Origin of the sequence: Streptomyces parvulus (genome assembly GCF_014648855.1) — a bacterium.
In the GTDB taxonomy this organism is placed as follows: domain Bacteria; phylum Actinomycetota; class Actinomycetes; order Streptomycetales; family Streptomycetaceae; genus Streptomyces; species Streptomyces parvulus.
This window is the reverse complement of record NZ_BMRX01000002.1, coordinates 286967-343201: the sequence shown is the minus strand read 5'-3', so window position 1 is coordinate 343201 and position 56235 is coordinate 286967. Positions and strand designations below refer to the sequence as shown.

Annotated in this window: 52 protein-coding genes (1 of these 52 running past the window's edge); 33 read left to right on the top strand and 19 right to left on the bottom strand. The window is 71.9% G+C overall.

Translation table 11 applies throughout. The features are described from left to right. The 4 genes in view from IE108_RS04490 to IE108_RS04475 are tightly spaced (at most 54 nt apart) and all read right to left on the bottom strand, a layout consistent with a single transcriptional unit that may run on beyond the window. On the bottom strand, positions 1-655 hold the 5' portion of the coding sequence (locus tag IE108_RS04490; protein ID WP_064729653.1) for a succinate dehydrogenase/fumarate reductase iron-sulfur subunit. 113 nt of this gene lie to the left of the window's left edge; only the first 655 of its 768 coding nucleotides appear in the window; its start codon is at positions 653-655; its stop codon lies beyond the left edge, outside the window. Beyond that, positions 652-2589 (bottom strand): fumarate reductase/succinate dehydrogenase flavoprotein subunit, encoded by a 1938-nt coding sequence (locus IE108_RS04485; RefSeq protein ID WP_064729654.1) that lies wholly within the window; start codon positions 2587-2589, stop codon positions 652-654. The genes IE108_RS04490 and IE108_RS04485 overlap by 4 nt, the downstream gene beginning before the upstream one ends. Then, a complete protein-coding gene (gene sdhC / locus IE108_RS04480) occupies positions 2589-3425 on the bottom strand; it encodes a succinate dehydrogenase subunit SdhC (protein WP_064729655.1) in 837 nt (278 codons plus the stop codon). Before sdhC ends, IE108_RS04485 begins: the two co-directional genes overlap by 1 nt. A gap of 54 nt (positions 3426-3479) precedes the next feature. After that, the gene (locus IE108_RS04475) at positions 3480-3767 is read right to left on the bottom strand and encodes an Rv0250c family protein (RefSeq protein WP_064729656.1); all 288 of its coding nucleotides are present in this window, start codon (positions 3765-3767) and stop codon (positions 3480-3482) included. 332 nt (positions 3768-4099) lie between these two features. Here IE108_RS04475 and IE108_RS04470 point away from each other — a divergent pair, with 332 nt between their 5' ends. From IE108_RS04470 to IE108_RS04415, 12 genes are all read left to right on the top strand, one after another. Further along, entirely contained in the window at positions 4100-6343 is a 2244-nt protein-coding gene (locus tag IE108_RS04470; RefSeq protein WP_064729657.1) for an ABC transporter family substrate-binding protein, read from the top strand. A gap of 144 nt (positions 6344-6487) precedes the next feature. Next, entirely contained in the window at positions 6488-8395 is a 1908-nt protein-coding gene (gene typA, locus IE108_RS04465) for a translational GTPase TypA (protein WP_064729658.1), read from the top strand. An 874-nt stretch (positions 8396-9269) separates the two neighbouring features. Then, entirely contained in the window at positions 9270-10301 is a 1032-nt protein-coding gene (locus IE108_RS04460) for an ABC transporter permease (protein WP_064729659.1), read from the top strand. 112 nt (positions 10302-10413) lie between these two features. Next, a complete protein-coding gene (locus IE108_RS04455; protein WP_064729660.1) occupies positions 10414-12213 on the top strand; it encodes an ABC transporter substrate-binding protein in 1800 nt (599 codons plus the stop codon). Between the two features lie 111 nt (positions 12214-12324). Beyond that, positions 12325-13302: an ABC transporter permease gene (locus tag IE108_RS04450; protein WP_064729661.1), complete on the top strand. Its 978-nt coding sequence runs from the start codon at positions 12325-12327 to the stop codon at positions 13300-13302. A gap of 10 nt (positions 13303-13312) precedes the next feature. Beyond that, positions 13313-14374: an ABC transporter ATP-binding protein gene (locus IE108_RS04445; protein ID WP_064729662.1), complete on the top strand. Its 1062-nt coding sequence runs from the start codon at positions 13313-13315 to the stop codon at positions 14372-14374. Between the two features lie 27 nt (positions 14375-14401). Next, positions 14402-15547 carry an ABC transporter ATP-binding protein gene (locus IE108_RS04440; RefSeq protein WP_064729663.1) on the top strand — a complete coding sequence of 382 codons (1146 nt, stop codon included), beginning with the start codon at positions 14402-14404 and terminating at the stop codon, positions 15545-15547. 288 nt (positions 15548-15835) lie between these two features. Then, positions 15836-17470 carry a peptide ABC transporter substrate-binding protein gene (locus IE108_RS04435; protein WP_064729664.1) on the top strand — a complete coding sequence of 545 codons (1635 nt, stop codon included), beginning with the start codon at positions 15836-15838 and terminating at the stop codon, positions 17468-17470. Positions 17471-17479: 9 nt separating this feature from the next. Next, the gene (locus tag IE108_RS04430) at positions 17480-18403 is read left to right on the top strand and encodes an ABC transporter permease (RefSeq protein ID WP_064729665.1); all 924 of its coding nucleotides are present in this window, start codon (positions 17480-17482) and stop codon (positions 18401-18403) included. Further along, positions 18396-19376 (top strand): ABC transporter permease, encoded by a 981-nt coding sequence (locus IE108_RS04425; RefSeq protein ID WP_064729666.1) that lies wholly within the window; start codon positions 18396-18398, stop codon positions 19374-19376. The genes IE108_RS04430 and IE108_RS04425 overlap by 8 nt, the downstream gene beginning before the upstream one ends. An 8-nt stretch (positions 19377-19384) precedes the next feature. Next, positions 19385-20368 (top strand): ABC transporter ATP-binding protein, encoded by a 984-nt coding sequence (locus IE108_RS04420; protein WP_064729667.1) that lies wholly within the window; start codon positions 19385-19387, stop codon positions 20366-20368. Beyond that, positions 20361-21425: an ABC transporter ATP-binding protein gene (locus IE108_RS04415; protein ID WP_064729668.1), complete on the top strand. Its 1065-nt coding sequence runs from the start codon at positions 20361-20363 to the stop codon at positions 21423-21425. Before IE108_RS04420 ends, IE108_RS04415 begins: the two co-directional genes overlap by 8 nt. Before the next feature lie 139 nt (positions 21426-21564). Here IE108_RS04415 and IE108_RS04410 read toward each other — a convergent pair whose 3' ends face one another. Continuing rightward, positions 21565-23688 (bottom strand): S9 family peptidase, encoded by a 2124-nt coding sequence (locus IE108_RS04410; RefSeq protein ID WP_064729669.1) that lies wholly within the window; start codon positions 23686-23688, stop codon positions 21565-21567. A 195-nt stretch (positions 23689-23883) separates the two neighbouring features. On the opposite strand from IE108_RS04410, the gene IE108_RS04405 reads away from it, so the two are divergent. From IE108_RS04405 to IE108_RS04390, 4 genes are all read left to right on the top strand, one after another. Next, positions 23884-24078, top strand: a complete 195-nt coding sequence (locus IE108_RS04405; RefSeq protein WP_029393692.1) for a hypothetical protein — start codon at positions 23884-23886, stop codon at positions 24076-24078. A 49-nt stretch (positions 24079-24127) separates the two neighbouring features. Then, complete coding sequence (mshB, locus tag IE108_RS04400; RefSeq protein ID WP_064729670.1) at positions 24128-25000, top strand: N-acetyl-1-D-myo-inositol-2-amino-2-deoxy-alpha-D-glucopyranoside deacetylase; 873 nt, start codon at positions 24128-24130, stop codon at positions 24998-25000. Beyond that, a complete protein-coding gene (locus tag IE108_RS04395) occupies positions 24997-25419 on the top strand; it encodes a DUF6113 family protein (protein ID WP_064729671.1) in 423 nt (140 codons plus the stop codon). Before mshB ends, IE108_RS04395 begins: the two co-directional genes overlap by 4 nt. A 157-nt stretch (positions 25420-25576) precedes the next feature. Further along, positions 25577-27793, top strand: coding sequence for a hypothetical protein (locus tag IE108_RS04390; protein WP_064729672.1), 2217 nt, complete (start codon positions 25577-25579; stop codon positions 27791-27793). A 145-nt stretch (positions 27794-27938) separates the two neighbouring features. Here the strand turns inward: IE108_RS04390 and IE108_RS04385 are convergent, their stop codons facing one another. Next, entirely contained in the window at positions 27939-28805 is an 867-nt protein-coding gene (locus tag IE108_RS04385) for a transglutaminase-like domain-containing protein (RefSeq protein ID WP_107420267.1), read from the bottom strand. Then, entirely contained in the window at positions 28802-29812 is a 1011-nt protein-coding gene (locus IE108_RS04380; RefSeq protein ID WP_064729673.1) for a GNAT family N-acetyltransferase, read from the bottom strand. Before IE108_RS04380 ends, IE108_RS04385 begins: the two co-directional genes overlap by 4 nt. Before the next feature lie 140 nt (positions 29813-29952). Between IE108_RS04380 and fdxA the strand changes: the two genes are divergently transcribed. Together fdxA and IE108_RS04370 are read left to right on the top strand one after the other, a co-directional pair. Further along, positions 29953-30270: a ferredoxin gene (gene fdxA, locus IE108_RS04375; RefSeq protein WP_005480604.1), complete on the top strand. Its 318-nt coding sequence runs from the start codon at positions 29953-29955 to the stop codon at positions 30268-30270. Between the two features lie 112 nt (positions 30271-30382). Then, on the top strand, positions 30383-31480 hold the full coding sequence (locus IE108_RS04370) for a bifunctional succinyldiaminopimelate transaminase/glutamate-prephenate aminotransferase (RefSeq protein ID WP_064729674.1): 1098 nt from the start codon (positions 30383-30385) through the stop codon (positions 31478-31480). Between the two features lie 58 nt (positions 31481-31538). Here the strand turns inward: IE108_RS04370 and IE108_RS04365 are convergent, their stop codons facing one another. Beyond that, positions 31539-31970 carry a hypothetical protein gene (locus IE108_RS04365; RefSeq protein WP_064729675.1) on the bottom strand — a complete coding sequence of 144 codons (432 nt, stop codon included), beginning with the start codon at positions 31968-31970 and terminating at the stop codon, positions 31539-31541. A 327-nt stretch (positions 31971-32297) separates the two neighbouring features. Then, positions 32298-33281, bottom strand: coding sequence for a VldE C-terminal domain-containing protein (locus IE108_RS04360; protein ID WP_079163655.1), 984 nt, complete (start codon positions 33279-33281; stop codon positions 32298-32300). 84 nt (positions 33282-33365) lie between these two features. Between IE108_RS04360 and dapE the strand changes: the two genes are divergently transcribed. Then, positions 33366-34445: a succinyl-diaminopimelate desuccinylase gene (gene dapE / locus IE108_RS04355; RefSeq protein ID WP_064729677.1), complete on the top strand. Its 1080-nt coding sequence runs from the start codon at positions 33366-33368 to the stop codon at positions 34443-34445. 118 nt (positions 34446-34563) lie between these two features. Next, positions 34564-35322: an LOG family protein gene (locus tag IE108_RS04350; RefSeq protein ID WP_064729678.1), complete on the top strand. Its 759-nt coding sequence runs from the start codon at positions 34564-34566 to the stop codon at positions 35320-35322. 33 nt (positions 35323-35355) lie between these two features. Here the strand turns inward: IE108_RS04350 and folP are convergent, their stop codons facing one another. Beyond that, positions 35356-36216: a dihydropteroate synthase gene (gene folP / locus IE108_RS04345; RefSeq protein WP_064731952.1), complete on the bottom strand. Its 861-nt coding sequence runs from the start codon at positions 36214-36216 to the stop codon at positions 35356-35358. Positions 36217-36378: 162 nt separating this feature from the next. On the opposite strand from folP, the gene IE108_RS04340 reads away from it, so the two are divergent. Further along, a complete protein-coding gene (locus IE108_RS04340) occupies positions 36379-36738 on the top strand; it encodes a DivIVA domain-containing protein (RefSeq protein ID WP_064729679.1) in 360 nt (119 codons plus the stop codon). Continuing rightward, a complete protein-coding gene (locus IE108_RS04335; RefSeq protein WP_064729680.1) occupies positions 36735-37322 on the top strand; it encodes a DNA-3-methyladenine glycosylase I in 588 nt (195 codons plus the stop codon). Before IE108_RS04340 ends, IE108_RS04335 begins: the two co-directional genes overlap by 4 nt. A gap of 68 nt (positions 37323-37390) precedes the next feature. Here IE108_RS04335 and chcB read toward each other — a convergent pair whose 3' ends face one another. After that, the gene (chcB, locus tag IE108_RS04330) at positions 37391-38194 is read right to left on the bottom strand and encodes a 2-cyclohexenylcarbonyl CoA isomerase (protein ID WP_064729681.1); all 804 of its coding nucleotides are present in this window, start codon (positions 38192-38194) and stop codon (positions 37391-37393) included. Positions 38195-38543: 349 nt separating this feature from the next. Between chcB and IE108_RS04325 the strand changes: the two genes are divergently transcribed. Next, positions 38544-38711 (top strand): DUF3117 domain-containing protein, encoded by a 168-nt coding sequence (locus IE108_RS04325; RefSeq protein WP_003966491.1) that lies wholly within the window; start codon positions 38544-38546, stop codon positions 38709-38711. A 123-nt stretch (positions 38712-38834) separates the two neighbouring features. On the opposite strand, the gene IE108_RS04320 is transcribed toward IE108_RS04325, so the two are convergent. Then, the gene (locus tag IE108_RS04320; protein ID WP_079163851.1) at positions 38835-39533 is read right to left on the bottom strand and encodes an O-methyltransferase; all 699 of its coding nucleotides are present in this window, start codon (positions 39531-39533) and stop codon (positions 38835-38837) included. Between the two features lie 289 nt (positions 39534-39822). Between IE108_RS04320 and sigE the strand changes: the two genes are divergently transcribed. From sigE to IE108_RS04295, 5 genes are all read left to right on the top strand, one after another. Next, complete coding sequence (sigE, locus tag IE108_RS04315; RefSeq protein ID WP_064729682.1) at positions 39823-40494, top strand: RNA polymerase sigma factor SigE; 672 nt, start codon at positions 39823-39825, stop codon at positions 40492-40494. Further along, the gene (locus tag IE108_RS04310) at positions 40491-41489 is read left to right on the top strand and encodes a zf-HC2 domain-containing protein (RefSeq protein ID WP_064729683.1); all 999 of its coding nucleotides are present in this window, start codon (positions 40491-40493) and stop codon (positions 41487-41489) included. The genes sigE and IE108_RS04310 overlap by 4 nt, the downstream gene beginning before the upstream one ends. A gap of 93 nt (positions 41490-41582) precedes the next feature. Continuing rightward, positions 41583-43595 (top strand): S1C family serine protease, encoded by a 2013-nt coding sequence (locus IE108_RS04305; RefSeq protein WP_064729684.1) that lies wholly within the window; start codon positions 41583-41585, stop codon positions 43593-43595. Between the two features lie 121 nt (positions 43596-43716). Continuing rightward, positions 43717-44169 (top strand): sec-independent translocase, encoded by a 453-nt coding sequence (locus IE108_RS04300; RefSeq protein WP_064729685.1) that lies wholly within the window; start codon positions 43717-43719, stop codon positions 44167-44169. Between the two features lie 241 nt (positions 44170-44410). Continuing rightward, entirely contained in the window at positions 44411-45082 is a 672-nt protein-coding gene (locus tag IE108_RS04295) for a hypothetical protein (RefSeq protein WP_064731954.1), read from the top strand. Positions 45083-45161: 79 nt separating this feature from the next. Here IE108_RS04295 and IE108_RS04290 read toward each other — a convergent pair whose 3' ends face one another. Genes IE108_RS04290 through IE108_RS04280 form a run of 3 tightly spaced genes read right to left on the bottom strand, consistent with a single transcriptional unit; the run spans position 45162 to position 48230 of the window. Further along, complete coding sequence (locus tag IE108_RS04290) at positions 45162-46295, bottom strand: Mrp/NBP35 family ATP-binding protein (RefSeq protein ID WP_064729686.1); 1134 nt, start codon at positions 46293-46295, stop codon at positions 45162-45164. Positions 46296-46339: 44 nt separating this feature from the next. Further along, the gene (locus IE108_RS04285) at positions 46340-46939 is read right to left on the bottom strand and encodes a DUF1003 domain-containing protein (protein WP_064729687.1); all 600 of its coding nucleotides are present in this window, start codon (positions 46937-46939) and stop codon (positions 46340-46342) included. Next, the gene (locus tag IE108_RS04280; protein ID WP_064729688.1) at positions 46929-48230 is read right to left on the bottom strand and encodes a magnesium transporter MgtE N-terminal domain-containing protein; all 1302 of its coding nucleotides are present in this window, start codon (positions 48228-48230) and stop codon (positions 46929-46931) included. The genes IE108_RS04285 and IE108_RS04280 overlap by 11 nt, the downstream gene beginning before the upstream one ends. 273 nt (positions 48231-48503) lie before the next feature. Here IE108_RS04280 and IE108_RS04275 point away from each other — a divergent pair, with 273 nt between their 5' ends. Beyond that, a complete protein-coding gene (locus IE108_RS04275) occupies positions 48504-49244 on the top strand; it encodes a hypothetical protein (RefSeq protein WP_064729689.1) in 741 nt (246 codons plus the stop codon). A gap of 15 nt (positions 49245-49259) precedes the next feature. Here IE108_RS04275 and IE108_RS04270 read toward each other — a convergent pair whose 3' ends face one another. Beyond that, on the bottom strand, positions 49260-49772 hold the full coding sequence (locus tag IE108_RS04270; protein ID WP_064729690.1) for a hypothetical protein: 513 nt from the start codon (positions 49770-49772) through the stop codon (positions 49260-49262). Positions 49773-49805: 33 nt separating this feature from the next. Beyond that, the gene (locus IE108_RS04265; RefSeq protein WP_064729691.1) at positions 49806-50921 is read right to left on the bottom strand and encodes a magnesium and cobalt transport protein CorA; all 1116 of its coding nucleotides are present in this window, start codon (positions 50919-50921) and stop codon (positions 49806-49808) included. Between the two features lie 522 nt (positions 50922-51443). Between IE108_RS04265 and IE108_RS04260 the strand changes: the two genes are divergently transcribed. Beyond that, positions 51444-52040 (top strand): suppressor of fused domain protein, encoded by a 597-nt coding sequence (locus tag IE108_RS04260; protein ID WP_064729692.1) that lies wholly within the window; start codon positions 51444-51446, stop codon positions 52038-52040. 30 nt (positions 52041-52070) lie between these two features. On the opposite strand, the gene IE108_RS04255 is transcribed toward IE108_RS04260, so the two are convergent. After that, positions 52071-53294 (bottom strand): MFS transporter, encoded by a 1224-nt coding sequence (locus IE108_RS04255; protein WP_064729693.1) that lies wholly within the window; start codon positions 53292-53294, stop codon positions 52071-52073. Between the two features lie 204 nt (positions 53295-53498). Here IE108_RS04255 and IE108_RS04250 point away from each other — a divergent pair, with 204 nt between their 5' ends. The 3 genes from IE108_RS04250 (at position 53499) to IE108_RS04240 (ending at position 55804) form a co-directional block, all read left to right on the top strand. Then, positions 53499-54140: a DUF6758 family protein gene (locus IE108_RS04250; protein ID WP_064729694.1), complete on the top strand. Its 642-nt coding sequence runs from the start codon at positions 53499-53501 to the stop codon at positions 54138-54140. 146 nt (positions 54141-54286) lie between these two features. Beyond that, positions 54287-55144 (top strand): PHP domain-containing protein, encoded by an 858-nt coding sequence (locus tag IE108_RS04245; protein WP_064729695.1) that lies wholly within the window; start codon positions 54287-54289, stop codon positions 55142-55144. Positions 55145-55198: 54 nt separating this feature from the next. Further along, positions 55199-55804: a MarC family protein gene (locus tag IE108_RS04240; RefSeq protein ID WP_064729696.1), complete on the top strand. Its 606-nt coding sequence runs from the start codon at positions 55199-55201 to the stop codon at positions 55802-55804. 83 nt (positions 55805-55887) lie between these two features. On the opposite strand, the gene IE108_RS04235 is transcribed toward IE108_RS04240, so the two are convergent. Then, positions 55888-56040, bottom strand: a complete 153-nt coding sequence (locus IE108_RS04235) for a DUF8834 family protein (RefSeq protein WP_107420270.1) — start codon at positions 56038-56040, stop codon at positions 55888-55890. Between the last annotated feature and the right edge of the window lie 195 nt (positions 56041-56235).

Sequence of the window (56235 nt, the reverse complement as noted above, 5' to 3'; positions counted from 1 at the left end):
GGCAGACCTCCGTACAGCACTTGGTGATGTTGCAGTAGCCGAGGCCGTGCTCGTCCTGGGCCGTGCGCCCGCGGTCCAGGCCGGTGTCCTCGGCCGCGTCCAGCGGGTGCATGTCCAGCTCGGCCACGCGCATCAGGAAACGGGGGCCCGCGAAGGCCGGCTTGTTCTCCTCGTGGTCGCGCACGACGTGGCAGGTGTCCTGGCACAGGAAGCACTCGATGCACTTGCGGAACTCCTGGGAGCGGTCCACGTCCTCCTGCGTCATCCGGTACTCGCCCGGCCCGAGCCCGGCGGGCGGTACGAAGGCGGGGACCTCGCGCGCCTTGGCGTAGTTGAAGCCGACGTCCGTCACCAGGTCGCGGACGACGGGGAAGGCGCGCAGCGGTGTGACGGTGACGGTCTCCTCGCGGGTGAAGACGGACATCCGCGTCATGCACAGCAGCCGGGGCCGCCCGTTGACCTCGGCCGAGCACGAACCGCACTTGCCCGCCTTGCAGTTCCAGCGCACGGCGAGATCCGGGGCCTGGGTGGCCTGGAGGCGGTGGATGATGTCGAGGACCACCTCGCCGTCGTTCACCTCGACCGCGAAGTCCTCCAGGCCGCCGCCCTCGACGTCGCCGCGCCACACCTTGAAGCGGGCCTCGTAGGCGCTCATCCGGACAGCTCCTCGTCGGCGAGGTACTTCACCAGCTCCTCCTTCTCGAAGAGGGCGAGCAGGTCGGGCCGGATCGGCTCGGTGGCCTGCCGTTCCAGGGCGATCTGGCCGCGCTCCGGGTCCGTCGCGGCCAGGCCGCCCGTCGGGTCGGCCAGCGTGCACAGCAGGTTGGCCGCGCGCCACCGGCGGTCCATCGCCGGATGGTCCTCGCGGGTGTGCCCGCCCCGGGACTCGGTGCGCTCCAGCGCGGCCCGGGCCACGCACTCGCTGACCAGCAGCATGTTCCTGAGGTCCAGGGCGAGGTGCCAGCCCGGGTTGAACTGCCGGTGCCCCTCCACGCCGGCCCGGCGGGCCCGTACCCGCAGCTCGGCCAGCTTCTCCAGGGCCTGCTTCATCTCCGGCTCCCGCCGGATGATGCCCACCAGGTCGTTCATCGTCTGCTGGAGCTCCTGGTGGAGGGTGTACGGGTTCTCCGGCGGGCCCTCGTCGGGTGCCTGGGTCTCGGCGGAGAACGGCCTGAGCGCCTCCGCGGCGGCCGCGTCGACCTGGGCGTCGTCCACCCGGGGACGGGCGCCGGACGCGCCCCCCGCCGCGTGCTCGGCGGCGTGCCGGCCCGCCCGGCGTCCGAAGACCAGCAGGTCGGAGAGGGAGTTGCCGCCCAGCCGGTTGGAGCCGTGCATGCCGCCGGCCACCTCGCCGGCCGCGTACAGCCCCGGCACCCCGCGCGCGGCGGCCGTGTCGGAGTCGACGGCGATGCCGCCCATCACGTAGTGGCAGGTGGGCCCCACCTCCATCGCCTCGGCCGTGATGTCCACGTCGGCCAGCTCCTTGAACTGGTGGTACATGGAGGGCAGCCGGCGCCTGATCACGTCGGCGGGCATCCGGGTCGACACGTCCAGGAAGACGCCGCCGTGCGGGGAGCCCCGGCCCTCCTTCACCTCGGCGTTGATCGCGCGCGCGACCTCGTCGCGGGGGAGCAGTTCGGGCGGGCGGCGGTTGTGGTCCGGGTCGTCGTACCAGCGGTCGCCCTCCGCCTCCGACTCGGCGTACTTCTCCTTGAAGACGTCCGGGACGTAGTCGAACATGAACCGCTTGCCGTCCGAGTTCCTGAGCACCCCGCCGTCGCCGCGCACCGACTCGGTGACGAGGATGCCCTTCACCGACGGCGGCCAGACCATGCCGGTCGGGTGGAACTGCACGAACTCCATGTTCAGCAGGGGCGCCCCGGCCAGCAGCGCCAGGGAGTGGCCGTCGCCGGTGTACTCCCAGGAGTTCGACGTCACCTTGAAGGACTTGCCGATGCCGCCGGTGGCGATCACCACCGAGGGCGCCTCCAGCACCAGGAAGCGGCCGGTCTCGCGCTCGTAGCCGAAGACGCCGCTCACCCGGGGGCCGTCCTTGAGGACGCGGGTGACCGTGCACTCCTGGAAGACCCTGAGCCGGGACTCGTGGTCGCCGGTCTCGCGGAAGTCCTCCTGCTGGAGCGAGACGACCTTCTGCTGAAGGGTGCGGATCAGCTCCAGGCCGGTGCGGTCGCCGACGTGGGCGAGGCGGGGGTACTCGTGCCCGCCGAAGTTCCGCTGGGATATCCGGCCGTCCTCGGTACGGTCGAACAGCGCGCCCCAGGTCTCCAGCTCCCAGACCCGCTGCGGCGCCTCCTGGGCGTGCAGCTCGGCCATCCGCCACTGGTTGAGGAACTTGCCGCCGCGCATGGTGTCGCGGAAGTGGACCTGCCAGTTGTCCCCGGAGTTGACGTTGCCCATGGCGGCCGCGATGCCGCCCTCGGCCATCACGGTGTGCGCCTTGCCGAACAGCGACTTGCAGATGACGGCCGTACGGACGCCCCGCTCGCGGGCCTCGACGGCCGCGCGCAGCCCGGCGCCGCCCGCGCCCACCACGACGACGTCCCATTGCTGCCGGTCCACCACGGGCATCAGAAGAACCTCGGATCGTCGAAGGCACCGGACGCGACGAGATACACGTAGAGGTCGGCGACCCCGACGCTCACCAGCGACGCCCACGCGAGCTGCATGTGCCGGGCGTTGAGCCTCCCGACCAGCCGCCACATCCGGTAGCGCAGGGGATGCCGGGAGAAGTGCTTGAGCTTGCCGCCGACGATGTGCCGGCAGGAGTGGCAGGAGAGGGTGTACGCCCAGATCAGCACGATGTTGGCGAGGAACACCAGGGTGCCGAGGCCCATGTGGCCCCACGCGTAGTGCTCGTCGCGGAAGGCGAGCACGGTGTCGTAGCTGAGGATCAGGGCGACCAGCAGCGCCGCGTAGAAGAAGTACCGGTGGAGGTTCTGGAGCACGAGCGGGAAGCGGGTCTCGCCGCTGTACTTCTTGTGCGGCTCGGCCACGGCACAGGCCGGCGGCGAGGCCCAGAAGCCCCGGTAGTAGGCCTTGCGGTAGTAGTAGCAGGTCAGGCGGAAGCCGAGCGGGAAGACCAGGATGACGATCGCGGGGGAGATGCCCCACCACCCGCCGAGCAGCTCCCAGTTGGGCCCGCCGCGCATCGGCTCGCAGTTCTCCGCCAGGCAGGGGGAGTAGAAGGGCGAGACGTAGGGGGCCGCGTAGTAGTCCGCGTTGGCGAAGGCCCGCCAGGTCGAGTAGACGACGAAGACCAGCAGGCCGGCGGCGGTCGCGGCCGGTGCCAGCCACCAGCGGTCGGTGCGCAGGTGCGGGGCGCGGATGGCGGCGCGGGTCGGGGTGTGGACGCCGCCGCCCCGGGGCCGGGGGTCGGTGGCTGGGGGTTCGGTGCCGGTGGCCACGGGGCGACTCCGGTCGGTCGGGTCGGGTGGGGGCGGCTTCTCCCTGTTCGCGGCCTAGGGCGCGCGGCGGTCGCGGGCGCCGAGGCCCTCGTCGTCGGAGTCGGTCCACAGGGAGCCGTCGTAGGGCGTGTCCGGGATGGGGACGAGGTCGGGGCGGACGGGCGCGTCCGGTGCGGCGGTCGTCCGCAGCAGGGCGAGGCTCTCGCGCAGGTGGTCGGCGTCGGCGCGGACCCTGCGGACCTCCAGGCCCCCGCTGCCCAGCCGCTGTTCCAGCCGGGCCACCGCACGGGACAGCTCGTCCAGGCTGCGCTGCATCGATGACAGGTCGTCGTGCACGGACATGACGTGACCTCACTTCCGTCGGACGCGGCGGAGCCGACCCTGGGTGGCGACGTTCATGCGCCTGCGAGTGTCGCAAGTCACACCTGCCGCTGGGAAGGGATGTGCAGCGATTGGCCGGGGCGCATCGGCGCACCGCGCCCGCCGTTGGGCCGACCGGGTGGCCTTACGCACCGTCGCCGCCGTGTCTCCCTGCGTGGCTGAACCGTTTCCTCTTCAGTGGCCGCATCCCTATCCGGATACAAATGATCAACTTCAATACCGCATATAACGCGTATCGCGCATATGCCGCCATCAGCGATCACCATGCCCGCGGCCTTCCGGAGGTAGCAGAGATGTCCCACGTCGGCGTCGGACCGCGCGCTGTGATGCGCTCGGTCGCGTTCCTCACCGCGGGCGCGCTCGCGGTCCCCGCGCTGGCCGCGTGCACCTCCGAGGAGCCGAAGGGCAAGCCGCTCGCCGGGCGGGACACCGCCGCCGCGGCCCGCGCCCGGGTCTCCGACGGCGGCACCCTGCGCTGGGCCGCGGACTCCGTGCCGGAGACCCTGAACGCCTACCAGTCCGACGCCGACGCCACCACGGCCCGCGTCGCGCAGGCCGTGCTGCCCTCGATGTACCGGATGGACGGGACCGGCCGTCCGGCCCGCAACGCGGACTACCTGGAGTCGGCGGAGGTCGTCGACACCGAGCTCAAGCAGGTCGTCGTCTACAAGCTGAACCAGCAGGCGGTCTGGAGCGACGGCCGGGAGATCGGCGCCGCCGACTTCGCGGCCCAGTGGCGCGCCCTGTCCGGCAAGGACAGCGCGTACTGGACCGCCCGCAACGCCGGCTACGACCGCATCGAGAAGATCGAGCGCGGCGGCGACGACCTGGAGGTCAAGGTCACCTTCAGCCGGCCCTACGCCGACTGGAAGTCCCTGTTCTCGCCGCTGTACCCGAAGGACGTCATGGGCACCCCCGACGCCTTCAACGACGGCGCCCGGCGCCGGCTCAAGGTCACGGCCGGCCCCTTCGCCGTGCAGCGGGTCGACACCAAGGAGGACGAGGTCGTCCTCACCGGCAACCCGCGCTGGTGGGGCGAGCCGGCCAAGCTGGAGCAGATCGTGCTGCGCTCGGTCCCCCGCGACAAGCGGGTCTCCCAGCTCGCCTCGGGCAAGCTCGACCTCGCGGAGATCGACCCGGAGACCGCCGAGGAGGTCACCGTGGCCGCCGGGCCCCGGGACGCCGGCACCGGCACCCCGCTGATGGGTCCCGAGGGCAGCCCCTCCGCGAGCCGGCAGGGCAGGTCCGCCGCGCAGGCGTTGCGCTCCTGGGCGATCGCCAAGGGCTCCGACGAGGACGCCGCCGACGAGGAGACCCTCGCCCGCGAGGAGCGGGAGGAGACGCTGGCCAAGCGGGAGCGCAGGCAGCGGGCGCTCAGCGGCTTCGAGGTGCGCAAGTCCCTGGAGCCCGCCTACACCCAGCTCGCCCTCAACGGCGCCGACGGCCCGCTCGCCGACGAGCGCGTCCGCCGCGCCGTGGCCCGGGCGCTGGACCGGGGGAAGCTGGCCAAGGCCGTCCTGGGACCGCTGGGTCTGCCCGCAGAGCCGGTCGGCAGCCACGTCGCCCTGGCCGGGCAGCCCGCCTACTCCGACGGCAGCGGCGCGCTCGGCGAGCAGAACGCCAAGGAGGCCCGGGCCCTGCTCGCGGACGCCGGCTGGGTGCCCGGCGGGCCGGTGAAGAAGCAGAAGGAGGCCGAGAAGGCGGCCGGCGCCGAGGGCGACAAGAAGGGCGACGGCGGCGACGACAAGGAGTCCGAGGGCGACGACGGCACGTACATCGTCGGCGAGGACGAGAAGAACGACGGCAAGAACGAGGGCGACGGCAGGGACGACGGCGCCAAGGACGACGGCGCCGACCAGGAGAGCGGGGAGAAGCACAGCAGCGGCAAGAACACCGCGCAGGGCGGCGCCCCCGGCGCCTACGCCCCCAAGGGCACCGCCGCACCGGCCGCCGCCGAGGCCCCCGTCGCCAAGGACGGCAAGGCGCTCACCCTGCGCTTCGTGCTCCCCTCCGGCCCCGGCTCGGACGCGCTGCGCACCGTCGCCGACCGCGTCTCGGACATGCTGGAGAAGATCGGCGTCGGCACCGACATCACCAAGGTGCCGGACGAGAGCTACTTCAAGGACCACATCGCCTCCGGCGAGTACGACCTGGCGCTCTACTCCTGGCCGGCCTCCGCCTACCCGGCCACCGACGCCCGCCCCATCTACGCCAAGCCCGTCCCGGCCGCCGACGGCTCGCTGAACGTCGCGCAGAACTACACCCGGGTCGGCACCGACCAGGTCGACCAGCTCTTCGACCGGGCCATGGGCACGCTGGACGAGGGGGAGGCGCGGGACCTGCTGCGCAAGGCCGACTCGCGGATCTGGGCGGCGGCCGGCTCCATCCCGCTCTACCAGCGCCCCCAGCTGGTCGCGGCCCGCAAGAACCTCGCCAACGCCGGTGCCTTCGGCTTCGAGACGCCCGTCTACCAGGACATGGGCTTCCTGAAGAAGGGCGCGAACGGCTCCCGGCCCTCGGCCACGCCCTCGTCCTGACGCGGCCTCCGACCCCTCCCGGCAAGCCCCAGCCCCCGGAGCCCCGTACCATTGGGTGAGGCCGTGGCATGTACCGCCCGGCAGGCCCGCGTGACACGGACGTACGCGAGGGCCGTCCACACACCCTCCGGGAGTACGCCTCATATGGCCACGCGCCACGACATCCGCAACGTAGCCATCGTCGCCCACGTCGACCACGGCAAGACCACCATCGTCGACGGCATGCTGAAGCAGGCCGGTGCCTTCGCCGCCCACCAGCTCGAGGGCGTCGACGACCGCATGATGGACTCGAACGACCTGGAGCGTGAGAAGGGCATCACGATCCTCGCCAAGAACACCGCGGTGAAGTACCACCCGAAGGACGGCGGGGACCCGATCACGATCAACATCATCGACACCCCCGGCCACGCCGACTTCGGCGGCGAGGTCGAGCGCGGTCTGTCGATGGTCGACGGCGTCGTCCTGCTCGTGGACGCCTCCGAGGGCCCGCTGCCGCAGACCCGCTTCGTGCTGCGCAAGGCGCTCAGCCAGCGGCTGCCGATCATCCTCTGCATCAACAAGACGGACCGCCCGGACGCCCGGATCGACGAGGTCGTCAACGAGACCTACGACCTCTTCCTCGACCTGGACGCCGACGAGGAGCAGATCGAGTTCCCGATCGTCTACGCGTGCGGCCGGGACGGCGTGGCCTCCCTGACCAAGCCCGAGGACGGCACGGTCCCGTCGGACTCCACCAGCCTGGAGCCCTTCTTCTCGACGATCCTCGACTACATCCCGGCCCCGGTCTACGACGAGGAGGCCCCGCTCCAGGCGCACGTGACCAACCTGGACGCGGACAACTTCCTCGGCCGCATCGCGCTGCTGCGCGTGCACCAGGGCGAGCTGAAGAAGGGGCAGACCGTCGCCTGGATGAAGCGCGACGGCTCCGTGTCCAACGTGCGGATCTCCGAGCTGATGATGACGGAGGCCCTCACCCGCAAGCCCGCCGAGAAGGCCGGCCCGGGTGACATCTGCGCGGTCGCCGGTATCCCCGACATCATGATCGGCGAGACCCTGGCCGACCAGGAGAACCCGGTCCCGCTGCCGCTGATCACGGTGGACGAGCCCGCGATCTCCATGGTCATCGGCACCAACACCTCCCCGCTGGTCGGCCGCGGCGCCACCGGCAAGGGCGCGGACAACAAGGCGGCCGTCAAGGACCGCAAGGTCACCGCCCGCCAGGTCAAGGACCGCCTGGACCGCGAGCTGATCGGCAACGTCTCGCTCCGCGTCCTGGACACCGAGCGCCCGGACGCCTGGGAGGTGCAGGGCCGCGGTGAGCTGGCGCTGGCCATCCTGGTCGAGCAGATGCGCCGCGAGGGCTTCGAGCTGACCATCGGCAAGCCGCAGGTCGTCACCAAGGAGGTCGACGGCAAGACCCACGAGCCCGTCGAGCGCATGACGATCGACGTCCCCGAGGAGCACATGGGCGCGGTCACGCAGCTCATGGGCGTGCGCAAGGGCCGGATGGACAACATGTCCAACCACGGTTCGGGCTGGGTCCGCATGGAGTTCGTGGTGCCCTCCCGCGGTCTGATCGGATTCCGGACGGAGTTCCTCACCCAGACCCGCGGCACGGGTATCGCCCACTCCATCCACGAGGGCCACGAGCCCTGGTTCGGCGCCCTGACGACCCGCAACAACGGCTCGCTGGTCGCCGACCGCTCCGGTGCCGTCACCGCGTTCGCGATGACCAACCTCCAGGAGCGCGGCGTCCTCTTCACCGACCCCGGCACCGAGGTGTACGAGGGCATGATCGTCGGCGAGAACTCCCGCGCCGACGACATGGACGTCAACATCACCAAGGAGAAGAAGCTCACCAACATGCGGTCGTCCTCGGCCGACTCGTTCGAGGCGATCGTCCCGCCGCGCAAGCTCTCCCTGGAGCAGTCCCTGGAGTTCTGCCGCGACGACGAGTGCGTCGAGGTGACCCCGGAGGCCGTCCGCATCCGCAAGGTGAACCTGGACGCCCGCGAGCGCGCCCGCGCCGCGAGCCGCGCCAAGCACGGCTGACCCGCCCGCAGCGAACGGCACCGCACACCACGGCCCGCGTGGTGTGCGGTGCCGTTTCGCATGGCCGGCCGGCGGCCGGCGGGAAGAGGTAGGGAAAACCCTAGATTTCGCCGCGGGTCCGCTCGGGGCGGGCCGGCCGGCACTAACCTGCGCGGGAGCACCCGGGGCGTCGCGCTCGCGGACGGGGGCCGAATCCGGTGCGAGACAGAGCTGTCTGTCAGCTTGCACCTCCCGAGGGTCACGCGCAATCAATTTCTGTCGCGCGGACGTCCGTTATACGGACAGTGACTCCCGCTAGATGTGTAACAAGTCCGTTTCGCAGCGATCTCGCACCAAACCCTTTGTCCGGATTTTGAAAGATCTGGCCCCTATCTGTGATCGAACCGAGACCTCGAACCAGTGGTTCGTTCCCCGGAGGATGGCAGATAGTTAGGCGCGTAGAGCTCGGATGAACGGGTCGTGCGCTGACGGGGCGCAGGCTCGCGAGCGCGAGGCGCCACTCGGTCGCCGGCCACCTGTGAATGGCCGGGATGTGTCGGGTGCTCCTCTTTGCGGTGAACCAGCGGATTCATGAGGAGGAACCCATGCGAGGTGCCACAAGCGCCATATGGGTCGCATCGTTCCCGATGGCAGGTGTAGGCCCCGCGGGTGCGTTCAGTGCCGCAACGGTTGACGCGGCGGCGGCGCGACGTCGCGAACTTCCTTGACGACGCGTTCCGTCGGTCGGTGACCCGACCGCGAGCCAGGGTTCTCCAGGGGCGGCCGCCCCTCCGTCGTTGTTCCCCTCGCGCGCTGCGACACACGTACGCCGTGCGAAGGCCGTCGGACCCCCCGTGCAGTCCCGACGACCTCCAACCTGTGAAACGGACGAATCATGACGAGTCCAATCGAGATCGAGGGTGCTCAGGCCTCTCCCGTCCTGGACAAGGAGCGCGCGCCCGAGGGTGACGCCCCCAAGCCCAAGGAGCCGGAGGGCCGCAGCCCCGGGCAGTTGATGTGGGCGCGCTTCAAGCGCGACCGCACGGGTGTGGTCTCGGCCTTCGTCGTCCTGTTCTTCTTCGTGGTCGCGGCGGCGGCGCCGCTGATCTCGATGGTGTACGGCAAGGACCCGTACACGCTGTACGGGCAGGAGAACCCCGACCTGCTGGACATGTTCACCATGCCCGCCGCGCCCTTCGGCGGCATCGACGGCGAGTTCTGGTTCGGCATCGAACCGGGCCTGGGCCGCGACGTGTTCACCCAGCTGCTGTACGGGATCCGGACCTCGCTCGCCACCGCGCTGGCCGCGACGCTCATCATGACCATCCTGGGCGTGCTGATCGGCCTGGCCGGCGGCTACTTCGGCGGCAAGATGGACTACTGGCTCGGCCGGATCACCGACTTCTTCATGGCCCTGCCCAGCCAGCTGTTCTTCGTGGCGGCGATGCCGGTCATCACCACGGTGTTCGTCGCCCCGGACAAGGAGACGCCCACCTACGTGCGGGCCTGCGCGATCATCATCGTGCTGTCCTTCCTGGGCTGGATGAGCCTGTCCCGGATCGTCCGCGGTGCCACGATGACGCTGCGCGACCGGGAGTTCATCGAGGCGGCGCGCATCTCCGGGGCCTCGCCCTGGCGCATCCTCCGCAAGGAGCTGCTGCCCAACATCGTCACCCCGACGCTGGTGCAGGCGACGCTCACGCTGCCGAGCACCATCCTCAGCATCGCCTTCCTGTCCTTCGTGGGCGTCGGGTACGTCGAGCCCACGCCGGACTGGGGACGGATGTTCGCCATCGGCGCCAACATCGTCGAGCAGGACCCCTACTACATGCTCTTCCCCGGTATCGCCATGGTGATCTTCGTCGTGGCCTTCAACCTCCTCGGTGACTCGGTACGGGACGCCTTCGACCCCAAGACCAACCGCTGAGCCCAGGGGAAATCCCCCCACATCCTCGCCCGGCCGGTTCGGTGCCGCTCAGCACGGCCCCGGCCCACGCACCAGCAGTGCTCACTACTCACAGGCAGGTGGATTCGTCCCTATGAGCATCTTCCGTAACCGCACCGCCTCGGCCGCCATAGTCGCGGTCGCCGCCGGCGCTCTGACTCTCACCGCCTGCGGTGGTGGCAGCGACAGCTCCTCCAAGGACAACAGCAAGCAGAAGGAGGACGCCAAGTCGCAGTCGAAGCCGGTCCAGATCGGCGACGCCGCGGCGTCCACCGGTCCGGCCGCCGACGTCGAGGGCGCCAAGCCGGGCGGTATCGCGACCGTCTACCAGGACACGGACTTCTCCCACCTGGACCCGGGCCAGATCTACGTCTCGGACGGCAAGCTGCTCAGCCGCCTGATCTTCCGCGGCCTGACCCAGTACGACGAGGACGAGAACGGCAACCTGACCGTCGTGGGCGACCTCGCCACGGACGCGGGCAAGTCCTCCGAGGGCGGCAAGACCTGGACGTACACCCTCAAGGACAACCTGAAGGACGCGAACGGGAACCCGATCAACGCCGCGGACATCCGCAACACGGTCGAGCGCCTGTACTCGAACTACATCACCGACGGCCCGACCTACCTCCAGCAGTGGCTGTCCGGTGACGGCACCACCTACCGCGACGCGTACGCGGGCCCGGACAAGGGCAAGCACCTGCCCGACTCCGTCCTGGAGACGCCGGACGACAAGACGATCGTCTTCCACTTCAAGGAGGCGCGTCCCGACGTCCCGCAGATGCTGACCATGCCCGGTTACAGCGTCGTGCCCGAGGAGACGGACACCAAGGCGAAGTACGACAACGCCCCCGTCGCCGTCGGCCCGTACAAGATCGCCGACTTCAAGCCGGGCAAGTCGATGAAGCTGGTCAAGAACACCCAGTGGGACCCCAAGTCCGACTCGGTGCGCCACCAGTACGTCGACGGGTTCAACATCGAGATGAACCACGACGACGAGGACCAGACCAAGACCCTCCTCGCCGACCAGGGCGAGGCCAAGAACGCGATGATGTTCACGGGCCAGGTCGCCACCACCCAGCTCCAGAAGGTCGTCGGCGACAAGCAGGCGATGCAGAACCGCACCATCCAGGGCTACGCCCCGTACGTGTGGCAGCTGAACTTCAACCTGGACCGCATCAAGGACAAGAAGCTCCGCGACGCGATCACCCTGGCGCTGCCCTCCAGCGCGGTCTTCAAGGCCGACGGCGGCGCGTACGGCGGTGAGGTCGCCAACTCCCTGATGTCGCCCACCACTCCGGGCTACGACGGCAACTACGACCCGTTCAACCGCTCCAAGAAGCCGAACGGTGACATCGAGGCCGCCAAGAAGCTGATCAAGGAAGGCGGCTTCGAGGGCAAGAGCCTCGTCTACGCCTACGGCAACACGCCGGTCCGCCAGCAGCAGGCCGTCCTGATCGCCGACGCCCTGGAGAAGATCGGTCTCGACATCCAGAAGAAGGAGATCGACTCCGCCACCTGGTACGAGCAGGTCGGCAAGGTCAAGAACGGCTACGACCTCTACATGACCGGCTGGGGCCAGGACTGGCCGTCCGCCTCCACGGTCATCCCGCCGGTGTACGACGGCACGCAGATCCAGGACGGCGCGTCGAACTACTCGCACATCAACGACGACCACGTGAACTCCGAGATCAAGCGCATCCAGAAGATCGCCGACCCCGCGGAGGCCACGAAGGCCTGGGCCGAGCTGAACGAGTACATCTCCAAGGAAGTCAACCCGGCCGCCCCGATCTACTACACCAAGGTCTTCCAGATCTTCGGTTCGAACATCGGCGGCATCCGCTACAGCTCGGACTCGAGCTACGTGGACGTGACGCGGGTCTTCCTCAAGAAGTAGTCCGTTCGGTCGGGTGACCGGTGGGGGCGCGCGGCGGAGCGCCCCCACCGGACCCGGATTCCCCCAGACCTCCCCATCCGACTGCCGCAGTCCTGAGAGCAGCTGTCTGCCATGCTTCAATTCCTCATTCGCCGGTCCTTCGGCGCGGTGCTGATCCTGGTACTGATCAGTGCCTTCACCTTCTTCATGTTCTTCGCGATCCCGCAGGACCCGGCCCTGCTGGCGTGTGGCAAGAACTGCACTCCGGACGCGCTGGAGATCATCCACAAGAACCTGGGCCTCGACAAGCCGGTCACCGTCCAGTACTGGAACTTCCTGATCGGCATCTTCGCCGGCCGCGACTTCGCGGTCGGGCACTGCAGTGCCCCGTGCTTCGGTGTCTCCTTCGCGAACAACCAGGACGTCTGGGACACGATCATGGACCGGTTCCCGCTGACCGTCTCGCTGACGGTCGGCAGCCTCGTGGTCTTCCTCATCCTCGGTCTCGGCGCCGGCCTGCTGGCCGCCCGCAATCGCGGCACCTGGATCGACAAGGTCTTCAGCTCCGGTTCGCTGGTCGTCAGCTCCCTCCAGATCTACTTCCTCGGCCCGCTCGTGCTGCTCGCGTTCGTCTACAGCACCGGCTGGCTGGACAAGCCGAAGTACGTACCGATCTCGGAGGACGCCGCCGGCTGGTTCGCGGGCCTGCTCATCCCCTGGCTCGTGATGGCGACGATCTTCACCGCCAACTACACCCGCATGAGCCGGTCGTCGATGATCGAGCAGTTGCAGGAAGAACACGTGAGGGCGGCCCGCGCCAAGGGCATGTCCAGCAACTACACCTTCTTCCGCTACGCCTGGCGCGGCTCCCTCGTGCCCATCGTCACCATCCTCGGCATCGACCTGTCCGCCCTCATGGGCGGCGGCATGGTCACCGAGCTGACGTTCGGCCTCGCCGGCATCGGCCGGCTCGCGCTGGACTCCGTCATCAACAAGGACCTGCCGATGCTGATGGGCGTCATGCTCGTCAGCGCCGCGCTCATCATTGTCTTCAACCTGATCGTGGACGCCCTGTACGCCGTCATCGACCCGCGCGTGCGCCTGTCCTAGGAGAACCACCGTGACCACTCAGACCAAGCCCGAAGAGGCCCCGGCCGCCGCCGCGGGGGACGCGTTTCTCTCGGTGCGCGACCTCAAGGTCCACTTCTCCACCGAGGGCGGCGTCGTCAAGGCGGTGGACGGACTCTCCTTCGACCTGGAGCGCGGCAAGACCCTCGGCATCGTGGGCGAGTCCGGCTCCGGCAAGTCGGTGACCAACCTGGCCGTCCTCGGCCTGCACGACCGCCGCAAGACCGCCGTCGACGGTTCGATCACCCTGGACGGCCAGGAGCTGACCGACGCCGGTGAGAAGCAGCTGGAGAAGCTGCGCGGCAAGAAGATGGCGATGATCTTCCAGGACGCGCTCACCGCCCTGTCGCCGTACTACACGGTCGGCCGGCAGATCGGCGAGCCGTTCATGAAGCACAACGGCGCCTCCAAGCGGGACGCCCGGGTGCGCGCCATCGACCTGCTCCAGAAGGTCGGCATCCCGAACCCGGAGAAGCGGGTCGACGACTACCCGCACCAGTTCTCCGGCGGTATGCGGCAGCGGGCCATGATCGCCATGGCGCTCTCCTGCAACCCGGACCTGCTCATCGCCGACGAGCCGACCACGGCGCTCGACGTGACGGTGCAGGCGCAGATCCTCGACCTGCTCAAGGACCTCCAGCAGGAGTTCGGCTCCGCGATCATCATGATCACCCACGACCTGGGTGTGGTCGGCAACATGGCCGACGACATCCTGGTCATGTACGCGGGCCGGGCCGTCGAGCGCGGCTCGGTGCGCGAGGTGCTCAAGACGCCGCAGCACCCGTACACCTGGGGTCTGCTGGGTTCGATGCCCAAGCTCTCCTCCTCCGTCGACGAACCCCTGATGCCGATCCCGGGTTCGCCGCCGTCCCTGCTGAACCCGCCCTCGGGCTGCCCGTTCCACCCCCGGTGCGGCTTCACCGACCTGGTCTCCGGCAGCCGGTGCTCGGGTGAGCGTCCGTTGCTCCCCGACGGCCGCGCCGCCGCCTGTCACCTGACGGGAGACCAGCGGCAGCAGGTGTTCATCGAGAAGATTCAGCCCCGGCTGGGCTGAGCGGAAACCGGCGACTGGGGCATCACCATGAGCGACAACACCAAGACCACCACGGCGGTGGCCGACTCGTTCCCGCAGCAGCGGGACGGCGACACCGCGCCGCTTCTCCAGGTCAGGGGCCTGAAGAAACACTTCCCCATCAAGGGCGGCTTCCCGGTCAAACGCACCGTCGGCCACGTCAAGGCCGTCGACGGCGTCGACTTCGAGGTCTACCCGGGCGAGAGCCTCGGCCTCGTCGGCGAGTCCGGCTGCGGCAAGTCGACGACCGGCCGGCTGCTGACCCGTCTCCTCGAGCCCACCCAGGGCACGATCGAGTACAAGGGCCAGGACATCACCCGCGCCAACCGGCGGCAGCTCGCGCCGATCCGGTCCGAGATCCAGATGATCTTCCAGGACCCGTACGCGTCGCTGAACCCCCGGCAGACCGTGGGCACGATCATCGCCGGCCCGATGGAGATCAACGGGATCAACCCGCCCGGCGGCCGGGAGAAGCGCGTCCGCGAGCTCCTGGAGATCGTCGGTCTCAACCCGGAGCACTACAACCGCTTCCCGCACGAGTTCTCCGGCGGTCAGCGGCAGCGCATCGGCGTCGCGCGCGCCGTCGCGCTCCAGCCGAAGCTCATCGTCGCCGACGAGCCGGTCTCGGCCCTCGACGTGTCGATCCAGGCCCAGGTGGTGAACCTGCTGCAGGAGGTGCAGCGGGAGATGGGCATCGCGTTCGTGTTCATCGCCCACGACCTGGCGATCGTGCGGCACTTCTCGCAGCGCGTCGCGGTGATGTACCTCGGCAAGGTCGTGGAGGTCGCGGACCGCGACTCGCTCTACAACCGTCCCCGCCACCCCTACACGCACGCCCTGCTGTCGGCCGTGCCGGAGGCGGACCTGGACGCGGACAAGCGCGAGCGCATCCGCCTGGAGGGCGACGTCCCCTCGCCGATCTCGCCGCCGTCGGGCTGCCGCTTCCGCACCCGGTGCTGGAAGGCGCAGGACAAGTGCGCGACCGAGGAGCCGCCGCTGGTGCAGCTCTCCGGCAACCGCGCGGGCCACCTGACGGCCTGCCACTTCCCGGAGGAGCCGACGACCGAGGCGCGCGGCGAGGACATCGTCATGGACCGCGGCCTGAAGGCGCTGGAGGACGGCGCCGAGGGCGGCACGACGATCACCAAGGGCTGAACCGGCCCGAGGGGCGGGAACGGGAGGACCACTCCCGCTCCCGCCCTTCGTCGTGTCCGCCCTCCCCGCCACTGCCGCCCCTCGTCGTGTCCGCCCGTCCTCGCTGGTCAGGACGGGCCGCCAGTCCCGCGTCTCAGCCGCCCGCCCGCCGCTCCGACCTGCCGCCGGCACCCGTCCGGCGGACGTCCGCAACCCGTACGGACCGTACGGGTGTGCGCCGCGCGATCAGCCCCCCGAAGCTGGCCGGGAACGCACCAGCGGACGAGTCAGGGCACGAGGAGGCACTCCATGCGCGGAGCGACGCACGCCAGACGGGCCGCATGCGCGGCGGCGGTAGCCCTCGCGGCGACGGCCTGCGGAGGCGGGGGCGGGGACGGCGGCAGCGGGGACAGCGGCGCCGTGCTCAGCTCCTCGTGGGGCGACCCCCAGAACCCGCTGGAGCCGGCCAACACCAACGAGGTGCAGGGCGGCAAGGTCCTCGACATGATCTTCCGGAACCTGAAGAAGTACGACCCGAAGACCGGCGAGGCCAAGGACATGCTCGCCGAGAAGATCGAGACCTCCGACTCGCGGACCTTCGACATCACCGTCAAGGACGGCTGGACCTTCAGCAACGGCGAGAAGGTCACCGCCCAGTCCTTCGTCGACGCCTGGAACTACGGCGCGAGCCTGAAGAACAACCAGCGCAACGCGTACTTCTTCGCCTACATCGACGGCTACGACAAGGTGCACCCCGAGGACGGCGGCGACCAGAGCGCCGACACGCTCTCCGGGCTGAAGGTGACCGGGGAACGCACCTTCACCGTCAAGCTCAACCAGACGTTCTCCAGCTTCCCCGACACCCTCGGCTACAACGCCTTCGCGCCGCTGCCCAAGGCGTTCTTCGACGACCACGACGCCTGGCTCCAGAAGCCCGTCGGCAACGGCCCCTACCAGGTCGACAACTACACCCGCGGCAACCAGATGTCGCTGCGTACCTGGGACCAGTACCCGGGCGACGACAAGGCCCAGAACGGCGGCGTCGACCTCAAGGTCTACACCGACAACAACACGGCCTACACCGACCTGATCGCCGGCAACCTGGACCTCGTCGACGACGTCCCGGCCGCCCAGCTCAAGAACGTGAAGAACGACATCGGCGACCGGTACATCAACACCCCGGCCGGCATCATCCAGACCCTCGCCTTCCCGTTCTACGACGACGACTGGAACAAGTCCGGGTCCGAGAAGGTCCGCAAGGGCCTGTCCATGGCGATCGACCGCAAGCAGATCACCGACACGATCTTCCAGCAGACCCGCACCCCGGCCACCGACTGGACCTCACCGGTGCTCGGCGAGGACGGCGGATACAAGGCCGGCCTGTGCGGCGACGCCTGCGACTACAACCCGGAAGAGGCGAAGAAGCTGGTCAAGGACGGCGGCGGCCTCCCCGGCGGCCAGGTCAAGATCACGTACAACGCCGACACCGGATCCCACAAGCAGTGGGTCGACGCGGTCTGCAACTCCATCAACAACGCTCTGGACAACGACCGCGCCTGCGTCGGCAACCCGGTCGGCACCTTCGCCGACTTCCGCAGCCAGATCACCGACCGGAAGATGAGCGGCCCCTTCCGCGCCGGCTGGCAGATGGACTACCCGCTCATCCAGAACTTCCTCCAGCCGCTGTACTACACCAACGCCTCCTCCAACGACGGCAAGTGGTCCAACCAGGAGTTCGACGACCTCGTCGACAAGGCCAACGGCCAGACGGACACCGCCGAGGCCGTCAAGACCTTCCAGCAGGCCGAGGAGGTCGTCCGCGACAACATGGCCGCCATCCCGCTCTGGTACCAGAACGGCAGCGCCGGCTACTCGGACCGGCTCTCCAACGTGGAGCTGAACCCGTTCAGCGTCCCCGTGTACAACGAGATCAAGGTGAGCTGAGGGGGCGCCATGGGACGCTACGTCGTCCGGCGGCTGCTCCAGATGATCCCGGTCTTCATCGGGGCCACGCTGCTTATCTTCCTGATGGTCAACGTGATGGGCGACCCCGTCGCGGGACTCTGCGGCGACCGGGAGTGCGACCCGGCCACCGCGGCCCAGCTGCGCAAGGAGTTCGGTCTCGACAAGCCCGTGTGGCAGCAATACCTGACCTACATGGGCAACGTCTTCACCGGCGACTTCGGCACCGCCTTCAACGGCCAGCCGGTCACCGAGCTGATGGGCACGGCGTTCCCGGTCACCATCCGGCTCACGATCATCGCGATCCTCTTCGAGATCGTCGTCGGCATCGTCCTCGGCGTCGTCACCGGTCTGCGCCGCGGCCGCCCCGTCGACACCGGGGTGCTGCTGCTCACGCTGGTCGTCATCTCCGTGCCCACCTTCGTCACCGGCCTGCTGCTCCAGCTGCTGCTCGGCGTCAAGTGGGGCTGGATCGACCCCGCCGTCTCCTCCGAGGCGCCCTTCGACGAGCTGATCGTCCCCGGCCTGGTCCTCGCCTCGGTGTCGCTGGCCTACGTCACCCGCCTGACCCGCACCTCCATCGCGGAGAACCGGCGCTCCGACTACGTCCGCACCGCCATCGCCAAGGGCCTGCCGCGCCACCGGGTCATCACCCGGCACCTGCTGCGCAACTCCCTCATCCCCGTCATCACCTTCATCGGCACCGACATCGGCGCCCTGATGGGCGGCGCCATCGTCACCGAGCGGATCTTCAACATCCACGGCGTCGGCTACCAGCTCTACCAGGGCATCCTGCGCCAGAACACGCAGACCGTGGTCGGCTTCGTCACCGTCCTGGTCCTCGTCTTCCTCGTCGCCAACCTCGTCGTCGACCTCCTGTACGCCGTACTCGACCCGAGGATCCGCTATGCCTGACCAGGAGCCCTACGAGCCCGAGCGCGCCATCGCCGGCACCGGCATGGGCGGCACCATGGACCTCGGCGCCAGCGAGGCGGTCACGCTGGAGAAGGCGCCGGGCCCCGACGGCGGCAGCCCGCAGGACAAGCCCCGCAGCCTCTGGTCCGACGCCTGGCACGACCTGCGCCGCAACCCCGTCTTCATCATCTCCGCGCTGGTGATCCTCTTCCTGATCGTCATCTCCATCTGGCCGTCGCTGATCGCCTCCGGCAACCCCCTCAAGTGCGACCTCGCCAAGGCTCAGGAGGGCTCCCAGCCCGGCCACCCCTTCGGCTTCAACGGCCAGGGCTGCGACGTCTACACCCGCACCGTCTACGGCGCCCGCACCTCCGTGGCGGTCGGCGTCCTCGCCACCCTCGGGGTCGCCGTCCTCGGCAGCGTGCTCGGCGGGCTCGCCGGGTTCTTCGGCGGCGCCGGGGACGCCGTACTCTCCCGGATCACCGACATCTTCTTCGCCATCCCGGTGGTCCTCGGCGGCCTGGTGCTGCTCTCCGTGATCACCAGCAACACGGTCTGGCCGGTCATCGGCTTCATCGTGCTGCTCGGCTGGCCGCAGATCTCCCGCATCGCCCGCGGCTCCGTCATCACCGCCAAGCAGAACGACTACGTGCAGGCCGCCCGCGCCCTCGGCGCCTCCAACTCCCGGCTGCTGCTGCGGCACATCGCGCCGAACGCCGTCGCCCCGGTCATCGTCGTGGCGACCATCGCGCTCGGCACCTACATCTCCTTGGAGGCCACCCTGTCGTTCCTCGGCGTCGGCCTGAAACCGCCCAGCGTCTCCTGGGGCATCGACATCTCCGCCGCCGCCCCCTACGTGCGCAACGCCCCGCACGCCTTGCTGTGGCCGTCCGGCGCGCTGGCCGTCACCGTCCTCGCGTTCATCATGCTCGGCGACGCGGTGCGCGACGCCCTCGACCCGAAGCTGAGGTGAGCCCGGCCATGCTGCTCGAAGTGCGCGACCTGCACGTGGAGTTCCACACCCGGGACGGTGTCGCCAGGGCCGTCAACGGGGTCAGCTACGGCGTCGACGCGGGCGAGACGCTGGCCGTCCTCGGCGAGTCCGGCTCCGGGAAGTCCGTCACCGCCCAGACGGTCATGGGCATCCTCGACGTCCCACCGGGCCGGATCACCTCGGGCGAGATCCTCTTCGAGGGCCGGGACCTGCTGAAGCTGAAGGAGGAGGAGCGCAGGAAGGTCCGCGGCGCCGAGATGGCGATGATCTTCCAGGACGCGCTGTCCTCGCTGAACCCCGTCCTGACCGTCGGCGACCAGCTCGGCGAGATGTTCACCGTGCACCGGGGCATGTCCCGCAAGGACGCCCGCGCCAAGGCCGTCGAACTGATGGACCGGGTCCGCATCCCGGCCGCGAAGGAGCGGGTGCGGCAGTACCCGCACCAGTTCTCCGGCGGTATGCGCCAACGCATCATGATCGCCATGGCGATGGCCCTGGAGCCCAAGCTGATCATCGCCGACGAACCGACCACCGCCCTCGACGTCACCGTCCAGGCCCAGGTCATGGACCTGCTCGCCGAACTCCAGCGCGAGCTGCACATGGGCCTCATCCTCATCACCCACGACCTCGGCGTGGTCGCCGACGTCGCCGACCGGATCGCCGTCATGTACGCGGGCCGCATCGTCGAGACCGCCCCGGTCCACGACATCTACAAGAACCCCGCCCACCCCTACACCCGCGGCCTGCTGGAGTCGATCCCGCGCCTGGACCAGAAGGGCCAGGAGCTGTACGCCATCAAGGGCCTGCCGCCCAACCTCACCCGCATCCCGCCCGGCTGCGCCTTCCACCCGCGCTGCCCGATGGCCCAGGACGTCTGCGCCACCGACGTACCACCGCTGTACGACGTCACCGAGTCCGACGCGGAGCGGGGCAGCGCCTGCCACTTCTGGAGGGAGTGCCTCCATGGCTGAGCCGATCCTTCAGGTCACCGGCCTCGTCAAGCACTACCCGCTGACGACCGGCATCCTCTTCAAGAAGCAGGTCGGCGCGGTGAAGGCGGTCGACGGCGTCGACTTCCACCTCGACCGCGGCGAGACCCTCGGCATCGTCGGCGAGTCCGGCTGCGGCAAGTCCACCGTGGCCAAGATGCTGGTCAACCTGGAGCGCCCGACGGCCGGCGAGATCCGCTACAAGGGCGAGGACATCACCCGGCTCTCCGGGAAGGCCCTCAAGTCCGTGCGCCGCAACATCCAGATGGTCTTCCAGGACCCCTACACCTCCCTCAACCCCCGCATGACGGTCGGCGACATCATCGGCGAGGCGTACGACATCCACCCCGAGGTGGCGCCGAAGGGCGACCGGCGGGCCCGGGTCCAGCAGCTCCTCGACGTGGTCGGCCTCAACCCGGAGTACATCAACCGCTATCCCCACCAGTTCTCCGGCGGCCAGCGCCAGCGCATCGGCATCGCGCGCGGCCTCGCCCTGCGCCCGGAGATCATCGTCGCCGACGAGCCGGTCTCCGCCCTCGACGTCTCCGTGCAGGCGCAGGTGATCAACCTGATGGCCCGCCTCCAGGACGAGTTCGACCTGTCCTACATCTTCATCGCGCACGACCTGTCGATCGTCCGGCACATCTCCGACCGGGTCGGGGTGATGTACCTCGGCCGCATCGTGGAGACCGGACGGGACGCCGAGATCTACGACCACCCGACCCACCCCTACACGCAGGCCCTGCTCTCCGCCGTGCCGGTGCCCGACCCGGAGGCCCGCGAGCACCGGGAGCGGATCATCCTGGCCGGCGACGTCCCGTCCCCGACGAACATCCCCTCCGGCTGCCGCTTCCGCACCCGCTGCTGGAAGGCGCGGGAGCGGTGCGCGCTGGAGGTGCCGGCCCTCGCCGTCCCCGCGGAGTTCCGCTCGGTCTCCGGGCCCGCGGCCCACGACTCGGCGTGCCACTTCGCGGAGGAGAAGCAGGTGGTGCCGCCCGAGACGGACGACGGCGCCGGGCACGGCAGCGGGCCGGGGTGACATGGCGCTCCCCGGCCCGCTTACGGCACCCGCACGGCCGTACGCTGAACAGCCTCACCCGTCCGTATATCGGTGCCGCTTCCGTGAAGTTGCCTCTTTGTTAAGGCGGTTGGCGTACGGGTGACACGGCCGGCTCGGTCTACGACGGCGCCGGCAACGACCGCCTGAGGAAGTCGACCTGGAGCCGCAGCAGGTTCTCGGCGACCGACTCCTGCGGGGTCATGTGCGTGACGCCGGAGAGCGGCAGCACCTCGTGCGGGCGGCCGGCGGCCAGCAGCGCCGAGGAGAGCCGCAGGGAGTGCGCGACCACCACGTTGTCGTCGGCCAGCCCGTGGATGACCATCATCGGGCGGTGCGGCTCGGCCGCGTCCACCAGTCCCGCGTCGTCGATCAGCGAGTTGCGGCGGTAGACCTCCGGCTGCTCGCCGGGGTCGCCGAGGTACCGCTCCTGGTAGTGGGTGTCGTACAGCCGCAGGTCGGTGACCGGGGCTCCGACCACCGCCGCGTGGAAGACGTCGGGCCGGCGCAGGGCGGCCAGCGCGGCCAGGTAGCCGCCGAAGGACCAGCCGCGGATCGCGACCCGGTCCAGGTCGAGCGGAAAGTCGGCGGCGAGCGCCCGGAGCGCGTCGACCTGGTCCTGGAGCACCACGGCGGCCACGTCGTCCTTGATGGACTTCTCCCAGGCGGGGGAGTGCCCCGGCGTGCCCCGCCCGTCGGCGACGACCACCGCGAACCCCTGGTCGGCGAACCACTGCGAGGTGAGGTGGGCGTTGTGCGCCGCCACCACCCGCTGGCCGTGCGGGCCACCGTACGGGTCCAGGAGCACGGGCAGGAGGGAGTCACCGTGGTAGTCCGTTGGCATAAGCACGGCGCACGGGACAGCGCGTGCGCCCCCTCGGGTGAGTGTCACGCGCGGGGACAAACCGGGGTCTTCGGCGTACGAGGTGACGGTGGCCGTCGGCTTGCCGTCCCGCAGCACGACCACCCGGGCCCCCGGCCGGTCGAGCGTCGCCGAGACGAGAACGGTCACGCCCCCGGAGCGCGCCGCGGTGTGCACGCCGGGCTCCTGCGAGACTCGCTCCACGCCGAGTTCGTTCACCCGGTAGACGTGCACCTCGCCCGTCTCCGGGCCGGCGGCCTCCTCGCCCGCCGACGCCGAGACCAGCACGTCGTCGGCGCCGACGTCCAGCACCGCCCGCAGGTGCAACTGGCCTCCGGTCAGCAGCCGTTCACCGACCGCCAGGACGCGCGCTCCCCCCTCGTCGGCGATCCGCACCAGCTGTCCGGAGGGGCTCCAGCAGGGCACCCCGGGGAAGAGTTCCAGCCAAATTGGATCTTCGTCCGCGTGCACCATCCGGGTCGTCCCGGACACGGTGTCCACGGCCAGGAACAACTGGCTGCGCTGGTCGCGCGCCTGGACGAGAAGGAGCGGCGCACCCGACCCCGACCAGTGCACTCGCGCCAGATACGGGTACCGCGCCCGGTCCCACAGGACCTCCGTGCGCCCCCCGTCGAGGCCGAGGACGAACAGGCGTACGTCAGCGTTGGCGGTGCCCGCCGCCGGATACGGCACGTGTTGTGGATCACGTTCGGGGTGGGCCGGGTCGGAGATCCACCAGCGCTGTACGGGGGTGTCGTCCACCCGCGCCACCAGCAGCCGGTCCGAGTCGGGGCCCCACCAGAAGCCCCGGACGCGGCCCATCTCCTCGGCCGCGACGAACTCCGCGAGCCCCCACGTGACGCCGTCGCCGTCCGCCTCGGCCAGGGCCCGGTCCCCGTCCCCCTCGGCGCCCACGACCCGCAGGCCGCCCCGCGCGACGTAGGCGACGTGCCGGCCGTCGGGGGCGGGGCGGGGGTCGATCACCGGTCCGGGCGTGGACAGTTCACGTGCCGTGCCGGCCCGCAGCTCGGCCGTGAAGAGCCGCCCGGAGAGGGCGAAGGAGGCCAGCTCGACGGCCGAGTCGGTGGCGTACCCGACGATCCCGGCGCCGCCCTCGCGGCTGCGCTCCCGCCGCGCCCGCTCCTCGGGCGACAGGGCCTCCTCCGCGCCGCCGAGGAGGGCGCGGGGGTCGGCGGCGACGCGCTCCGCGCCCTCGTCCACGTCGAGGACCCACAGGGAGTTGGCCCGGTCGGTACCGGCGCCGGAGCGCAGGAAGGCGACCCGGGAACCGTCGGGCGCCACGGTGAACGAACGCGGCGCGCCGAGCGTGAACCGCTGGGTGCGCGCGTGCCGTTTGGGGAAGGAGTCGGGCTCGGTCGTCATGCCCCGACCATATTGGCCATGCGCCCCCTTGTGCGGCCGTGCGCCGAGAGATGCGCGCGCACGGATAGTTATGATCACTAGCGCATAGTGGGTATCAACCAGGTGCTCGCTGCGTGGATTTATCTGTACGCCCTGTCCCGAGCTCCGACTGCGACCCGACCCTCATGTCCCTGGGCTTATTGGAGGTGAGCCGCCGTGGCACTCTCGATTTCGGCGGTTGTGCTGCTGGCGATCATCGTCTTCCTGCTGGTCAAGAAGTCCGGCCTGAAGGCGGGGCACGCGGTGGTGTGCATGCTTCTCGGCTTCTATCTGGCCTCTTCGACCGTCGCGCCCACGATCAGTGAGCTGACGACGAACATCGCGGGGATGATCGGGAGCATCAACTTCTGAGCGCCGGCGGCGAGGCCCGCCCGGCCTCGCCGCCCCATAGAGTGACCGTATGAAGGAACTGCCCGCCCGCCGTCTGCTGCTGGTGCACGCGCACCCGGACGACGAGTCGATCAACAACGGCGTCACCATGGCCAGGTACGCCGCCGAAGGCGCCCACGTGACGCTGGTGACCTGCACCCTCGGCGAGCGGGGGGAGGTCATCCCGCAGGGCCTGGCGCACCTGTCCGGCGCCGCCCTCGGCGGACACCGCAGGGGAGAGCTGGCCGCCGCGATGCGCGCGCTCGGCGTCGAGGACTTCCGGCTGCTCGGCGGGCCGGGCCGGTTCGCGGACTCCGGGATGATGGGCCTGTCCGACAACGACGACCCGGGCTGCCTGTGGCGGGCGGACGTCGACGAGGCCGCCGCGCTCCTCGTCGAGGTGATCCGCGAGGTACGCCCCCAGGTGCTCGTCACCTACGACCCCGACGGCGGCTACGGCCACCCCGACCACATCCAGGCCCACCGCATCGCCATGCGCGCGGTCGACCTGGCCGCCGAGGCCGGGTGCCCGGTGGAGAAGGTGTACTGGAACCGCGTCCCGCGCTCCCGCGTCGAGGACGAGTTCGCCCGCCTCCGCGCCGCCCTCCCGGACACGCCGTTCGACCGGGCGGCCGGCGTCGAGGACGTACCGGGCGTCGTCGACGACGCGAGGATCACCACCGAGATCCGCGGCGAGGGCACCGCTTACGCCGCGGCCAAGTCCGCCGCCATGCGGGCGCACGCCACCCAGATCACGGTCGACGGACCCTACTTCGTCCTCTCCAACGGCCTGGCCCAGCCCGTCCTCACCACCGAGCACTACGAACTGGTGCGCGGCGCACGCGCCCGGGGCGGGGTCGAGAGCGACCTCTTCGCCGGCATCGGCATCGAGGGGGCGTCGTGAGCGGCCGCACCCGGCCGGCCAGCTCCGTGCTGGCCCAGCCCCTGCGCCCGCCCTCGCTCGGCCGCGCCGCCCTCTACCTGGCACTCTTCGTCCTCGGCGCGGCGACCGGCGTCGCCGGGGCGCTGCTCCAGCCGGCCTGGTTCCCCGGCGGGCTGCTGCTGGCGCTGGCCGCCGAGGCCGGGCTGTGCCTCGGCGCGGGCCGCGCGACCGGACGCCGGGGCGGGGCCGTCGCGCCGGCCGCGGGCTGGGCGCTCGCCGTGGTGCTGCTCACCACCAGCCGCCCCGAGGGCGACTTCCTGTTCGCGGCGGGCAGCGGCTCGTACCTCTTCCTGCTCGGCGGCATCGCCGTGGCTGTGATGTGCGCCACCCTCGCGCCGGTGAGGCAACCGGGCGGCGGCACCGCCCGACTTCGCAAGTGACGTACCGCTTCGCCATACCGCGCTCGTGCGAGTCCCGTGTGGGTTTCCCCGGCGGTCACGGGATACGCGCGAGAAGTGGCCAGTATGGTGGTGCGCGCCGCCGAGCCGCCCGCTTTGAAGGTGTGACGGGCGGCGGAGCCAACCGGGAGAACCTGCCTTGAGTCGTGAAACTGACAGTTCGTCCTCCGGGCCCCACGGGCGCGGCGGAGCCGCATACCCCTCGGGCACCCCGCCCTACGGGACACCCACGGCTTCCGACGCCGGTGCGGACGCGGGCCGTTCGGCCGCGCGACCGGAGGAGCGCAAGACCGAGACGACGCTGACGACCCGTATCCGGATCAACATCCCCGGGTCCCGGCCCATCCCGCCGGTCGTCGTACGCAAGCCCGTCACGGACGCCGAGGCCGGCGCCGCGGGCGACGCGGAGACGACCGCCGAGCAGCCCGCGCCGAGCGCGGTCCCTCCCACGAGCGCCCCCGAGGCTCCCGCCGAGCCCGCCGCGCCCGCCGAGGAGAAGCCGACGAGCGACTGGTTCGCGCCCCGCAAGTCCGGCCCCGCCAAGGGACCTCAGGGCGACGGCTCCGCCAACGGCGCCGGTCAGCCCGGGGGTTCGGGCCCCGCGGCCGGCGCCCCGGCCGGTCCGGCCGGCGCGGGCGCTCCCGGCGCCGCCGCGCCGGGCGCCGGCACGCGCCCGGGCGGCGGTGGCCGTCCCGGTGGCGTCGTCGGCTCGATGAGCGTGCCCGGCGGCACCCGCCCCGGGTCCGGCAACGGCGCCGGACTGCCCGGCGCGACCGGCGGCCCCGTCGCGCCCGGCCACGGCGGAGGCACCGGTTCCTTCGACGTGACCGAGGCACTCGCGGCCGGACCCCTGGGCGGCGGCAACGGCGCCCGCCCCGGCGGCGAGCCGCGCCGCGACGACCTCCCGTACTTCGCCGGCGACGGAGCCGGCGCAGCGGGCGGCCCGAACGGTCAGACCCCCCAGGGCTCCGGCCCCGCGGGCCCGACCGGCGGTCCGGTCACCGGCGAGGGCCGCCTGACCCCGCCCCCCGTGGGCGACCTCGGCGACTTCGGCGCCCCCGGGGCGGCCGGCGCCCCCGGGGCACCCGCGCAGCGTGGGCCCGCCCAAGGCGGCGTACGCGGACCGGGCGGTGCCCCCGCACCCGGCAGGCCCCAGGGCCCCGGCGGCGGACTCAGCGACGACACCGCGATCCTCACCCCGCAGAAGCCCGCCCCCGAACCGGGCACCCCGGGCTACGGCAACCCGGACAACGTCTCCGGCAACACCGTGACCAGCGGCATCCCCGTCGTCCCGGGCGAGCGCACCGCGCCCTTCCAGGGCCCAGGCGGCGACGGACCGCTGCCGCACACGCCCCCCAAGCTGCCCGAACCGGTCTCCACGCCCCCGGCGGGCTCCGCCAAGCCCGCCAAGAAGAAGGGGCGCGGCAAGCTGCCGCTGCTCGTCGGCGGCCTGGTCGTCGTCGCCGGCGTCACCTACGGCGCCGGGCTGCTGATGAACCGCTCCGACGTGCCCAAGGGCACCACCGTGCTCGGCGTCGACATCGGCGGCGGCACCCGCGACGACGCCGTCGAGAAGCTGGACGACACCCTCGCCGCTCGTGCGGGCAAGCCCCTCAAGCTCACGGTCGGCGGCGACACCGTCTCCCTCAGGCCAGACCAGGCCGGGCTCCAGCTCGACACGCAGGCCACCGCGAGCGCGGCCGCGAAGAGCGACTACAACCCGGTCTCCGTCATCGGCTCGCTCTTCGGCCAGAAACGCGTCGTGGAACCGCAGATGCCGGTCGACGAGGAGAAGCTGCACGCCGCCCTGGAGGACGCGGCCGGCGGCGCCGGCTCGGTCACCGAGGGCACCGTCGAGTTCGAGTCCGGCAAGGCCGTGCCCGTCTACGGCAAGGCCGGCAAGGGCATCGACGTCGCCAAGTCGACGGAGTCCGTGCGGGCGGCGTACCGCTCCCAGGTGGAGACCGGCACCGCCGCCGCGGTGAACGTGCCGACCACCACCCAGCAGCCGACGGTCCCCAGGGCCGAGGTCGACCGGATGCTCAAGGAGTTCGCCGAGCCGGCGATGTCGGCCAAGGTGACCGTGCAGACGGACGCGGCGCACACCATCGCGTTCAGCCCTGAGAAGTCGCTCTGGAAGTTCCTCGGGGTCACGGCCGTCGGCGGCAAGCTCGTCGACAAGCCCGACCTGAACGCCCTCAAGAGCCTCTACGGCCAGACCTTCGACGGCGTCCTCATCACCCGCGCCAACGGCGAGAAGACGCCGGTCACCCCCGAGGACGTCTACGGCTCCCTGCGCCAGGCCCTCAAGAGCAAGACCGACCGCGTGGCCGTCATCGACACCAATCCCAGCTGACGCAACAGTCCGCCAGGGGGTGCCGGGTGCCCCCTGGCCGGGCCGGCCGCGGCGCCCCGCCGGGGGCGCGGGGAACCGCGCGACCAGCCACGCACGGCAGCCGGTCGCAGGACGACCGCACCTCCACCGCGCCCAGGCGCCCGCCTCAGTTCAGCATCGCGCGGGCCGCCCGGGCCTCCCCCCGCACCTCCTCCGCGGCCCCGTCGTCCACCGCGCCCACGACCTCCGCGTACGCCTCCAACTCCCCGGCCCCCGCCGAGAACTCCCCCCGCCGCACCAGCAGCCGCGCCCGCTCGTACCGCAGCCGCGCCGCGTGGGCCGGCAGCAGCAGGGCCAGCTCGATCGCCCACAGCCCGACCGCCGACTCCTCCGGCCGGCCCTCGGCCCACGCCCGGATGTTGTTCAGCACCCGCGCCACCACCTGCAACGGCGCCGCCGGCTCCAGCATCGAAGGCCGCAGCCCCGCCCCCGTCGCCCCGGCGACCAGCGTCTCCGCGTCGTCCCCTTCGAGCACCCGGCCCCCGTCGAACGGGTCGACCAGCACCCGCTCCTCCGCCGGCCCGGACTCCGCCCCGAGCCCCACGACGAAGTGCCCCGGAAGCGCGACCCCGTACACCGGCGCCCCCGCCCGCCGGGCGACCTCGAGCCACACCACCGACAGCAGGATCGGCAGCCCGCGCCGCCGCCGCAGCACCTCGTGCAGCAGGGACGACTCCAGCCGCTGGTAGTCCGCGGCCACCCCGTGGAACCCGTACCGCCCGCCGAGCAGATCCCGCAGCGCCACCGCCCAGGCCCGCGGCGCACCCGGCCGGAAGGGCAGCTCCCCGGCCAGCCGGTCGAGTTCCACCTGCGCGGCGTCCAGCCCCGCCTCGTCCAGCGCCCCGTCCGCCTCCGCGCCCAGCAGCAGGCACAGCGTCGCGAGGTCGGGCCGCTCGGACCGCGCCTCCTCGGCGAACCGCCGCCGCACCTGCGCGGAGCGCTCCGGCGAGGGCGGACGCACCCGCCCCGTCACGGCGCCGCCGTCGCGGCGTCCGAGGGCTCCCGGTAGTGGTGATAGGCGTGGTGCGCCGCGAAGCCCATCCCGGCGTACAGCGCCCGCGCCCCGGCGTTGTCCGTCTCCACCTGGAGCCACGCCGCCGACGCGCCCTCCTCCAGGGCCCGCCCGGCCAGCGTGGCCATCACGGCGGTCGCGAGTCCCCGGCGCCGCTGCGCGGGGTCCACCTCGACGGCGGCGAAGGAGGCCCACCGCCCGTCCACGACACACCGCCCGATCGCTGCCGGGGCGTCCGCGCCGGGGACCGTCGCGAACCACACCGAAGGGCCCCCTCCCAGCACCCGCAGGGCCACGTCGGAGACGCCCTTGCGCTGGTAGCGGGCCAGCCACGCCTCGTCCGCGTCGCGGGACAGGACCACGCCGGCGCCCTCGGCCAGGTCGGCCACCGGAGCCAGGCCGCCGGTCCACACCTCCGCCGACACCTCGCGCACCCAGCCCCGCCGCTCCAGCTCCGCGCACAGCCGCTCCTCGGTGCCCTCGGCACCGGTCGCGGCCTGCACGTAGGCGGGCAGCCCCCGGGCGCCGTACCAGCGCCGTACGGCACTCAGGGCGTCGTCCAGCGGCAGCCCCGGATCGCCGAGCGGGAGCGCGGAGTTGGCCCGGCGCGTGAAGCCGCCGGCCGCCCGCAGCCGCCACTCGCCGAGCCGCTCCTCCTCGACGGGGGGCCAGGCCCGCGCGGCTACCCGGGCCAGCTCCTCGTACGTCGCGGCGGGACCGCGCCGGCGCGCGGGTGCGGACGGCACGACCTTTCCGGCGACGAGCGCGGATTCCGCGACACGCACGGTCTCGCCACTCTTTCGTGTGATCAGCAGCACACCGTCGGTCCAGGATGTGAGAACACCGACCGTGTCGGTGAACTTCTCAAGCGAGCCACCCGCTTCGCTCAAGCGCCGCACGGAGACTCGTTTGCCCACGTCAGCAGCGGTGATGCGGACCTCAAGACGCCCAGCGGCAGAGATTTCCACGGGTCTGTCCACCCCTCCTGTTCGGATCATGCCCAAGAACGGAGATACTAGGGGCGGGCATCGACGACGCCGCGCTCCCGCGCGCCAGGCGGCGGAGCCTGAGGAGGCCCGCCAGCGCCCTATCGAGGAGGAACGACAGCGTGACCTACGTCATCGCGCAGCCTTGTGTCGACGTGAAGGACAAGGCGTGCATCGAGGAGTGCCCGGTCGACTGCATCTACGAGGGCCAGCGGTCCTTGTACATCCACCCGGACGAATGCGTCGACTGTGGTGCCTGTGAGCCGGTCTGCCCGGTCGAGGCGATCTTCTACGAGGACGACACTCCGGAGGAGTGGAAGGACTACTACAAGGCGAACGTCGAGTTCTTCGACGAACTCGGCTCGCCGGGCGGTGCCAGCAAGCTGGGCCTGATCGAGCGCGACCACCCCTTCGTCGCCGCGCTGCCGCCGCAGGCGTAAGCACCCGCGCCGCCTCGGTCCCGTACGGCCCGGTCCTCCCGACCGGTGCGGTACGGGGCCGAGGCGTTTGCCGAGGACTCGCGCAGGACGAAGACGAAAGAGAGCCACCAACGTGTCCGCAGTCTCCGACCGGCTTCCCACCTTCCCCTGGGACAAGCTGGAGCCGTACAAGAAGACGGCCGCGGCCCACCCCGACGGCATCGTCGACCTCTCCGTCGGCACCCCGGTCGACCCGGTCCCCGAGCTGATCCAGAAGGCGCTGATCGACGCGGCGGACTCCCCGGGCTACCCGACGGTCTGGGGCACCCCGGCGCTGCGCGACGCGATCACCGGCTGGGTGGAACGCCGCCTCGGCGCCCGCGACGTCACCCACCGCCACGTGCTGCCGATCGTCGGCTCCAAGGAACTCGTCGCCTGGCTCCCGACCCAGCTCGGCCTCGGCCCCGGCGACCGGGTGGCCTTCCCCCGCCTGGCCTACCCGACCTACGAGGTCGGCGCCCGCCTGGCCCGCGCGGAGTACGAGGCCTACGACGACCCGACCGCACTGGACCCGGCGGGCCTCAGGCTGCTGTGGCTCAACTCGCCGTCCAACCCGACCGGCAAGGTCCTGTCGAAGGCGGAGCTGACCCGGATCGTGGCCTGGGCCCGCGAGCACGGCGTCCTCGTCGTCTCCGACGAGTGCTACCTGGAACTGGGCTGGGAGGCCGCCCCGGTCTCCGTCCTGCACCCGGACGTCAACGGCGGTTCGTACGACGGCCTGGTGGCCGTGCACTCGCTCTCCAAGCGGTCCAACCTCGCCGGCTACCGCGCGGCGTTCCTGGCCGGCGACCCGGAGGTCCTCGGCCCGCTGCTGGAGATCCGCAAGCACGGCGGCATGATGACGTCGGCGCCGACGCAGGCGGCCGTGGTGGCGGCCCTCGGCGACGACGAGCACGTGCGCGTCCAGCGCGAGCGGTACGCGGCCCGCCGCGCCGTCCTGCGCGAGGCCCTGCTCGGCCACGGCTTCCGCATCGAGCACAGCGAGGCCAGCCTCTACCTGTGGGCCACCCGCGACGAGTCCTGCTGGGACACGGTCGCCCACCTGGCCGAGCGCGGCATCCTGGTGGCCCCGGGCGACTTCTACGGCCCGGCCGGGGAACGCTTCGTCCGCGTGGCCCTGACGGCGACGGACGAACGAGTCCAGTCAGCGGCGGCCCGCCTGAAGCGGTAGGCAAGAAAGAACGCCGGGGCCTGGGAACCCCAGACCCCGGCGCCGTACAGACCCGGCGTCAGCCGATCGGCAGACCCTGCACCGGCAGCCCGCCCGCGCCCAGCGAGTCGGTGGGCAGCCCGCCCTTCGTGGCGGTGGCCGCCGTGTCACCGACGATGTCCCCGGCGGAGCCCGCCGCGTCCCCGGCGGCGTTCTGCGCGGCCGGGGTGGCCTTCTTCACGACCGAGCCACCGGTCTTGCCGGCGGTCGGCACGGCCTTCTGGACGGCCTTGCCGCCGGTCTCGCCCGCGGTCTCGGTCACGTTCTGGGCGGCGGAGTCCACGGTGTTGCCGACGTTCGCGCCGTCCAGGGCGGTCAGCCCCCCGAGGTTCGGGGTGGCGGGCAGTTCGGGAGCCGCGCTGGCGGAGCCGGCCGCACCGACCCCGGCGGCCGCTCCCGCAGCGACGAGCAGCGCGGCACGGGCGATCCGGCGGGTCAGGGGGAGGGACATGATGCTCCTTCGACGGAAGTCAACTGATGAGTAGCGACCGTTCCCGGCGAGTGATCGACGGGCTCGGACGCAGTGACTACCGCTCGAAGGCCGCGAAGGTTGCGGCGGCACAACGTAAAGAGTTGGCAATGCGTCGCATAATCAGGTGCACAGAAAAACGGGCAAAAGGGCTCCGGTCGGAAAGTCTGCCGAATCCTTACAGCCCTTGATTTTCCCGGGCTCCGGCGCTTTCGGGGGCGACCACGCGAAAAGGCGTAAGCCGCGTCGACCCGGCGCCCGCGCGGGTAACCCGGGGGAGTGACGGACCGTACGGGCGGCCGACAGGCCCTACCGCATGGACGTGATCCGCACCGAGCCCGCCGCCCGCTCCGCGCCCTCGGCGCCGCCCGAGCCCATCGGCGTCCACTTGCTGTCGGTGTTGCCCGCGGTCCACGTCCGGCCCGCGTAGGAGACCCGCTCGACGTGCAGCGAGGAGGCGTTGGCCACCGCCCAGTGCGCCAGCTGCCAGCCCCGCCGGTGCGGGTCCTCGCCGCCGTCGGCGCCCGCGCCCCCGGCCACGGGCAGCGTCACGGTCCGCCCGTCGCCGTCGACGGCCCCGGCGCCGGGAGCCGTGGACGGCTCCGCCGAGGTCCCGCCCGCCGTCGCGGCGGCCGGCTGGAACACCGCGCGCCCGAAGTCCCGCACCAGCGCCGCCCGCACCGCCTCCGGCCCCTTCTCCCGCGCGGCGCCGGGGCGCCCGTCGCAGGTCAGGGTCGCGGCGGACCGGCCGGTCAGAGCGGCGGCGAGCAGCGTGGCGTCCGGCTCGTGCTTGGCGTAGGCGTGGGGGAAGGCGCTGCGCTGCACCCGCTGGGCGGCGTCGGTCAGTTCGAGGTCCTGGTAGCCGGGGATCTCGACGAGGTGGTCGTAGAAGAGACCCGCCGAGTACGCCGGGTCCATGATCTCCGCCGGCTTGCCCCAGCCCTGCGAGGGCCGCTGCTGGAACAGGCCGAGCGAGTCCCGGTCCCCGTGGTCGAGGTTGCGCAGCGTGGACTCCTGCAACGCGGTCGCCAGCGCGATCGTCACCGCCCGCTCCGGCAGCTTGCGCGCGGTGCCGACCGCGGTGATCGTCGCGGCGTTCACCGCCTGCTCCGGCGTGAACTCGTACGCCGTGCCGCCGTCGCCGCCGGCGACCACCTTGCAGCCGGGCGCGCCCGCGCCCCCGGTCACGTACTGCACCGCCAGGTATCCGGCGACGGCGAACAGGGCCATGGCGGCGGCCCCGGAACGGACGAGGCGGCCACGGCGCTTGGGCGGCGGAGTGGGCTGAAGCACGCGTACAAGGTACTGGAGGGTAGCGTCCGGTGTATGCCGGGTACGCACAGTGCCCGAGCAGGCAGGGGCGTTAGGGTCTCAGCCATGGCCGACACCCCGCTTGACCTCACCCTGGACGCCGCGGAGCTTACCGCGCGGCTCGTCGACTTCCCCTCCGAGAGCGGCACCGAGAAGCCCTTGGCGGACGCGGTCGAGAGCGCCCTGCGCGCCCTGCCGCACCTGACGGTCGAGCGGTACGGCAACAACGTCGTCGCGCGGACGGACCTCGGCCGCGCGGAACGGGTGATCCTGGCCGGCCACATCGACACGGTCCCCATCGCGGACAACGTGCCGTCCCGGCTCGACGAGGACGGCGTCCTGTGGGGCTGCGGCACCTGCGACATGAAGGCCGGCGTCGCGGTGCAGCTGCGCATCGCCGCCACCGTCCCGGCCCCCAACCGCGACCTGACTTTCGTCTTCTACGACAACGAGGAGGTCGCCGCCGACCTGAACGGCCTGGGGCACGTCGCCGAGGCGCACCCCGAGTGGCTGGAGGGCGACTTCGCGGTGCTCCTCGAACCCTCCGACGGCCAGGTCGAGGGCGGCTGCCAGGGCACCCTGCGGGTCCTGCTGAGGACGACGGGGGAGCGGGCGCACTCGGCCCGGAGCTGGATGGGCTCCAACGCGATCCACGCGGCCGCCCCGATCCTCGCCCGCCTGGCCGCCTACGAGCCCCGCTACCGCGTGATCGACGGCCTGGAGTACCGCGAGGGCCTGAACGCCGTCGGCATCACGGGCGGTGTCGCGGGCAACGTGATCCCCGACGAGTGCGTGGTCACCGTCAACTTCCGCTACGCCCCCGACCGCAGCCCCGAGGACGCCCTCGCCCACGTGCGCGAGGTCTTCGCCGACTGCGGGGTGGCCGAGTTCGTGGTCGACGACCACAGCGGCGCGGCCCTGCCCGGACTGTCCCACCCGGCCGCGGCCGCCTTCATCGAGGCGGTGGGCGGCACCCCGCAGCCCAAGTACGGCTGGACCGACGTCTCCCGCTTCTCGGCGCTCGGCGTCCCCGCGGTCAACTACGGCCCGGGCAACCCGCACCTGGCGCACAGGCGGGACGAGCGGGTCGAGGTGGCGAAGGTCCTCGCGGGCGAGGAACGCCTGCGCTCCTGGCTGACGGCCTGATCCGGCCGCGCCGGAAATTGGTTTACCCCGGCGCGTGGCGGACATGCTCAGGTCCCTCGTACGTAACCCGCGTAGATCTACGCTGAGGTGGAAGAACCTGCAACTGGAGGGAGCGCGCATGGCTACCGGCAACCCCGAGGGCAAGAAGCGGCCACCGGAGGAGCAGCGCCTGGGCCCTGTCCTCCGGCGGCGGGGTCAGGTCCAGAAGAGCACCACGGACCAGCGCCTGCTGGACGAGCGCGCGCCGACGGACTGGGTGCACACCGACCCCTGGCGGGTGCTGCGCATCCAGTCGGAGTTCATCGAGGGCTTCGGCACGCTCGCCGAACTGCCGCCCGCGATCAGCGTCTTCGGCTCCGCCCGCACGCCGGCCGACTCGCCGGAGTACGACGCCGGCGTCCGGCTGGGCCGCGGGCTGGTCGAGGCGGGCTTCGCGGTCATCACCGGCGGCGGGCCCGGCGCCATGGAGGCCGCCAACAAGGGCGCCCTGGAGGCGCAGGGCACCTCGGTCGGCCTCGGCATCGAGCTGCCCTTCGAGCAGGGCCTCAACCCGTACGTCGACATCGGCCTGAACTTCCGCTACTTCTTCGTCCGCAAGATGATGTTCGTGAAGTACGCGCAGGGCTTCGTGGTGCTCCCCGGCGGCCTGGGCACCCTCGACGAGCTCTTCGAGGCGCTCACCCTGGTGCAGACCCAGAAGGTGACCCGCTTCCCCATCGTCCTCTTCGGCTCCGAGTACTGGGGCGGCCTCGTCGACTGGCTCCGCGGCACCCTGGTGGCCCAGGGCAAGGCCGCCGAGAAGGACCTGCTCCTCTTCCACGTCACGGACGACGTGGACGAGGCGGTCGCGCTGGTCTCCAAGGAGGCCGGCCGCTAGGCGCTCCTGCGGGGGCGGGGGAGTGCCCCGCCCCTACGCCAGACCCCGCCGGGCCACCGCCGGCGCCCGGTGACCGGCGATCGTGGCCACCATGTCCAGGACCTGCCGGGTCTCCTCCACCTCGTGCACGCGGTACACGCGCGCGCCGAGCCACGCCGACACCGCGGTGGTCGCCAGCGTCCCGAGCACCCGCTCCTTGACCGGCCGGTCCAGCGTCTCGCCGACGAAGTCCTTGTTCGACAGGGACACCAGCACCGGCCACCCCGTCTCCACCATCTCCCCGAGCCGGCGCGTCGCCTCCAGGCTGTGCCGGGTGTTCTTGCCGAAGTCGTGCCCGGGATCGATCAGCACCGACTCGCGCGGCACCCCCAGCGCGACCGCCCGCTCGGCCAGCCCCAGCGTCACCCGCAGGATGTCCGCCACCACGTCGTCGTACGTCACCCGGTGCGGCCGCGTACGCGGCTGAGCGCCCCCGGCGTGCGTGCACACCAGGCCCACCCCGTACCGCGCGGCGACCTCCGCGAGCTTGGGGTCGACGCCGCCCCACGCGTCGTTCAGCAGGTCCGCGCCCGCCTCGCACACGGCCTCGCCGACCTCGTGCCGCCAGGTGTCCACGCTGATCACGACGTCCGGGAAGCGCCGCCGCACCTCCGCCACGAACCCGACCGTCCGGCGCGCCTCCTCCTCGGCCGACACCTCGTCGCCGGGCCCGGCCTTCACGCCGCCGATGTCGATGACGGCGGCCCCCTCGGCCACCGCGCGCTCCACGCGCGCGAGGGCGGGCTCGTCGTGGAAGGTGGCCCCCTGGTCGTAGAAGGAGTCCGGGGTCCGGTTCACGATCGCCATGATCACCGGCTCGTGCGCCGCGAATTCACGCCTGCCCAGCCTGAGCATCCCCTGTGACATCTCCTCGTCCATACCGTTCTCTCGTCCCGGTGCCGCCGTCGGGCCGCTCCCGGGCCGGGGCGCACGCCCATCGGCGCCCGCGGCCCCGACTGTCAGACTCGCATGGCACGATCGGACCCGACACAACCGACCCGACCGTGGGGGCCAGCGATGGTCATGTTCCTGTTCCTCGTCATCGCGCTGGCCGTCGTGGTGGCCGGGGTGACGCTCGCCGTGGTGAGCGGCGGCGACAGCGGACCGCTGCCCGACGCCGAGCCCGAACGCCTCCAGGACGCCCTGCCCCCCGACCGCCCCGTCGGACGCCCCGACGTGGAGCGCCTCCGCTTCCCGCTCGTCCTGCGCGGCTACCGCATGGCGGACGTCGACGACGCCCTCGGCCGCCTCGGCGCCGAGCTGGCCGAGCGCGACGCCCGCATCGCCGACCTGGAGTCCGCCCTGGCCGGTGCCCGGTCCGCCGCCGCCCACCAGCGCGCCGTCATGGACAAGCCCGCCCCCGGGGAGCAGCGGTGAGCACCGGCGAGGCCGTCGCGGGCCCGGACGGCGCGCCGCGCTGCCCCTGGGCCCTGTCCACGGCGGACTACGTGACGTACCACGACGAGGAGTGGGGCAGGGCGGTCCACGGGGACGTCGCGCTGTTCGAGCGGCTCAGCCTGGAGGCCTTCCAGTCCGGGCTCTCGTGGATCACCATCCTGCGCCGCCGGGAGGGCTTCCGAGCCGCCTTCGCCGGCTTCTCGATCCCCGAGGTGGCCGCCTTCACCGACGCGGACCGCGAGCGGCTGCTCGGCGACGCCGGGATCATCCGCAACCGCGCCAAGATCGACGCGACCCTGGCCAACGCGCGCGTGCTCGCCGGCTGGGCGCCCGGTGAGCTGGACGAGCTGATCTGGTCGCACGCCCCCGACCCGGCGGGCCGCCCGGCCCCGAAGACCCTCGCCGACGTCCCCGCCGTCACCCCGGAGTCCACCGCACTGTCCAAGGCACTCAAGAAACAGGGCCTGCGCTTCGTCGGCCCGACGACGGCCTACGCCCTGATGCAGGCATGCGGCCTGGTCAACGACCACCTCTCGAGGTGCGTGACAAGAAGCGCCCTTTAGGGGCGCGGGGAACTGCGCGACCAGCCACGACGAACCGCACCCCGCGACGGCGCTCACACTCCCCGATCTCACCGCCCCAAGTACTCGGGCTTCCGCTTCTCGACGAACGCCCGCACCGCGATCGCGTGGTCCTCGGAGGCGCCGGCCCGCGACTGCAGCTCGTCCTCCTTCTCCAGCGTCTCGGAGAGCGAGTGCGTCAGCCCGTACGCCATCGCCTCCTTCAGCGCCGCGTACGCCACCGTCGGCCCCTCGGCCAGCGCCCGCGCCGTCCGCTCGGCCTCCGCGCGCAGATCGGCGGCGGGCACGACACGGGTGGCGATGCCGAGGTCGTACGCCTCCTGCGCGCCGATGCTGCGCGGGAAGAGCAGCAGGTCGGCGGCGCGCCCGGGGCCCACGACACGCGGCAGCGTCCAGGAGATCCCCGAGTCCGCGGTGAGCGCGACCCCGGCGAAGGAGGTGTTGAAGGCGGCGGTGTCCGCGACGATCCGGTAGTCCGCGGCCAGCGCGAAGCCGAGGCCCGCCCCGGCGGCCACGCCGTTCACGGCGGCGACCACCGGCTTCTCGGCCTCCGCGAGCGCCCGGACGATCGGGTTGTAGTGCTCGCGCACCGTGCTCATGGTGGCGCCCGACCCGGCCTCCCGGTCGGCGGCCAGCAGCCCGATGTGCTCCTTGAGGTCCTGGCCGACGCAGAACGCCCGGTCACCGGCCGCCGTGAGCAGCACCGCCCGTACGGCGCCGTCCGCCGCCGCGGAGCGCACCGCGTCCCGGAGCGCGACCTTGGTCTCGATGTTCAGCGCGTTCATCGCCTCGGGGCGGTTCAGCGTGATCGTCGCGAGCCCGTCGCTCACCTCGTAGAGCACGGTGTCGGCCATGGAATTCCCCTCCGCGTCGTCGCGTGTGTCGGGCAACAGCATGACGGAGATCGCCGGGAACGCGAGGCCGCGGAGATGTGACCTGCGTCAAAGAATTCCGGTCCGTATCCATTCGGTGGAAGTGGGCGAGGGCGCGCAGTATCGCAGTCACATCCCCGAATTGAGTGGTTTTGCTCGCGCGCGTTGCCCAAGCGATGCCGACCGATGTTGGTCATCGGGTCCTGGGATGCGGGATAATGGCTGGGAAGCAATGTGTTCGATGCCGGTGTCGCGCGTCCGGGCCGGACTGCGCGTGCCCTCACGGGCCGTCGGCGGTGACGGTGAGCTGGTATCAGGAAGGGGAACGAGCATGGCGGCCATGAAGCCGCGGACGGGCGATGGCCCGCTCGAGGTGACCAAGGAGGGGCGGGGCATCGTCATGCGCGTTCCGCTCGAAGGCGGCGGGCGGCTCGTCGTCGAGCTGACCCCCGATGAGGCCGACGCGCTCGGCGACGCCCTCAAGAAGGTCGTCGGCTGACGCGCGAGCGACCATACCCGTTCAGTCGCCCCGGTGCCGCACGCGGTGCCGGGGCGACTGTTTTTCCGGTGCCCCGCGCGTCCTTCCGCGAAGTCCCGCGGCGGGATTCCGCGGCGTACTTCCTCAGCGCTTCACGGCGCACAGCAGCCCGTCGCCGACCGGAAGCAGTGACGGCACCAGTTCCTGGCTCTCCCGCACCGCGCGCAGAACCTCCCGCAGCCGCAGCACCTCGGTGGGCTGCGGTCCCGAGTCGATCGTCCGGCCGGCGCCGAAGACGCCCTCGAAGGCGACGAGCCCGCCCGGGCGCAGCAGACGCAACGATTCAGCGAGGTAGTCCGGGTACTCCAGCCGGTCGCCGTCGCAGAAGACGAGGTCGTAACCGGCGTCCGCGAGCCGCGGCAGTACGTCCAGGGCGCGGCCGGGGATGAACCGGGCCCGGTTGCTGGCGAAGCCCGCGGCGCGGAAGGCCTGGCGGGCGAACTGCTGGTGCTCCGGCTCCGGGTCGACCGTGGTCAGCACACCGTCCGGACGCATTCCGTGCAGCAGATGGATCCCGGAGACGCCGCAGCCGGTGCCGATCTCCGCGACCGCCTTCGCGTCCACGGCGGCGGCGAGCAGCCCCAGGGCCGAGCCCGTCCCCGGGGTCACCGAACGCAGACCCGCCTCGCGGGCCCGGTCACGTGCCCAGAGCAACGCGTCGTCCTCGGCGACATAGGCGTCGGAGAACGCCCAGCTCGTCTGCCGGTTGCCGGTAATGACCCTCTCCTGTCCCCGTCGAAGCCTCGGCGTGACTGTATCCGTTGGCGTCGGGAACCCGCAGATGGGACCGGTCGTTGAAAAGGGAGAGCAGAAGAGGCGATCGAGCGGCCGGAGACCGGGACGGGGGCGGCGGATGGACCAGGGCGTCCACCAAGTGCTGACGCAGCCGTACGAGCCGGGCCGGCACACATCAAATTCTCGTAAAACCGCTTATCCGGAGCTAACGGGCGAGGTGGCTATGGTAGGGGCTCCACTGGACACCACCAGAGCCGACAGGGGAGGTGCGGCCGCACCCGCGGATCGGGGCGGAGTGCTGCGGCGCTTCCTCGGATCGGCAGGCAGGCCGAAATCCGTGAACGACACCGCTGCTGACCCCAGCCACGCCGCCGGTCCCGCCTCGGGACCCGCCCAGACCGCGACCTTCACCAGCGACGCGGACGGGCAGGCGTGGACTCCGCCCACCTGGGAGGAGATCGTCAGCACCCACAGCGGCCGGGTCTACCGCCTCGCCTACCGCCTCACCGGCAACCAGCACGACGCGGAGGACCTCACCCAGGAGGTCTTCGTCCGGGTCTTCCGGTCCCTGTCGACGTACACGCCGGGCACCTTCGAGGGCTGGCTGCACCGCATCACGACCAACCTCTTCCTGGACATGGTGCGCCGCAAGCAGCGCATCCGCTTCGACGCCCTCGGCGACGACGCGGCCGAGCGGCTGCCCAGCAAGGAGCCCACCCCGCAGCAGGTCTTCCACGACGCGCACTTCGACGCGGACGTCCAGCAGGCGCTGGACACCCTCGCGCCCGAGTTCCGCGCCGCCGTCGTCCTGTGCGACATCGAGGGGCTGTCGTACGAGGAGATCGCCGCGACGCTCGGGGTCAAGCTCGGCACCGTCCGCTCCCGCATCCACCGCGGTCGCTCCCAGCTGCGCAAGGCGCTCGCCCACCGTTCACCCAAGGCGCGCGCCGAGCGTCGTTCCTTCGTGGCCGGCGTGCCCGCTCTGGGAGGAGGGGGCACGAGCGCGTGAGTGGGTCACGGCCTCGATCCGAGGGGCACCTCGCAGAGCAGCATCTGGGAGACCGGCTCTCCGCCCTGGTGGACGGCGAGCTCGGTCATGACGCGCGCGAGCGCGTACTGGCGCACGTGGCGACCTGCCCGAAGTGCAAGACGGAGGTCGACGCGCAGCGTCGGCTGAAGAACGTCTTCGCGGAGTCGGCCCCGCCGGCCCCGTCCGAGAGCTTCCTGGCCCGCCTCCAAGGACTCCCCGCGGGCGGCGACGCCGACGGCGGCGGCCTGCCCCCGCTCGGCGGCGGGTTCGCCGACGACCTGACGGGCCTGCCCGGCGGGCTCGGCCCGAAGCGGGGCGAGCGGTTCGAGTTCGACTACGCGCCGCTGCGGCCGCACGCCGCCGTCCTGCCGCCCTCCGCGCCCGGCCGGGGCTTCCGGATCCACGACGTCGGCCGCCAGGAGTCCGAGCGGTCCGCCTCGCGCGGGATGCGGTTCGCCTTCGCCGCGGCCGGCGCGGTCTCGCTGGCCGCCATCGCCCTCGGCGGTGTCACCCTCGGCACCCCCGACACCACCACCGACGCCCGCGGCTCGGGGAACGGCAGCAATGTGACGCCGGCCCGGACCCAGGGCGCGGGTGCGGCCACCTCCGACAGCCAGCGCCGCCGCTCGGCCGGTCCGCTGCTCGGTCAGGCCCAGGGGCAGCGGTCGCTCGGCGACACGCCCGTCGCGCCCACCCGCTCCGCCGCGCCGCTGCTGCCGGGGCTGCCCGCGCCCGCCACGAGCGAGACGCTCCGGCAGGCCGTGCACGCGCTGACCGCCCCGGTCACGGCCGGTGCCGCCGCCATGTCGCCGTTGATACGTCCGCTGGAAGCGGTGCCCCCGCTCGCGCTCGCCTCCTGGTCGACGGCGCCCGAGGTGCGGCCGCCCGGCCTGTTCGCCGCACCCGCGCCCGTCCCGGCCGTGTCCCCGGCCCCGACGGCGTCCTCGTCCGCCGCGCAGCGGCCGGTCCGCTGACGGGGTCGGCGCGCCGGGCCGCGACCTGATTGAATCCGGGGTGGCGCCAGAGCCCTTGGAGCCGACGATCTGCGGCCAGCTGCGGGGGAGAACATGAACGAGGCGAAGCCCACGAAGGCGAAGTGGTGGACTCGTCCCCGCTCGTCCGAGGACGCGACCGACGGCGACTTCGAACTGGCGCGGCCTCGCGGTGCGGATGCCGGGAGCACCGGCGACGGGGACTTCGAGCTGGAACGCCCGGCGCCGCCCCGCGGGACCGAAGCGTCCGACGACGGCGACTACGAGCTGGACCGCCCGGCAGCCGACGGCGCCGGCCTCCCGCCCGCCCCGCCCGAGCGCCCCAGGCCCCTGCACGAGCCCGACCCGTACAGCACCCCGCCGTACGGCGAACCGGGCCCCTGGGCCCCCGCCCCGCCGGTCCAGCACCCGGCGACCACCCCGGCCCAGGGCACGGCGACGCCGTCCCCGGCCCCGGCGAACGCCCCCGCGCCGCACCCGGCCCCGGCGGCACCGCCGGGTGCCGTCCCCGACCCGGCCTTCGCGGACACCCCGCCGCCGACCCCTGCGCCGCGCCCGGCCGCGACCCCGCCGCCCGGTGCGACCCCCGACCCGGCCTTCGCGGACACCCCGCCGCCGACCCCTGCGCCGCGCCCGGCCGCGACCCCGCCGCCCGGTGCGACCCCCGACCCGGCCTTCGCGGACGCCCCGCCGCCTGCCCCGCCGGCTGGTCGACCCGCGCCGCACCTCACGCACGGCACGGCGGCGTCCCCCGTACCCGCGCCCGGCGCTGCCCCCGGTGGCGCTCCCACCCCGGTCCCTTCGGCCCGGCAGCCCGAGTCGGGGGACGCCGGCGCGCCCGAACCGGCGGCTGCCGCGGCGGCCCCGGAGCCCGCACCCGGGCAGAGCGCCGAGCCCGACTTCGACCCCTGGGGGCGTTACGACCCCTGGACCGCGTCCGCCGCCACCGCGCCCCTCCAGCACAGCGGCACGCCCGACGAACGGCGCCGGCGGACCAGGAAGGCCCTGATCGGCGGGGCGCTGCTCATCGCGCTGGTCTCCGGCATCGCCGGCGGCGTCGTCGGCGTCCACCTGGAGCGCAACGGCGGCGTGGGCACCGTCGAGCTGCCCCAGGCCGGCGCCGAGTCCGCGAAGCGGGCCCCCGGCAGCGTCGCGGCCCTCGCCGGGCGCGCCCTGCCCAGCGTGGTGACCCTGCACGTCAGCGGCAGCGAGTCCGCGGGCACCGGCACCGGCTTCGTCCTGGACGACCGCGGCCACATCCTGACCAACAACCACGTCGTGGACCCCGCCGGGGACGGCGGCGAGATAACGGTGACCTTCAACAGCGGCGACACCGCCGAGGCCACGGTCGTCGGCCGGGACAGCGGCTACGACCTCGCCGTGGTGCGGGTGAAGGGCGTCAGCGGCCTCACCCCGATGCCCCTCGGCAACTCCGACAACGTCCGGGTCGGCGACCCCGTGGTGGCCATCGGCGCCCCCTTCGACCTGGCGGGCACGGTCACCTCCGGCATCATCAGCGCCATGGAGCGGCCCATCACCGCCGGCGGCGAGGAGGGCGACGCCAGCGACGTGTCCTACGTCGACGCCCTCCAGACCGACGCGCCCATCAACCCGGGCAACTCCGGCGGCCCCCTGCTGGACTCCCGGGGCCGGGCCATCGGCATCAACTCCGCCATCCGCTCCGCCGGGGGCGGCAGCGCCGAGTCCGACGGGGGCCAGTCCGGCTCGATAGGGCTCGGCTTCGCCATTCCCATCAACCAGGGCAAGCGCGTCGCCGAGGAGCTGATCAACACGGGCCGGGCCAGCCACCCGGTGATCGGCATCACCCTCGACATGGACTACTCGGGCGACGGCGCCCGGGTCGGCGCCGACGGGTCCGCGGTCACCAAGGGCGGTCCGGGCGCCGAGGCCGGCATCGAACCCGGCGACGTGATCACCGCCGTCGACGGTCAACGCGTGCACTCCGGTGAGGAGCTGATCGTCAAGACCCGCGCCCACCGCCCCGGCGACCGCCTCGAACTCACCCTGGAGCGCGACGGCCGGGAACGGAAGATCTCCCTGGTCCTCGGCTCCTCGGACGGCGGCTGAGCGGAAGGCGAACAATGCGGAAAGCGCTCGCACACACGCACTCGGGACGCACGGGACGGTACCGGTCGGGCGGGGTCGGCGGGTACCGTGGTGGCGGCCCGGACATCCCAAGGAGCTTCAGGTGTTCAATGACATAGGACCACTCGAGCTGGTCGCGCTCGTTGTTCTCGCCGTGCTCGTCTTCGGTCCGGACAAGCTCCCCAAGGTCATCCAGGACGTCACGCGCACCATCCGGAAGATCCGGGAGTTCTCGGACAGCGCCAAGCAGGACATCCGCCAGGAGCTGGGCCCCGAGTTCAAGGACTTCGAGTTCGAGGACCTCAACCCCAAGACGTTCATCCGCAAGCAGATGGAGAACGACGAGCTGGGGCTCAAGGAACTGCGCAACGGCTTCGACCTGAAGAAGGAGATGGCCGAGGTCACCGACGCGGTACACGGCCGCGACACGGACTCCTCGGCTTCCACGTCGTCCACGCCGTCCTCCGGTTCGGGCCGCGGCCGCGTCGACATGTCGAAGAAGCCCGAGACGCCCGCCGCCGAGGACCGCCCGCCCTTCGACGCCGACGCCACCTGAGCCCCGCGCCGCCCGCCCCGCACGGGCGGCGCCCGACCGCGTCGTACGTGACGCGTCTCATACTCCGGACGGGGCGTACAGGGCCCGCGGCCGACGTCCGGGCGGCCCACGCGCCGGGCGCTTTCCCGGCTGCCGCCGAAGGTGTGGCTATGCTGCCCGAGTTGTTGTGCGGACCGGACGAGTGCGCCCGAAGGGGGGCGGGCCGTACCGGCCCGACGAGCGCGAGGAGGCGTCCGGGCACATGGAGACGACGAGTCAGGCGGTCGCACAGGCGCCGGCCGCGGAGGGCGGACCCCAGTCCCCGTCCGGCCGGCAGACGGTCGACGGCTACCTGAGTGCGCCCTTCCCGTGGTACGGCCTCGACGAGGCGTTCACGGGTCCGCGCAGGCTGATGCAGCTCGGTACGGCGGCCGACGGCACCGTCGAGCACGGCTCGATCGGGCACGGCGACGAACCGTCGGTCCGCAACGAGCACGTCGCGGGCGACGAACAGGACGCCAAGGAGAAGTTCGCGGTCGTCGTGACCGTGGCGGCCAACCCGGACCGGCGCAGCGCCGACGGCACGGGCCTGCTGGAGGCCACCTCGGTCTCCTCGGCGGCCTGGCTCGCCGGCGTGGGGCTGCTGTCCTTCACCTGGCCCGGCCAGATGGACCACTCGCTGCGCGACGACTGGCTGGAGCAGCAGACGGAGACGGCGTGGGTCCTCGCCGACGACCTCGACGGCGAGGACTGGACGACCCTGTCCCTCCCCGTGGACGGCGTACCGACCCCGTTCCACTACCGCGAGTCCGAGTTCGGCTGGGTCCTCGCCGGCTCCACCGAGCAGGGCGTGCACCTCGGCGCCTACGGCAGGGGCATGAGCGCGTACGGCCTGGCCTTCTCCGTGGTGAAGGACATCGGCGCCTACGCCTAGGCCCCCGCCGGCCCCGCGGCCCCCGGCACGAGAAGAGGCGCCGTCCGGACGGACGGCGCCCCCGTGCCCGCTCCGCGGGTCAGAACTTGTTCCTCGGCGTGATCCCCAGGGACAGGCCCGACAGGCCGCGCTGACGGCCGCCCAGCTTGCCCGCGATCGCGCGCAGCGCCTCGCCCGCCGGGGAGTCCGGGTCGGACAGCACGACGGGCGTGCCCGCGTCGCCGCCCTCCCGCAGCCGCACGTCGATCGGGATGGCACCGAGCACCGGCACGGCCGCGCCGGTCGTCCGGGTGAGGCCGTCGGCGACCGACTGGCCGCCGCCCGTGCCGAACACGTCGACCATCTCGCCGCAGTGCGGGCAGGGCAGGCCGGACATGTTCTCGACCACGCCGACGATCTTCTGGTGGGTCTGCACGGCGATGGCCCCGGCCCGCTCCGCCACCTCGGCGGCGGCCTGCTGAGGGGTCGTCACGACCAGGATCTCGGCGTTCGGCACCAGCTGGGCCACGGAGATCGCGATGTCGCCGGTGCCGGGCGGCAGGTCGAGCAGCAGGACGTCCAGGTCGCCCCAGTACACGTCGGCCAGGAACTGCTGGAGCGCGCGGTGGAGCATCGGGCCGCGCCAGACGACCGGTGCGTTGCCCGGGGTGAACATGCCGATCGAGATGACCTTCACGCCGTTCGCCGACGGCGGCATGATCATGTTCTCGACCTGGGTGGGCCGCCCGTCGGCGCCCAGCATGCGCGGCACGGAGTGGCCGTAGATGTCGGCGTCGACCACGCCGACCTTGAGGCCGTCCGCGGCCATCGCCGCCGCCAGGTTCACCGTGACCGACGACTTGCCGACGCCGCCCTTGCCGGAGGCGACCGCGTAGACCCGGGTGAGGCTGCCGGGCTTGGCGAAGGGCACCTCGCGCTCGGTCTGGCCGCCGCGCAGGGCGCTCGCCAGCTCCTTGCGCTGCTCGTCGCTCATCACGTCCAGCTCGACGTCGACGCGCGTGACCCCCTCGACCGCCGAGACGGCGTCCGTCACGCGCTGCGTGATGGTGTCCCGCATGGGGCAGCCGGAGACCGTCAGGTACACGGCGACCGCGACCGCTCCGTCCGCGCCGATCTCCACCGACTTGACCATCCCCAGCTCGGTGATGGGCCGGTTGATCTCGGGGTCGTTCACCGTCGCCAGTGCCTCGCGCACCGCGTCTTCCGTAGCCATAGTGACGATGGTACGGCGCCCGGCACGGGGCACGGAAAGCCCCGTCAGCGGTCGTGTACGTCACGCCCCGGCGGGCGATCCGCCGGGAATACCCCGCGGTCGGGGTGGTGGCCGTTCTGCCGCTCCTCCAGGTCCCTGAGGACGTCCTGCAGCTCGGAGCGGATCCAGTCCCGCGTCGCGACCTCGCCGAGGCCGATGCGCAGGGCGGCGATCTCCCGGGTCAGGTACTCGGTGTCGGCGATCGACCGCTCGTTCTGCTTGCGGTCCTGTTCGAGGTTGACCCGGTCGCGGTCGTCCTGCCGGTTCTGCGCGAGCAGGATCAGCGGGGCCGCGTAGGAGGCCTGCAGCGAGAGCATCAGCGTCAGGAAGATGAACGGGTACTCGTCGAACCGCAGACCGCTCGGCGCGGACACGTTCCACACCACCCACAGGATGATGACGACCGTCATCCAGACGATGAACCGCCCGGTGCCCAGGAACCGCGCGACCCGCTCCGAGAGCCGTCCGAAGGACTCCGGGTCCCACTCGGGCAGGATCCGGCGGCGCGGCGGCCGTGGCTGGTCCAGGCGGGCACGGGAACGGGAGGCCGCGGTCGCCCCCGACGTGGCCCGCTCCCGGGTGGCCGTCTCACGCTCAGGCGCCATCGGCGCTCCCCTCCTTCGCCGCCCCGGCCGGCTCGTCGAGGTGGTACTCGGTCTCCCGCCAGTCGTCGGGCAGCATGTGATCCAGTACGTCGTCCACGGTGACCGCGCCGAGCAGCGACCCGGAGTCGTCCACGACCGGCGCCGCGACCATGTCGTACGCGGCGAAGAACCCGGCGACCACGGGCAGCGCGGCGTCCGGGTCCAGGGGCCGCAGGTCGTCGTCGAGGATGGAGCCGACCAGCGTGTACGGGGGGTCGCGCAGCAGGCGCTGGAAGTGGACGGTGCCCAGGTACTTGCCGGTCGGTGTCTCCTCGGGCGGCCGGCACACGTACACCTGGGCGGCGTGCGCCGGCGACAGGTCGGGATTGCGGATGCGGGCAAGCGCGTCGGCGACGGTGGCGTCCGGGCGCAACACGATCGGTTCGGTGGTCATCAGACCGCCGGCCGTGTGCTCCTCGTACGCCATCAGGCGCCGCATGTCGGCCGCGTCGTCCGGCTGCATCAGGCTCAGCAGCCGTTCCTTGTCGGCCTCGGGCAGCTCGCCGAGCAGGTCGGCCGCGTCGTCCGGGTCCATCGCCTCCAGCACGTCCGCGGCCCGCTCCTCCTTGAGCTTGCCGAGGATCTCGATCTGGTCGTCCTCGGGCAGCTCCTCCAGCACGTCGGCCAGGCGGTCGTCGTCCAGGGCGGCGGCGACCTCCGCGCGGCGCTTGGCCGACAGGTGGTGCAGGACGTTGGCTAGGTCGGCGGGGCGCAGCTGCTCGAAGGTGGCGAGGAGGTTCTCGGCGCCCTGCCCGTGCTCCTCCACCGAGAAGCCGGTGACGCCGGACCACTCGACGGTGAGGGTCTCGCCCTTGGCCCGCCGGAAGGCGCCGCCCTTCCTGCCCTTGCGCACGAAGACCTTGTCGATCTCCCAGTCCCGGCGGGCCGGCAGCTGCTGCACCGACAGGTCCAGGACGGTGACCTCCTCGCCCGTCTCGGTGAGCGCGACCCGCCGGTCGAGCAGCTCGCCGAAGACCAGGCGCTCGGTGGGCCGCTGCTCGAAGCGCCGGACGTTGACCACGCCGGTGGTGATGACCTGGCCGGACTCGATGCCGGTGACCCGGGTCATGGGCAGGAAGATCCGGCGGCGGGTGGTCAGTTCGACGACCAGCCCGAGCACCCGCGGGGGCTTGCGGCCGACCCGGAGCATGACGACCAGGTCGCGCACCCGCCCCACCTGGTCGCCGGCCGGGTCGAACACGGCGATGCCGGAGAGATGGGAGACGAAGATCCGGGGGGCGCCCGCTGCCATGGCCGCTGCTCCTTTTCGTCGGCGTGCCTCAGAGTGCGTGGCTCGGAGTGCGTGACGGCTGATTCGTACGGTGTCTCTTTTCCGAATTGCCCGCTCGGACGGGCTTCAGGCTAGCCCGTCCCGATCGGCCGCGCCCTGGTGGCCGCTCCGGACGGACTGGCTCCGTTCGACCTCCGGGGCCCCGGTACGCTGCGGTACGCCGCCCGGGCGGTCCGCCCGCCGACGGCGTCCGCCCGCCTCGTGCCAGCCCCTGTGAGAAAGGCAGTTCCGCCTGTGTCTGTGACTCCCCGGAGCCGTACCCGCAGGGCCGCTCTGCGGGGCGCGGTGTGCGCCCTGGCCGCGGTGACCCTCGCGGGGCTGACGGGCTGCGGCGGTGAGGACCCGGACGCGGGCACCAACGGCCTCGGGAAGCTTCCGGCCGACAAGATCCAGGCCAAGGCCGGTGCCGTCGCCCGGTCCGCCCAGGCGGTCCGCCTGCACGGCACGGTCGCGGCCGGCGGCAGCACGTACCGCCTCGACATGCGGCTGAAGGGCGAGGGGGGCACCGGCTCGGTCGCCGCCGAGGGGACGACCTTCGGGCTGCTGCGCGTCGGTGAGCAGCTCTTCCTCAAGGCCGACGCCGGCTTCTGGAGCCACGACGGCGGCGACGCCAAGGCCGCAGGGAAGCTGGCCGGCAAGTACGTGAAGGTGCCGCAGGACGACCCGGTGTACAAGAAGTTCAGCGGCTTCACGGACAAGGACCTCCTCCTCCAGGGGCTGCTCACACTGCACGGCGAGGTCAAGACCGACGGCCGGCACGAGCAGGCGGGCGTGCGGACCGTCCGGATCACCGGAGACGACGGCGCCGGCGGCTCGCTCGACGTCTCCCTGGAGGGCACGCCGTACCCGCTGCGGCTGGTGCGGGCGGGCAGCGCGGGCACGATCGGCTTCTCGGACTGGAACAAGGACTTCGCGCTCCAGGAGCCCCCCGAGGACGACACCCTGGACTACGGCCAGCAGCTCCCCTCCTCCTGAGCCGGCCGCCCGCGCCTACCGGCGGCGGCGCCGCTTCAGCAGCAGCCGCGGCAGCCCGGCCGGCGCCGCGTCGCGGGTCGTCGCCGGGGTCGGCAGCGGGGCCTCGGCCAGTGCGCCGTCGGGCAGCGGCGCCGTGGCCCCGGTCGGTTCGAGCCGCAGCACCCGGCACTCGCGGCCCCATCGGTCGGTCATCGCCTCGCCGTCCGGGGCGTTCAGGCGCTTGCCCTTGAGGTCGGCGACGGCGGCCCGCCACGCCTCGGAGCCGGCGGGCAGCTCCACCACCCGGGCGGTCCAGGTGACCAGCCGGCCGCCCTTGTCCTTGCTGCGCACCGTCACCTCGGCCGCGGCCCCGTCGGCCAGCCCCGGCAGCGGCTGCTCGCCGGGCCCGTCGCCGACGACGCAGGCGGCGCCCTCGTGCCAGACGTGCCACAGGGCCCGGGCGGGCACCCCGGGGCCCTTGGCCCAGATGAGGCCGGACTTCTTCGTGGCCTCCTCGACGAGGGCCTGGCCGAGCAGCTCGCTTGTCATGCGGTCAGCCTATCCAGCCGCCCCGCGCCCCGGTCAGAGCCAGCCGTTGCGCTTGAGGGTGCGGTGGATGCCGAGGCAGATGACGACGGTGACCGACAGCACCAGCGGATAGCCGAACTTCCAGTGCGTCTCTGGCATGTAGTCGAAGTTCATCCCGTACACCCCGCACACCATCGTCGGCACGGCGATGATCGCGGCCCACGAGGTGATCTTGCGCATGTCCTCGTTCTGGGCGACGGACGCCTGGGCGAGGTTGGCCTGGAGGATGGAGTTCAGCAGCTCGTCGAAGCCGACGACCTGCTCCTGCACCCGGGCCACGTGGTCGGCGACGTCGCGGAAGTACTTCTGGATCTCCGGGTCGACCAGCCGCATCGGCCGCTCGCTCAGCAGCAGCATGGGGCGCAGCAGCGGCGCCACCGCCCGCTTGAACTCCAGTACCTCGCGCTTGAGTTGGTAGATCCGGCCGGCGTCCGTGCCCCGCGGGCTGCCCTTGCGGCCCGGCGAGAACACCTCCGTCTCGACCTCGTCGATGTCGTCCTGCACCGCGTCGGCGACCGCGATGTAGCCGTCCACGACATGGTCGGCGATGGCGTGCAGCACCGCCGAGGGGCCCTTGAGCAGCAGCTCGGGGTCCTCCTGGAGCCGGTGCCGCAGCGCCCGCAGCGAGCCCTTGCCGCCGTGCCGGACGGTGATGAAGAAGTCCCGTCCGGTGAAGCACATGACCTCGCCGGTCTCGACGACCTCGCTGCTGGCGGTCAGCTCGTCGTGGTCGACGTAGTGGATGGTCTTGAAGACGGTGAAGAGGGAGTCGTCGTACCGCTCCAGCTTGGGGCGCTGGTGGGCCTGGACGGCGTCCTCCACGGCCAGCGGGTGCAGGCCGAACTCCCGGGCGATACCGGCGAACTCGTCCTCGGTGGGCTCGTGCAGTCCGATCCACACGAAGCCGCCGTCGCGGCGCACCTGGCGCATCGCGGTGTGCGGGGTGAGCGGCGCGTCCGTCTCGACGCGGGCGCCGTCGCGGTAGACGGCGCAGTCGACGACGGCGGAGGGGTTCCCCGGGTCGCGGGTGGCGTCGTAGGCGCCGTTGTCCTTGCGCAATGAGACGCGGGACGGGCGGACCGCGGCGCGCAGGTCACGGATCATCGACATGGCAGGCTCCTTCGCTACGGGCAGCGAACGGGGCCGGTGACGGGTGGAACCGCCCGGAATGGGGACGTCCTGGCTACGCGTGTTCGGCGCGTCCACAAAGCGGGGGGCACCGCACCGTCGCGGTGGCCGGCTTCGCTGCTGGTTCAGCTGCTGACACGGATCGACGCGAGGGGCGTCGAGGAATCGGATCAGGCACTACGAGACGAAGTGCTCTTCCGCGGGAAGGCGCGCGGACGGGAAAGCGGCAGCGGCGGGAACCGGAACAGCTGCGTCAGAGGCCGGAAGAGCGGGTGGTACTGCACGGTCGACTTCGGTCCATGCCGCCCACCTCCTCCGGCCGGTCCCTCGTGAGGGACGATCCACACCCCTTGTTTGGAGGGGTTCCCCGTAGGGGAGTCTTCACAGCGTCGGGGTTGATCGCGATGCGCTGAGCGCTGCCCCGAACCGCTGGCCCAGAGTACCAGTCACGCGAGGTGTCAAGGCGCCGCTTTGCCGGTTCCCGACGAGTTCTATGCTCGCCGCATGGCTGATGTTCTTCCTCTGGTGGAGGCCCGGTTGCGCAGCGCGCTGGGCGAACCGGACGCGCGCGCGGCGGTCACCTTCCTCGGCACCGACCGCATCGAGGTGCTGCGGTTCCGCGCCGCGGACCAGGAGGGGGACCTCGTCCGCTACGCCACCCTCGGCATGTCGGCGCAGCCCATGGCCGACCCCACCGCCCCGCTCGCCGACCCGGTCAAGGGGCCCCGCGCCGAGCTGGTGCTCTCCGTCCGGGCGGGCCGGGCCGACACCGGCAAGGTGCTGCGGCCGCTCGCGGTGCTGGCGGCCTCCCCGCAGGTCGAGGGCGTGATCGTGGCGCCGGGTGCCTCGCTGGACGTGGGGGAGGCGCTGTGGCCGGGGGCGCCGTTCAGCTCGGTCCTGGTCGCCGAGCCGGGCGGCCTGGTCGAGGACCTGGAGCTGGACGCCCCGCTGGACCCCGTGCGGTTCCTGCCGCTGCTGCCGATGACGCCGAACGAGGCGGCCTGGAAGCGCGTGCACGGCGGGCAGGCCCTCCAGGAGCGCTGGCTGACGCACGGGACGGACCTGCGTGATCCGTCCCGCAGGTCCGTCCCCCTGGAGTGACCGAACTCACCAAGTGCGCGTTTGCGCCGATCAGTTGGCGAAGACCGTGACGCCGTCCTCGGTGGCGTGCGCGGTCTCCAGCTCCGCCGCCTCGTGGGTGAGCGCCCGGCGGCGTACGAGGACCACGAGGGCGCCCAGTACGGCGGTGACCGCCGCCACCACGAAGGGAATGTGGATGTCCGTCCACTCCTCGATCTTCGGCGCGAAGTAGGGCGCGGCGGCCGCCGCGAACCAGCGCACGAAGTTGTACCCGGCGCTGGCCACCGGCCGCGGCGCGTCCGACACCCCGAGGGCCAGCTCGGTGTAGACGGTGTTGTTCACGCCGATGAAGGCGCCGGACAGGATGGTGCAGACGATCGCGGCGGTGTGGTTGCCGTAGCCGAGGACCAGCACGTCGGCCGCGAGCAGCACCAGCGAGCCGCCGAGCACCTTCAGGGAGCCGAAGCGCTTCTGCATGCGCGGTGCCACCAGCACCGAGAAGACGGCGAGCAGCACGCCCCAGGCGAAGAACACGGCCCCCGACTTGTACGGGGTCATGTTCAGCACGAAGGGGGTGAAGGCCAGCACGGTGAAGAACGTGTAGTTGTAGAAGAACGCCGACACCGCGGCGGAGGCGAGGCCGCCGTGGCCCAGTGCCCTGATCGGGTCGAGGAGCGACGTCTTGCGGGCCGGCCTGGGCTGCTCCTTCAGGAAGACCGTGATGCACAGGAAGCCGATCGCCATCAGGAAGGCCGTGCCGAAGAACGGGTAGCGCCAGCTCGCGTCGCCGAGGAGCGCGCCCAGCAGCGGTCCGCAGGCCATGCCGAGGCCCAGCGCGGACTCGTAGAGGAGGATCGCCGCCGCGCTGCCCCCGGCCGCCGCGCCGACGATGACGGCGAGGGCGGTCGAGACGAACAGCGCGTTGCCGAGGCCCCAGCCCGCCCGGTAGCCGACGAGCTGGCCGACGGTGTCGGAGGTGCCCGCGAGGCCGGCGAAGACCACGACGAAGGCCAGGCCGAGCAGCAGCGTCTTGCGTCCGCCGATGCGGCTGGAGACGAAGCCGGTGACCAGCATCGCGAGCGCGGTGATGAGGAAGTACGAGGTGAACAGCAGGGAGACCTGGCCGGCGCTCGCGTCCAGGCCCTTCGCGATGGACGGCAGGATCGGGTCGACGAGCCCGATGCCCATGAAGGCCACGACGGAGGCACCCGCCGTCGCCCACACCGCCTTGGGCTGTCGCAGGATGCCGCCCGCACCCGCGTCGAAGGGGTCCATGCAGAGTGCTCCAATGCCCACGAGATGGTTGGTGTTTACACATAGTAAGTTAGCTCTGCTAATTAATGCAACATGCACCTAAGTTCGCCGGTGAAGGCCCGGCGGAGGGGCGGCGACCGGCTGGGGGCGGGCTTGCGGAGACCTTCCCTCCGGATGGGTGATCGTCCTTGACGTAGGGGGGTGAGGGTAGGACCGTGGGGCTGTATGAGGGGCGAACCCAGTTGCCCGAAGTGTGGTGGCCGGGTCAGGGCTCCCGGCCTCTTCGCCGATTCCTGGCAGTGCGACCTGCACGGCACCGTGCATCCGCTCCAGCCCGTGCTCCCGCCCAGTGTCGAGGCGCTCGGCGTCGTGCTGCACCGCACCCAGGTGCCGGTCTGGATGCCCTGGCCGCTGCCGGTCGGCTGGCTGTTCACCGGTGTGGCCTGCGCGGGCGACGACCGCAGCGGCGGCCGCGCGACCGCCGTCGCCTGCTCAGGACCCGGCCCGCTCGGCGGCATCGGTGAGCTGATCCTGGTCGCGGAGGAACTCGGCGTGGGCCTCGGCGCGCACTACGCGGGCCTCGACGCCCCGGACCCGGGGCCGTACATGAACGTGGAGAAGCCGCCCCAGGCGAAGGTCCTCGCGGCCGGCCGCCCCACCCCCCTGTGGCACGTCTCGGGCGGTCCCGTCGACCGCGCGGTCTTCGCCGGGGAGGCCCTCGGCATGTGGCTCTGGGCCGTCGTGTGGCCCGAGCGGTCCGGCCTGCTGATGTACGAGGAGTTGGTGCTGACCGATCTGCGGGACGCCGGCGCCGAGGTGGACCTGGTCCCGTGCGGGGCCCTGTCGCCGCGGCTGATCCAGCCGTAGGCGCCCCGGTGCGGGGGTGCGTGTAGGGGGCGCGGCGCCCTTTCGGGTGTGACGGGGGAGGGTGCGTCAGCGGTTATCCTTTGAACGTCCCCTTCCGCCCCGGCCGAACGTCCCGTTCCGTCCCGTCACCGTCTGGAGTCAGCGTCGTGCGCATCGATCTGCACACCCACTCCACGGCCTCCGACGGCACGGACACCCCGGCCCAGCTGGTGCGCAAGGCCGCCACGGCCGGACTCGACGTCGTCGCGCTGACCGACCACGACACGACCCGCGGGCACGCCGAGGCCCTGGCCGCGCTGCCCGAGGGGCTCACCCTGGTGACCGGGGCCGAGCTGTCCTGCCGGCTCGACGGCGTCAGCATGCACATGCTGGCCTACCTCTTCGACCCCGAGGAGCCCGCCTTCCTCGCCGAGCGCGAGCTGGTCCGGGACGACCGCGTGCCGCGGGCCCGGGGGATGGTCGCCAGGCTCAACGACCTGGGTGTCCCGGTCACCTGGGAGCAGGTCGCCCGGATCGCCGGTGACGGCTCGGTCGGACGGCCGCACGTCGCCTCCGCCCTCGTCGAGATCGGCGTGGTGCCGACCGTGGGCGACGCCTTCACCGGGGACTGGCTGGCCGACGGCGGCCGGGCCTTCGTGCCGAAGCACGAGACCGACCCCTTCGAGGCGCTGCGGCTGATCAAGGGGGCCGGCGGCGTCGCCGTCTTCGCGCACCCCGCCGCCGTGAAGCGGGGCCGCACCGTGCCGGAGTCCGCCATCGCCGACCTGGCCGCCGCCGGGCTCGACGGCATCGAGATCGACCACATGGACCACGACGCGGGCACCCGCGCGCGGCTGCGCGGGGTCGCGGACGAACTGGGCCTGCTGGCGACCGGCTCCAGCGACTACCACGGCAGCCGGAAGACCTGCGTGCTCGGCCAGTACACGACCGACCCCGAGGTGTACGGGGAGATCACGCGGCGGGCCTTCGGGGCGTTCCCCGTGCCGGGGGCCGGCGGGGCCTGAACCCACCTCCCGCACGCCCATCCCTCCCTCTCCCGCAAGGCCAGTAGCTCACCCATGTTCGACCTCGCCGTCTTCGGCTCCCTCTTCCTGACCCTTTTCGTCATCATGGATCCCCCGGGGATCACCCCGATCTTCCTCGCGCTGACCTCCGGGCGCCCCGCCAAGGTGCAGCGGCGGATGGCGCTCCAGGCGGTCTGCGTCGCCGGTGGCGTGATCACGGTGTTCGGCCTGCTCGGCCACCAGATCCTGGACTACCTGCACGTCTCCGTGCCCGCGCTGATGATCGCGGGCGGGCTGCTGCTCCTGCTGATCGCCCTCGACCTGCTCACCGGCAAGACGGACGAGCCGAAGCAGACCAAGGACGTCAACGTGGCGCTCGTGCCGCTGGGCATGCCCCTGCTCGCCGGGCCCGGCGCGATCGTGTCGGTCATCCTCGCCGTGCAGAAGGCGGACGGCGTCACCGGCCAGGTCTCGGTCTGGGCGGCGATCCTCGCGATCCACGTGGTGCTGTGGCTGGTGATGCGGTACTCGCTGCTGATCATCCGCGTCATCAAGGACGGCGGCGTGGTCCTGGTGACCCGGCTGGCCGGGATGATGCTCTCCGCGATCGCGGTCCAGCAGATCATCAACGGCGTCACCCAGGTGATCCAGAACGCCTGAGCGGGCACGGCCCGCCCCCGGACACGCACGAGGCCCCCGTACGGAGTTCCGTACGGGGGCCCGGCGTGTGTGAAAGGTCCGCGCTACAAGGCCGAGGGGTCGGCGGGGCGGATCCACAGGCGCTGCCCGATGGCGGCGGCCTGCTGGACGATACGGTTCACGGAGGCGGCGTCCACGACGGTCGTGTCCACGGGGGTCCCGTCGACGTCGTCGAGTCGCATGACTTCAAAGCGCATGGCCTCTCCCTTGATCTGGTCATCCTCCAGAGGAGAACTACTGGTGTGGCTCCTGGGTCGTCGGTGCCCGGGCTTCCACAGGAGTCAACGGGATGCGTACTGCAAACATTCCCTACGCTAAGGAAATTTTTCGAGCGACTAATTACTGACAGGTAAGCGGTTTGTTGCGGCGGTGCGGGTGTCCGTTACAAGACT

What these genes read in the sequence shown, in the direction of transcription:
- IE108_RS04485 (WP_064729654.1), bottom strand. Translation starts at nt 2,589, where the DNA reads ATGCCCGTGGTGGACCGGCAGCAATGGGACGTCGTCGTGGTGGGCGCG.
- IE108_RS04475 (WP_064729656.1), bottom strand. Translation starts at nt 3,767, where the DNA reads ATGTCCGTGCACGACGACCTGTCATCGATGCAGCGCAGCCTGGACGAG.
- IE108_RS04470 (WP_064729657.1), top strand. Translation starts at nt 4,100, where the DNA reads ATGTCCCACGTCGGCGTCGGACCGCGCGCTGTGATGCGCTCGGTCGCG.
- typA (WP_064729658.1), top strand. Translation starts at nt 6,488, where the DNA reads ATGGCCACGCGCCACGACATCCGCAACGTAGCCATCGTCGCCCACGTC.
- IE108_RS04460 (WP_064729659.1), top strand. Translation starts at nt 9,270, where the DNA reads ATGACGAGTCCAATCGAGATCGAGGGTGCTCAGGCCTCTCCCGTCCTG.
- IE108_RS04455 (WP_064729660.1), top strand. Translation starts at nt 10,414, where the DNA reads ATGAGCATCTTCCGTAACCGCACCGCCTCGGCCGCCATAGTCGCGGTC.
- IE108_RS04450 (WP_064729661.1), top strand. Translation starts at nt 12,325, where the DNA reads ATGCTTCAATTCCTCATTCGCCGGTCCTTCGGCGCGGTGCTGATCCTG.
- IE108_RS04440 (WP_064729663.1), top strand. Translation starts at nt 14,402, where the DNA reads ATGAGCGACAACACCAAGACCACCACGGCGGTGGCCGACTCGTTCCCG.
- IE108_RS04435 (WP_064729664.1), top strand. Translation starts at nt 15,836, where the DNA reads ATGCGCGGAGCGACGCACGCCAGACGGGCCGCATGCGCGGCGGCGGTA.
- IE108_RS04430 (WP_064729665.1), top strand. Translation starts at nt 17,480, where the DNA reads ATGGGACGCTACGTCGTCCGGCGGCTGCTCCAGATGATCCCGGTCTTC.
- IE108_RS04425 (WP_064729666.1), top strand. Translation starts at nt 18,396, where the DNA reads ATGCCTGACCAGGAGCCCTACGAGCCCGAGCGCGCCATCGCCGGCACC.
- IE108_RS04420 (WP_064729667.1), top strand. Translation starts at nt 19,385, where the DNA reads ATGCTGCTCGAAGTGCGCGACCTGCACGTGGAGTTCCACACCCGGGAC.
- IE108_RS04415 (WP_064729668.1), top strand. Translation starts at nt 20,361, where the DNA reads ATGGCTGAGCCGATCCTTCAGGTCACCGGCCTCGTCAAGCACTACCCG.
- IE108_RS04410 (WP_064729669.1), bottom strand. Translation starts at nt 23,688, where the DNA reads ATGACGACCGAGCCCGACTCCTTCCCCAAACGGCACGCGCGCACCCAG.
- mshB (WP_064729670.1), top strand. Translation starts at nt 24,128, where the DNA reads ATGAAGGAACTGCCCGCCCGCCGTCTGCTGCTGGTGCACGCGCACCCG.
- IE108_RS04365 (WP_064729675.1), bottom strand. Translation starts at nt 31,970, where the DNA reads ATGTCCCTCCCCCTGACCCGCCGGATCGCCCGTGCCGCGCTGCTCGTC.
- dapE (WP_064729677.1), top strand. Translation starts at nt 33,366, where the DNA reads ATGGCCGACACCCCGCTTGACCTCACCCTGGACGCCGCGGAGCTTACC.
- IE108_RS04350 (WP_064729678.1), top strand. Translation starts at nt 34,564, where the DNA reads ATGGCTACCGGCAACCCCGAGGGCAAGAAGCGGCCACCGGAGGAGCAG.
- folP (WP_064731952.1), bottom strand. Translation starts at nt 36,216, where the DNA reads ATGCTCAGGCTGGGCAGGCGTGAATTCGCGGCGCACGAGCCGGTGATC.
- IE108_RS04340 (WP_064729679.1), top strand. Translation starts at nt 36,379, where the DNA reads ATGGTCATGTTCCTGTTCCTCGTCATCGCGCTGGCCGTCGTGGTGGCC.
- chcB (WP_064729681.1), bottom strand. Translation starts at nt 38,194, where the DNA reads ATGGCCGACACCGTGCTCTACGAGGTGAGCGACGGGCTCGCGACGATC.
- IE108_RS04325 (WP_003966491.1), top strand. Translation starts at nt 38,544, where the DNA reads ATGGCGGCCATGAAGCCGCGGACGGGCGATGGCCCGCTCGAGGTGACC.
- IE108_RS04305 (WP_064729684.1), top strand. Translation starts at nt 41,583, where the DNA reads ATGAACGAGGCGAAGCCCACGAAGGCGAAGTGGTGGACTCGTCCCCGC.
- IE108_RS04295 (WP_064731954.1), top strand. Translation starts at nt 44,411, where the DNA reads ATGGAGACGACGAGTCAGGCGGTCGCACAGGCGCCGGCCGCGGAGGGC.
- IE108_RS04290 (WP_064729686.1), bottom strand. Translation starts at nt 46,295, where the DNA reads ATGGCTACGGAAGACGCGGTGCGCGAGGCACTGGCGACGGTGAACGAC.
- IE108_RS04285 (WP_064729687.1), bottom strand. Translation starts at nt 46,939, where the DNA reads ATGGCGCCTGAGCGTGAGACGGCCACCCGGGAGCGGGCCACGTCGGGG.
- IE108_RS04280 (WP_064729688.1), bottom strand. Translation starts at nt 48,230, where the DNA reads ATGGCAGCGGGCGCCCCCCGGATCTTCGTCTCCCATCTCTCCGGCATC.
- IE108_RS04270 (WP_064729690.1), bottom strand. Translation starts at nt 49,772, where the DNA reads ATGACAAGCGAGCTGCTCGGCCAGGCCCTCGTCGAGGAGGCCACGAAG.
- IE108_RS04265 (WP_064729691.1), bottom strand. Translation starts at nt 50,921, where the DNA reads ATGTCGATGATCCGTGACCTGCGCGCCGCGGTCCGCCCGTCCCGCGTC.
- IE108_RS04260 (WP_064729692.1), top strand. Translation starts at nt 51,444, where the DNA reads ATGGCTGATGTTCTTCCTCTGGTGGAGGCCCGGTTGCGCAGCGCGCTG.
- IE108_RS04255 (WP_064729693.1), bottom strand. Translation starts at nt 53,294, where the DNA reads ATGGACCCCTTCGACGCGGGTGCGGGCGGCATCCTGCGACAGCCCAAG.
- IE108_RS04250 (WP_064729694.1), top strand. Translation starts at nt 53,499, where the DNA reads ATGAGGGGCGAACCCAGTTGCCCGAAGTGTGGTGGCCGGGTCAGGGCT.
- IE108_RS04240 (WP_064729696.1), top strand. Translation starts at nt 55,199, where the DNA reads ATGTTCGACCTCGCCGTCTTCGGCTCCCTCTTCCTGACCCTTTTCGTC.
- IE108_RS04235 (WP_107420270.1), bottom strand. Translation starts at nt 56,040, where the DNA reads ATGCGCTTTGAAGTCATGCGACTCGACGACGTCGACGGGACCCCCGTG.